Origin of the sequence: Mannheimia varigena, assembly GCF_013377235.1 — a bacterium.
GTDB classification, from domain to species: domain Bacteria; phylum Pseudomonadota; class Gammaproteobacteria; order Enterobacterales; family Pasteurellaceae; genus Mannheimia; species Mannheimia varigena.
The window spans coordinates 402,930-460,600 of the sequence record NZ_CP016226.1 but is presented as its reverse complement, the minus strand read 5'-3'; the positions used below and the strand labels follow the sequence as shown (position 1 = coordinate 460,600).

The following is a 57,671-nucleotide window of genomic DNA, read 5'->3' as shown; positions in this document are numbered from 1 at the left end:
CTTGAATGGCTCTCAAGGTAATGGCGTAATGTTGTTTGAAAATAAGCCTAATGCGGAGGCTGTGCTATCAACTTTTAGGCAAGTTGGTGAGCCTTATTTATGCCAGCAATTCATCAGTGAGGCAAAAGGGAAAGATATTCGTGCTTTTGTGATTGGAGAGAGTGTGATAGCTGCAATGAATAGAAATAATGTTTCAGAAGACTTTCGAGCCAATCTTCATCAAGGTGGAATTGCACGCCGTATTGAATTAAGTGAAGAAGAAAAAGAATTAGCAGTTAAAGCGACTAAAGTTTTAGGGCTTGATGTTGCTGGTGTGGATTTTTTGCGAACAAAAAATGGTACGGTTATTTTAGAAGTCAACGCAAGCCCAGGTTTTGAGGGCATAGAGCAAGTGAATGAAGTAAATATTGCGGTAGAAATAGTGAATTATTTTATTAATCGAAATATTAAATACCTAAAGAGTATTAGTTAAACGTTCGTTTATAGCCTATTTTCTGTAGAATTTCAAAAAATGTGATCTGAATCACAAAATTTCCTAAATTTTGGAGTAAAATATTTGTTGTTTAAATTTTGTAATTAGTTTATTAAAAAATAAGGTCATAAAATGAGCGATTTAAAGCAGCAAGCGCTTGATTTCCACGAATTTCCTATCCCAGGTAAAATATCAGTCACACCAACCAAATCTTTAGATACGCAGCACGATTTAGCATTAGCTTACTCACCAGGTGTTGCAGAGCCGTGTTTAGAAATTGAAAAAGATTCGTCAGCATCTTACCGTTATACCGCACGTGGTAACTTAGTGGCAGTAATTTCTAATGGTACAGCAGTATTGGGCTTAGGAAATATTGGTGCATTGGCTAGTAAACCAGTAATGGAAGGTAAAGGCGTTCTGTTTAAAAAATTTGCTGGTATTGATGTGTTTGATATTGAGATCAATGAAACTGATCCTAAAAAATTAGTAGATATTATCGCCTCATTAGAGCCTACTTTTGGCGGGATTAACCTAGAAGATATTAAAGCTCCAGAATGTTTTTATGTGGAACAAACATTACGTGAGCGTATGGGCATTCCAGTATTCCACGATGACCAACACGGCACAGCTATTGTAAGCGGTGCGGCAGTTATTAATGGTTTAGAAATTGTTGGTAAAAATATTTCAGAGGTTCGTTTAGTGGTAAACGGTGCCGGTGCTTCAGCGATTGCTTGTACTAATTTATTGCGTTCTTTAGGAGTGAAGAAAGAAAATATTACGATGTGCGACTCAAAAGGGGTAATTTTCCAAGGTCGTGGCGATAGTATGGATGAAACCAAACAGTTCTATGCTATTGAAGATAATGGACAAAGAACGCTTGCTGATGCAATTGCTAGCGCAGATGTATTCTTAGGCTGCTCAAAAGGCGGGGCATTAACGCAAGAAATGGTAAAAACAATGGCAAAAGATCCATTAATTCTTGCCCTTGCAAATCCAACACCTGAAATTACGCCAACAGAAGCGAAAGCTGTACGTGATGATGTGATTGTTTGCACTGGTCGTTCTGATTTCAAAAACCAAGTAAATAATGTGCTTTGTTTCCCATTCTTATTCCGTGGTGCATTAGATGTAGGCGCTAAAACAATTAATGATGAGATGAAAATGGCAGCCGCTCGTGCAATTGCTGAACTTGCAAAAGAACCTGTTCCGTTTGAGGTAATTTCAACTTATGGTGAATTGTCTTTCGGCCCAGATTATGTTATTCCAACGCCATTTGATCCACGTTTAATCGTTAATGTATCTATTGGGGTAGCAAAAGCAGCGATTGAGTCTGGCGTAGCAACTCGTCCAATTACGGATTGGAACGCTTATGCAGAACAATTGAAAAAGCTTGTGGCTTAATATTTTAATTGCATTTTTTTGCAATATAAGTAGAATACACAGTCGGCATATCTATATGGTATGCCGATATTTTTTCGGAAACAGCTGGGTCGCCTGCTGTTTTTTCTATTAACGGGGAAATCCCCATTTTAATTTAAGAGAATTAAACAATGTCATTTAAATTTGAAGCTGAAATTCGTTCGGCGCAAGGTAAGGGTGCGAGCCGCCGCCTGCGTCACAATGGTCAAGTTCCTGCGATCATCTATGGTGGTAGTGCAGAGCCTGTATCAATCATCTTAAACCACGATGATGTAAACAATGCACAAGTTCATGATGCGTTCTACAACGAAGTTTTAACTATCGTTGTTGGTGGTAAAGAAGAGCAAGTTAAAGTACAAGCGATTCAACGCCACCCGACTAAACCAAAATTAGTTCACTTAGACTTTAAACGTGCGTAATCACTTGTTTGTGAATTAAAGAAAAGGATTAAGTTTTTGAAACTTAATCCTTTTTTGCATTTCTAATAGAGTGCAAGCGGTTAAATTTTTGCAAAATTTTGCGAATCTGCTATACTGCTCCCCGAGTTGGTTAGACAATCGCTGGTTTATTGAAGCCCTCAAGTGCAGTAATGCGATCTAGGGGACAAGTAAACGAGAGGAAAGTCCGAGCTACACAGGGCAGAGTGCCGGATAACATCCGGGAGGCGTGAGCCTACGACCAGTGCAACAGAGAGCAGACCGCCTGTTTCGACAGGTAAGGGTGAAAGGGTGCGGTAAGAGCGCACCGTGTGGGTGGTAACATTCCACAGCAGGGTAAACTCCACTCGTAGCAAGACCAAATAGGAGCTCAATCGGTTGCCCGCCGAGAGTTCGGGTAGGTTGCTTGAGCGTATGTGTAAATATGCGCCTAGAGGAATGATTGTCCACGACAGAACTCGGCTTATCGACCAACTCACCGAATTTTGAAATGCGAACGGGGTAACTTGTTCGCTTTTTTCTTTTATAGTGAATTGAAATATGAAATTAATTAAAACGCTTATAATGGTGTTAGCTGCTTTATTTACGAAACAGGTTTTGGCACACCCACATTCTTTTGTAGATTTAAAAAATAACGTGATTGTTGAAGGCACCATGTTGAAATCATTTCAAATGGAATGGATGCTTGATGAAATTACTTCATCTGAGCTTATTTATGAAGTAAATAATAGTAGTGATAAAGCAAAAACAGAAAAAGATATTACAGTAGAGATGGTACAATCTGCGCTACTAAATCACTATTTTAGTGTGCTGTATGATAGTAAGAATCAACCTATTACCTTTACAACACAACCCACAGATACTCGTTTTGAAATTAAAAATAACCGTGTTATTTTCTATATTACGTTTCATCTAACTAAGCCTTATGATTTAAAACAGAATAGGGTATGGTTTTCCACTTATGAACCAAGTTATTACATTGCAATGGAATACAATAAAGAGAAGGATATTTCTATTAGTAATGCGAGTTGTAAAGCAAACCTAATTCAACCTCAGGTTGATACTAAATTACGCTTATATGCCTCAAGCTTGGATAAAACCCAATCGCCAGATATGCCCGATAATGAAGATTATTCATTAGGGGCACAATTTGCACAAAAAGTGGAGATGGTATGCGATTGAAGTCAAAACAATGGGGAATACTAGCGATCGGATTTCTCGCATTTTTTGCACTTTATCAACTTTATCCGATTTTGCTCTTTAAAGTGATAGAGTGGCAAAAGATATTTAATACTCAACTGTCTGGTTCATTGAATGCACTGAGTGACAATCAGCATCAAGCTGGAATAACATTAGTCTTTATTAGTTTTTTATATGGTGTTTTTCATGCTGTTGGACCAGGTCATGGGAAGTTTATTCTGACTAGTTACCTTTCCCTTGAAAAAACGAGGCTCAATCAGGTAATGAAGATTACCTTCGCTTCAGCCATAGTACAAGGTTTAGTGGCGATTTCGCTTGTCACCGTGATTGTGGTTATTTTTACTCTCTCTCGCCAATATTTTAATTTAACATTAAAATGGGTTGAGCGTGGTAGCTTTGCGATGATGATCTTGCTTGGGCTTTATTGGTCCTACCAAGTACTCAAAGATCTAATGAAAACGAATAAGCCTAAAATTAACGCAATTCGTGTTTCGCAAAATAATCTAAAAAATCAACCGCTTGTTAAGAAAACTCATCATATTCACAATGAAAATTGCGGTTGTGGGCATCAGCATTTACCATCACAACAAGAGATGCAGCAAGCAAAAGATCTTAAAGCGCAATTAATGCTAATTCTGAGCATTGGAGCAAGGCCTTGTTCTGGAGCGATATTAGTGCTCTTTCTTTCTTATACATTAGATCTCTATATCTGGGGTGTTATTTCAGCGTTGGTAATGGCATTAGGCACTGGTACAACATTAAGCCTATTTGCTATTTTTGTGCTTACTGCACGAAATAAGGCTGTAAAGATGAGCATCTGGTATTTATCTGCCCAAATGAATAAAAATGTGGCACGTTTACTCAAGTGTATATTGGGGATTGCCTTAATTTTCTTTGGTATAACATTATTCCACAGCAGTTTTATTGAAAGTAGCCCAAGTAGTTTATTTAAACGGTAGTAGGCATAAAATTTTATTATAAATCAGATTAAAAAAACTGTTTAAAGAATGTTAAATCAGTTACAATCGCCCAGTTTTATTTTAATTTAAGAGGTCTTTATGGATTCTATTATTCTATTCTTTGAAGGTATTCTTACTTGGATTGTTAATACTATTGATGGTCCATTATGGGATGTTACCATTATATTATTACTCGGAACGGGAATGTTCTTCACGATCACAACAGGCTTTGTTCAGCTTCGTTTACTGCCACAGAGTTTACGTGAGATGTGGGGAGGGCGTTCTGCTTCAGGTCAATCTCTTACCCCATTCCAAGCCTTTACGACAGGTTTAGCAAGCCGTGTTGGGGTTGGTAACATCGGTGGTGTGGCAACCGCGATTGCACTTGGTGGACCAGGTGCAGTTTTCTGGATGTGGGTAACGGCATTAATGGGTATGAGTTCGGCTTTTGCGGAATCTTCTCTAGCACAGCTATATAAAACGAAAGATCCGAACGGAATGTTTCGTGGTGGGCCTGCTTACTACATCACTCGTGGTTTAAAACTTCCTTCATTAGCTATTGCTTTTGCAGTAACGTTAATCTTTACCTTTGGTTTTGCCTTTAATGCGGTGCAATCTAACTCTATTGTAGAAGCAACCAAAAATGCGTGGGATTGGAACCCTATTTATGTTGGTATTACTTTAGTGGTTATTACGGGCATCATCATTTCTGGTGGGGTAAAACGAATCGGTAAAGTTTCCGCTCAAGTTGTACCTATGATGGCACTTTTCTACTTAATTATTGCGGTGATTATTCTTGGAATGAATATTGAACGAGTTCCACATATTATCGGTTTAATTATTGAGAGTGCTTTTGATTTCTCAGCTGCAGCGGGTGGTATGTTCGGAGCATTAGTTTCAAAAACGATGTTAATGGGGATTAAGCGTGGTTTATTCTCAAACGAAGCGGGTATGGGTTCTGCCCCAAACTCAGCTGCAACATCAGATGCTAAACACCCGGCAAGCCAAGGTTTAATTCAAATGCTAGGTGTATTTGTCGATACTATGGTGGTTTGTACCTGTACAGCTATTATTATCTTAATGTCAGACAACTATGGTGGTGAAAGCTTAAGAGGTATTTCTCTGACTCAAAACGCATTACAATTCCACTTAGGCGAATTTGGGCTACATTTCTTAGCTTTTGTTATCCTCCTTTTCTGCTTTACCTCAATTATTGGTAACTACGCTTATGCAGAAACCAATATTCGCTATATTAAAAATAATGCGTGGTTTGTGTGGGGCTTCCGTACAGTGGTGTTATTCTTCGTGTACTTCGGTGCAGTGCGGGATGGCGGTATCGTTTGGGCGTTTGCTGACACCGTAATGGCATCAATGGCGGTAATCAACCTAGTAGCAATTTTAATTCTTGCACCTATTGTGTGGATTATTATGAAAGATTATATCCATCAGCTTAAACAAGGCAAAGAACCTGTATTTAGAATTGAAGAACATCAAGATTTAATTCACAAAGGTGTTGATCCACTCATTTGGAAATCAAAAGAGTAATTCAAATATCAAGAAATAAGCGGTCTAATTTACAAAAAAATTTACAAATTAGACCGCTTACGTATTTTAGAGTTAGCCCAAAATCTTGCGAAGAGCAGAGCCGATTTCTGCAAGGCTTCTCACGGTAGTTACACCAGCATCTTCCAGTGCTTTGAACTTCTCATCTGCTGTGCCTTTGCCGCCGCTGATAATTGCCCCAGCGTGTCCCATTCGTTTGCCTTTTGGTGCCGTTACGCCTGCGATGTAGCTTACTACCGGTTTGGTGACGTTCGCTTTGATGAAAGCTGCCGCTTCTTCTTCCGCTGAACCGCCGATTTCGCCGATCATCACAATCGCTTCGGTTTCAGGGTCTTCTTGGAATAGTTTCAGAATATCAATAAAGTTCGAGCCCGGGATTGGGTCGCCCCCGATTCCCACGCAAGTGGATTGTCCAAAACCTTCATCGGTGGTCTGTTTTACCGCTTCGTAGGTTAGGGTGCCGGAGCGGGAAACGATGCCGATGTTGCCTTTTTTGTGGATATTGCCCGGCATAATGCCGATTTTGCATTCATCAGGGGTAATCACACCTGGGCAGTTCGGGCCGATCATCCGCACGCCGGTTTGGGTTAAGCGTTGTTTCACTTCGAGCATATCCAAGGTTGGAATGCCTTCGGTGATGCAGACGATAAGCTGAATGCCGGCATCAATCGCTTCTAAAATTGCATCTTTACAGCCCGGAGCCGGTACATAAATCACAGTTGCGGTTGCCCCTGTTGCTTCCACCGCTTCACGCACGGTGTTGAACACCGGCAAGCCTAAATGGGTTGTGCCGCCTTTGTTTGGCGAAACGCCACCCACTAATTGCGTACCGTAGGCGAGAGCCTGTTCGCTATGGAATGTGCCTTGTCCGCCGGTAAAACCTTGGCAAATTACTTTTGTGTTTTTATCAATTAAAATCGACATCTTTTCCTCCTAATTTGCAGATTTTACCGCTAATTCAGCCGCTTGTGTCAGCGTGCTAGCGGCTAAAATGCTCAGTCCGCTGTTCGCTAAAATTTCACGCCCTTGCTCGGCATTCGTTCCTTCTAAACGCACAATCACCGGCACATTCACGCCCACTTCATTTACTGCAGCAATCACGCCGTCTGCGATCAAATCACAACGCACAATACCGCCGAAAATATTCACCAACACCGTTTTAACGTTCGGATCAGATAAAATCAGCTTGAATGCCGCCGCCACACGCTCTTTGGTCGCTCCGCCACCTACATCAAGGAAGTTGGCAGGTTTTCCGCCGTGCAGTTTCACGATATCCATTGTGCCCATTGCAAGCCCTGCACCGTTTACCATACAGCCGATGTTGCCGTCTAACGCCACATAGTTCAAGCTCCATTTCTCCGCTTCCGCTTCACGTTCGTCATCTTGGCTTAAGTCTTGCAATGCTTTTAAATCAGGGTGGCGATAAAGGGCGTTGCTGTCAATTGACATTTTTGCATCTAAGCAGAGTAGTTTCCCCTCTTTGGTCACGACAAGCGGATTGACTTCCAACAAGACGAGATCTTTTTCCACGAATAAACGTGCTAATTTCACGAAAATATCAGCGAATTGTTTCACTTCATCGCCTTTTAAGCCGAGTTTGAAAGCGAGTTCACGCCCTTGGTAGCCTTGCCCGCCCACAAGCGGATCAATAGCTGCTTTATGAATCAGTTCAGGGGTGTGTTCTGCCACCTCTTCAATGTTCATTCCACCGGCACTGGATGCCATAAACACCACTTTTTGAGCGGAACGATCCACCACGGCACCCAAATAGAGTTCACGGTCGATATTGCAGGTTTCTTCCAGATAAATGGTGTTTACCGGCTGCCCGTTAGCATCGGTTTGGAAGGTCACCAAACGCTTGCCAAGCCATTGCTCGGCAAAGGCTTTCACTTCCTCCGCAGAGTGAACTAATTTCACCCCACCGGCTTTACCACGCCCACCGGCGTGTACTTGGCATTTTGCTGCCCATTGTTCGCCTTGTAATTGCGAAATAGCGGCAACGGCTTCTTCTGCACTGGAACAGGCAATGCCTTGGCTAACCGGCAGTCCGTATTGTTTAAAGATTTGTTTTGCTTGATATTCGTGTAGGTTCATAGAAGTTCCTTCCTTGCTGTGTTTTATGTTACTTTTCTTTGCTGTGCAAAGCAAAGTAACTAAAAGAGAGCACACCCTGCTTCGTTGCTGTTCCTCACTTTATTAAAATTTTCTTAACGAAAAATAACCCTGATGTTCGCTTTGCTCTCGCTCGGGATTATTTTTCTAAAAATTTTAAGTCGTTCGGGCAACTCAGAAGGGAACCCGAAATAGGGGCAGCATATAGGTATGTAAATTTTTATTATAAATAGACCGCTTGTAGTGAAAACTACAAGCGGTCGAATTTGTTAGATTTCTAGCAATAAGCGAGTTGGGTCTTCGAGCAACTCTTTAACGGTGACTAAGAAGCCGACAGACTCTTTGCCGTCAATTAAGCGGTGGTCGTAGCTTAAGGCTAAATACATCATTGGGCGGATCACCACTTGTCCGTCAATCGCAACCGGACGGTCTTTGATAGCGTGCATTCCCAAAATCGCACTTTGTGGTGGATTGATAATCGGGGTAGACATCAATGAACCGAACACGCCGCCATTGGTGATGGTGAAGTTACCGCCGGTTAAGTCTTCCACGGTAAGTTTGCCGTCACGGCCTTTCTCCGCCAGCTCTTTAATTTTTTTCTCGATTTCCGCCATACTTAGTTTGTCACAATCACGCAACACCGGCGTGACTAAGCCACGAGGAGTGGAAACTGCAATGCTGACATCGAAGTAGTTGTGGTAAACCACGTCATCGCCGTCAATCGAGGCATTGATTTCAGGGTAACGTTTTAATGCTTCCACCACGGCTTTGATGTAGAACGACATAAAGCCTAAACGCACGCCGTGTTGTTTTTCAAACTTCTCGCCGTAGGTTTTACGCAGGTTCATAATCGGCTGCATATCCAGCTCGTTGAAAGTGGTGAGCATTGCCGTGGTGTTTTTCGCTTCAAGTAAACGTTCTGCAATGCGTTTGCGTAGGCGAGTCATCGGCACACGTTTTTCGCTGCGGCTGTTGAATGCTACGGTGCTAACGGTGTTTTGCGTTGTGGCAGACTCTTTCACTTGAGCCAGTTGCACACGCTTGGCGATCTCTTTTTCAATATCTTCACGGGTAATTCTGCCACCCACGCCGCTGCCTTGAATATCTGTTGCTCGCAGGTCGTGTTCCGCTAATAAACGACGAATTGCCGGGCCTTGATCGTCTGCATTCGCGTGACTGTTTTCAATCGCAGCGTGCTTGCGGTCTGATGGGGTAGATTCTGTTTTTTGCTCAATAGTGGCAGAGCTGATATCGCCTACTTGTGCTGTATCTAATTTACCTAAAACTTGTTTTGACACAACCGTTGCACCTTCCGATTGTGTAATTTCAGCAAGTACGCCATCACTTATAGCAGGTACTTCCAAAACTACTTTGTCTGTTTCGATCTCAACGAGGATTTCATCACGTTTTACACTGTCTCCCACTTTTTTATGCCAAGTTGCAACGCTTGCGTCAGCTACAGATTCAGGAAGGTCTGGCGTTAAAATTTCGATTGTCATTTTATTTTCCTTTTCTTGTTAGAGCGTATTTTACGTCTAGTAAATTTGTAAGATTTTGTTGAAAATTAACCGCTTGTAAGGCGTATTATCTACGTCCATTTATTGTAATTAAGCAATGGTTAAAGCATCTTCAACAAGCTGTTTCTGTTGTTTTGCGTGTAGTGATGGGTAGCCTACCGCTGGAGAAGCTGAAGCCACTCTGCCTGCGTAAGTTAATTTTGCCCCTTCCGGAATAGAAGCTTCAAAATTGTGTTTACTGCAATACCACGCCCCTTGATTTAATGGCTCTTCTTGGCACCATACAAAGTCAGTAACGTGAGCATAAGGTTCAAGAATTTGTTTCATTTCCTCAAGAGGGAATGGGTAGAGTTGTTCAATACGAATAATTGCAACATCTTTTTGATTGTTCTCACGGCGTTTTTCAATTAAGTCGTAGTAAACTTTACCCGAGCACATTACCACACGTTTAACTTGTTTCGGATCGATATTATCGATCTCGCCAATCACATTTTGGAATATACCGTTAATGAGTTCATCAAGCGATGATACCGCAAGCGGGTGGCGTAGTAGCGATTTTGGTGTAATCGCAACCAATGGACGACGCATTTTGCGAATTGCTTGGCGGCGTAGCATATGGTAAACCTGAGCAGGTGTTGATGGTACACACACTTGCATATTTTGCTGAGCACAAAGTTGCAAATAACGCTCAAGGCGTGCAGAGGAGTGTTCAGGACCTTGACCTTCATAACCGTGTGGAAGAAGCATCACTAAGCCACACATTCTGCCCCATTTTTGCTCGCCAGAGCTGATGAATTGATCGATCACAATTTGTGCTCCGTTGGCGAAGTCGCCAAATTGTGCTTCCCAAATAGTTAAGGTTTTCGGATCAGTTGTTGCAAAGCCATATTCAAAGGCAAGAACCGCTTCTTCGGAAAGTACGGAATCCCAAACTTGGAAACGGCCTTGATTTGCGTGTAACTGTGTTAGTGGTACATAGCCTGTACCATCATTTTGGTTATGAATAACGGCGTGGCGGTGGAAGAATGTACCACGTCCTGCATCTTCACCTGATAAACGAACGTGTGTACCTTCATCAAGCAAAGTTGCATATGCCATTGTTTCAGCCATACCCCAGTCAAATAATTTTTTGCCTTCGTACATTTCTTTACGATCAGCATAAATCTTCTCAACACGAGAATGAGCTTTTAGTGCTTCAGGGTATTCACAAACACGCTTAGCAATGGTTAAGAAACGATCTTCTGGGAATTTGCTCTCATAAGGTGCAGTCCAGTCATAGTTGAGATATTGCAACCAATCAACTGCTGCCATATCTAATTCACGCCATTCAGCCACTACACGTTCGCCATTATCTAAGGCATCACGATAGAGATTGAGCATTTCAATTTCTTGATCGTTGGTTAATACTCCTTCTTCAATTAAGCGGTCAGCATAAACTTTGCGTGGCGTTGGGTGTTTTTTAATGATGCTATACATCATCGGCTGAGTCGCTAACGGCTCGTCCGCCTCGTTATGACCATGACGGCGGTAAGAGATCAAATCAATGAAAATATCGCGTTTGAATTTGGTGCGATATTCCACCGCCATTCTTGCCGCAAATGCAACCGCTTCCGGATCATCACCATTGACGTGAATAATCGGTGCTTGGACCATCTTCGCAATGTCAGTACAGAATTCGGTAGAGCGAGTGTCATTCGGATTAGAGGTCGTAAAGCCGATTTGATTGTTGATGACGATACGAATCGTACCGCCCACTTTGTAGCCACGAGCATTCGCCATATTTAAGGTTTCTTGCACCACACCTTGCCCTGCAACAGCAGAGTCGCCATGAACCGTCACTGCTAACACTTTTTCGTGTTCGGTGTCACGCATACGTTCTTGTCTTGCACGTACCGAGCCGATAACTACCGGGCTTACGATCTCTAAATGCGATGGGTTGAATGCCAAAGTGAGGTGAACGTTTTTATCATCTACCGCAAAGTTTGAAGAGAAACCTTGGTGATATTTTACATCGCCTGTACGATTTTCATCAGCATGCTTGCCGGCAAATTCATCGAATAATTCCGCCGGGCGTTTACCAAATACATTTACTAACATATTTAAACGACCACGATGAGCCATACCTACAACTACATCTGTCATTCCTTGACGAGAGGAGTGGCGTATAATTTCTTTCATCATTGGAATGAACGCATCGCTACCTTCTAACGAGAAACGTTTCGCCCCTGGGAATTTCGCCCCTAAGTAACGTTCTAAACCATCTGCCGCAGTCAGTTCACTTAATAGATTGAGTTTTTCCTCTTTAGTGAAAAGCGGTTTGTGGATAACGCTTTCGATTTTAGCTTGTAGCCAGTTACGCTGTTCAATGTCTTGAACGTGCATAAATTCTAAGCCGATAGGACCTAAATAAGTTTCTTTCAATGCTGTATTGAGTTCACTTAGTTTCATTGTGTCTTTGCCGTAAACATATTTTCCAACAGAGAAAGTTTCGTTTAGATCTTCATCGGTAAAGCCGTGATATTTATAATCTAGCTCAGGTACACTGGAGGTTTTCCAGCGATAATAATTAATTGGGTCAAGTTTTGCTTCTAAATAGCCTCTAAAGCGGTGTGCATTAATCCATTGAAGTAAACGAACTTGCTTTGCTCCTGCTTCTGGATCAATAACAGTTACAGATTGAGGTTGTTGTTCGCGGGCTAATTTACGGAAATATTCACGTACTTTTGAATGGGACTGTTCAATATGAGAGGTTTTAGGGAATGAATCAAAGATGGTTCTCCAGCTTTCATCAACGCTTGCTGGATTTTCTAAATATTGTTCATAAATTTCTTCGACATAAGATTGGTTTGAACCGCCGAGAGGAGAAGAGCAAATCCAATCATCAAAATGTTTATATTGCATAAAGGCCTGACCTATTTATGGTGTTGAATCATGCTCGCATTATACTTCAAATAAAGTAAAGAAAATGTGATATAAGTCTGATTTTTACATAATTGTTTACTTACAAGCGGTTATTTTTAGCAAATTTTTTACAAATTATAAACAAAGCAAGATATTTTAATGATTACATTCACATTTTCCCGAACAAACATCACCATGTAGATTATGATGGTGGTTATGACTGTGTGAATAAAATGCTACGTTACGAGCAAATTGATCACCAAAGAAATGGATAAAACTAGGATCATTTGTAATTACTTCGGGCGTACCAGCACAACAAATGTGTTTATTTACACACAGTACTTCATCTGTATTTGCCATTACAATATTTAAGTCGTGCGAAACCATTAAAATAGCGCAGTTTAACCAAGAACGTGTTTGATTTAATAGTTGATAGAGTTCGGTTTGCCCTGTAATATCTACCCCCTGCATTGGTTCATCTAATACTAATAGTTGTGGCTTATCTAAGATAGCTCGAGCAAGCAGAACCCGTTGAAGTTCTCCACCAGATAATTTTTGCATACTGTTTTGTGCTAAATGGCGGATAGCAAATAGAGATAAAGCTTCCTCAATCATTGCCTTATTAGTATGAGGTTTGAGCCCGAGAAAATGCGTAACTGTGATTGGCATAGATGGGTCTAAATGTAGTTTTTGTGGCACATAGCCAATTTTTAACCCCTTTTGATGAATGACTTGTCCTTTAGTAGGCGTAATTAATTTTAGTAACACTTTCAGTAAAGTCGACTTACCCCCGCCATTTGGTCCAACAATGGTTGTAATAGAATTAGGGTAAATAGACATATTAATATTATGTAGGGCGTTCTGCCCATTAAAAGTTACCTCAATATTATGTAGTGAAACTAAAGGCTGATTTTGTTTTATTAATACAAATTTAGTGATGTTTGCATTAGGTATAAGTTGGTTAATTTTCATTACTATAAAAAATTTGGGGATATTGGCGCAAAAGTAGCGGATTTTTATCCGAATGACAATAGATTAAATGAATTTTTTCTTGGTAAAATAGTCTATCGAGAGGAATATGTAAATTTTAGTAAATTTTTAAAAAGATATCAGGATATATTTTGCAACATGTAATTTTAGCAAGAGATCGCAAAAGGCATAAAAAGCACTTTAAAATTGCGGTTTTTTTATTAGCCGTATTTAGCCTTTTTATTGGAATTGTGCTTGCTTTAAAAGATCAAGTATCAATAAATAATACAACATCCGTAGAGAATAATATTATTGTGTTGGATGCTCAAGATAGCTCTTATCAGGATAGTAATGTTGAAGCAAGTTTTGGAGCTGCTCAAAATCAAAGCTTTATTGGCTATATGACGGATTTGATTACACAATCTGCATTATCTGTAGAAGGTGATGAGTTTATTATTGATGATCAAACCGCAACGTCTTACGAAGATGATTTAACTGCTCAAGATGATGAAGTAGAAGAAAGTATTACTACCGCAGAGGATTTTATATTAGCAGAAACACTACCTGCTGAAGCGGAGAAAGTATTAGAAGATTTATTGGATGTTGCTGATCAAGCGTTACGAATTCAAGAACAATTTAGTTATACTGTTGCAAGGGGTGATAAATTAAAAGATGTATTAGATCAATCAGGTTTACGTTCTTCTGTTGCAAGAGATTTAATTAAACAGCATCCAGCATTAGCCCAATTAGAGGCTGGTCAGCAATTTTATTGGGTATTAGATAATGATGGTGAATTAGAATATATGAACTGGCTCGTTTCTGAGAAAGAGGAGCGAGTTTATGAGCGTACTACAAATGGAAAATTCATTTATCAAAAATTTGAGAAAAAAGGTGAATGGAAGCAAGATGTCGTTCGAGGTACTATCCAAAATAGTTTTGCATCTAGTTTGAAAGCTGTTGGTTTATCAAATCGCCAAATTAGTCAGTTAGCAGTAGGGTTACAATCACAAATTGCAACGAATAAGTTGAAAAAAGGGGATAAATTTGCAATTTTAGTCAAGCGTGAATATGTAAATGGTAAAGTGACTGATTTGGGTAACGTAGAAGGTATTCATGTGATTAGTGGCAAGAAAAGTTACTATGCGATTCAAGCCGATAACGGACGTTACTATAGTAAGCATGGTGATACTTTAAGTGGGGGATTTGCTCGCCACCCTCTTCTATATGCAGCAAGAATTACTTCTTCTTTTAACCCTGCGCGAAAACATCCTATTACACGTAGAGTGAGCCCACATAAGGGGGTTGATTATGGTATTCCTATCGGCACTCCAATTATTGCACCGAGCGATGGTGTAGTAGAGCATGTAGCATATCAGGCCCGGGGAGCAGGACGTTATATTCGTATTAAGCATGGGCATATCACCACGGTGTATATGCATTTAAGTAAGAGTTTAGTCAAACCTGGTCAGCGAGTACGAAAAGGTGAGCGTATTGCATTATCGGGTAATACGGGAGGATCAACGGGCCCGCATTTACACTATGAGTTTCATATTAATGGTCGCCCAGTAAATCCAATGACTGTAAAATTGCCAGGCTCTAACTCTGGTATGAATAACAAAGAGCGCCAAGCATTCTTGAATAGAGCGAAGAATGTAGAAGCAAAATTAAAAATGTAAGGATTCTAATGAAAAAAAATGTTATTACGTTAGGTTTGATGTTTGTATCAACCATTGTCGCTGCATCAGATGTAAAATTAAAAAATCAACTTGAAAATATGGGGGCTACGGATGTGACTATTTCAGATTCTCCATTATCAGGTTTTAAAATGGCAACTTCTAATGAAGGGATAGTGTATATTAGCCAAGATGGGCAGTATGTGATTCAAGGTAAAATTTTTGAATTAAAAAATGGTAAAGCGATTGATATTACTAATCAAGGTTTAATGGCAGAGCTAAATTCTTATGCGAATGAAATGATTATTTATCCTGCTAAAAATGAAAAGCACGCGGTTACGGTATTTATGGATATTACTTGCCACTATTGCCATTTATTGCACGAAAGAATTAAAGAATATAATGATTTAGGTATTACTATTCGTTATTTAGCATTTCCTCGTGGTGGTATGAATACGCAAACAGCAAAACAGATGGAAGCAATTTGGACTGCTCAAGATAAAATAAAAGCCTTAAATGATGCAGAAAATGGTAAGTTACCAACTCAGTTAAAAACGCCTGAGATTGTGAAAAAACACTACCAACTAGGCGTTAAGTTTGGCGTAACAGGCACGCCTAATATTGTTACCTCAGAAGGCGAATTAATCGGTGGTTATGTTGAGCCGAGAGAGCTTGCCAAAATGCTCACAGAATAATGGTATAAAAACATAAGCGGTCTGATTTTGTAAAAACTTTACTAAATTAGACCGCTTGTCGCTTAAATGTTATTGAGCTTCTACTTTTGCTTCCAATACACCTTTCCAGCTATTTTTTTCCGTTGTATGATCCTCATACTCTAGTGTTCCAGCCAAAACTTCACCATTTTTACCGTAAATACCACCGTCAAAGGTTGCGTTTGGGGTTTTGTTATCATAAATTCGCCCAAAGATTTCGCCGTTTTCCGCTACTTTTACTCCGTTTTGGCGATAGTTCTCTTTTAACTCCCAAAATTCGTTATTTTGCCCAATTAGATTCAAAAACAGGCGTTTTTCTTTATCACTGTAATTCCCGCTCACCCTACCTGTTAATGCAGTAACTGCTCGGTTATCATAGACATAGTAGAACGAACCTTCGTAACGAAGGTCATTATTCGGACGTATCATTTGTGTTTTATCCATTTCTAATATTGGAAGGCTATAGTGTGTTACACTTTCCTCGCCTGGATTATTAATGTTTGGCTCAATATGACTGAATGATGTATAGCCGAAATAGCCCAACAATCGCCCTGAATTATCTAATAGTGCTTTCACTTCTTGATCTTCGCTAAATGCTATTTTTTCGTATAAAGGCATCACTTGAATGTTCTTGTTTTCATCATCAAATTTCAGTGAAATCCATTTTTTTGATGATGTAAACTTGCCACCATCGCGGTTGAATGAATCGAAAATCTCCGCATTTGTTTTTGGTTGTTCAGCTTTTGGTGTTACATCAGTTTTTGGTGTTACATCAGTTTTTGGTGTTACATCAGTTTTTGGTGTTACATCAGTTTCTGGTGTTACACCAGTTTTTGGTGTTACACCAGTTTTTGGTGTTACACCAGTTTTTGGTGTTACACCAGTTTTTGGTGTTACATCAGTTTTTGGTGTTACATCAGTTTTTGGTGTTACATCAGTTTTTGGTGTTACATCGGTTTTTGGTGTTACATCGGTTTTTGGTGTTACATCAGTTTTTGGTGTTACATCGGTTTTTGGTGCTACCTCAGCTTTTGGTGCTATCTCAGTTTTTGGTGCTACCTCAGCTTTTGGTGCTACCTCAGCTTTTGGCGGTACCTCAGCTTTTGGCGGTACCTCAGCTTTTGGTGGTATCTCAGCTTTTGGTAGGGGCTTAACCAGAGCATCATTTGGTGAGTACTTCTCTTGTGGAGTGTTACCGGAACCTCCACTGCTACCACAGGCGGTTAAAACTATTGTAGATAAAAGTGTTAGGGTAAATTTATTTAACATCTTGATAATACCTATTTAAATAACTTATATAAAAAATAATCGAGATCAATCATATTGTTATATGATATAAAAAATAAAATTAATCATTTTGGAATAAGGTATATCTAAAAGTTATAAAAATCAATAGATAGTTTGCTTTTTATCAGGTTGAACAGACTTTTATCTTGAAAAGTTTGAGTTATCGCAAAATTTATGCAAAATTAGACCGCTTATTATTATAAAAAGAAGAACTTCTGTGGAAAAGCTAATTAAAAAACGTCCTTTATTAACGACGGAAACTTTATCTGAAAATCCTTTATTGAATCGAATTTATCAAAGTCGGGGTATAAAAACGAGGAAAGATCTGGAGCATAATCTCCAACATTTACACAGACCACAACAACTGGCTAACATTGAGCAAGCAGTAGAGCTATTAATTAATGCTTTTGATAAACAAAACAGAATAATCATTGTGGGGGATTTTGATGCAGATGGTGCAACGAGTACCTCGCTTGCAATCATTGCGCTAAAGCAGTTAGGGTTCGAAAAGGTGGATTATTTAATTCCAGACCGTTTTTCTCAAGGCTATGGGTTAAGTATAGCTGTGGCTGAAATGGCATTGTGGAAGGGAGTAGATTTAGTTTTAACCGTAGATAATGGTGTATCTTCGCTTGAAGGTGTTGAGTTACTTAAGCAACACGGTATTAAAGTTTTGATTACCGATCACCATTTACCACCTGAAACATTACCCAATGCGGATGCAATAATAAATCCTAATTTACCATTTTGTACTTTTCCGTCTAAATCATTAGCGGGTGTTGGCGTAATATTTTATGTGATGATGGCATTGAGGGCAAAAATGCGGGAAAGAAATTATTTTGCGAATAAAGCTGAACCGAATTTTGCTGAATTGCTTGATCTAGTGGCTTTAGGAACTGTAGCTGATGTGGTTCCCCTTGATAGAAATAATCGTATTTTAGTTTATCAGGGATTACAACGAATACGTTCTGGCCATTGTCGAGCAGGCATAAAAGCATTGGCTGAAGTAGGGAAGCGGGAACTATCAACTCTGCAAGCGGTTGATTTAGGTTTTTCTATTGCACCAAGACTTAATGCCGCAGGACGATTAGAAAATATGTCTTTAGGTGTTGAGTTACTCATTTGTGAAAATATGGAGACTGCTCGCCAGCTTGCATTTGAATTAGATTCACTAAATCAAACACGTAAAGAGTTTGAGCAAGAGATGAAAACTGAAGCATTAGCTATCTGCGCAAAGTTACCTTCTCTCACCCAATCAGGGCAAGCTCATGGGATTGTACTTTATCAGCCAGATTGGCACCAAGGAGTAATTGGTATTTTAGCATCTCGAATTAAAGATCAATTTAATCGCCCTGTTATTGTCTTTGCACAAGAAAGTGAAGACAGTGAATACTTAAAAGGCTCAGCACGTTCAATTAGTGGTGTGCATATGAGGGATCTACTAGAGCATATTGATATGCAGTATCCTGAATTGATAGAAAAATTTGGGGGGCATGCAATGGCGGCTGGTTTGACTATTCATCAATCAAAGCTAGAATTATTTAAACAACTACTTGATCAGACAATTAATGAAATAGTTGAACCAGAGCAATTACAGGGTGTTATTTATACAGATGGTGAACTTAGTATCCAAGAGTTTAATTTAGCAAATGCTGAATTAATCAGGAATAGTGGACCTTGGGGACAAAATTTTCCTGAACCTTGTTTTGAGGGGGAATTCACGCTATTACAACAAAAATTAGTAGCAGGGAAGCATTTGAAATTGATGTTACAATCTGATAGTGGACAGCTGCTAGACGCTATTTGGTTTAATATTGATTTAAGATATTTTCCTGATCTTTCTGCTAAGAAAGCGAGGATGGTATATAAGTTAGATATTAATGAGTTTAGAGGAAATAAAGCGTTACAATTAAAAGTGGAATACCTGAATTATCTTTAAATGTCATTTTACGTAAATTTAATAGAATTAATTATATTTGTATTGTAGAATCGCCCAGAATTGCAACTTATATATTTACCCCATGAGTTGTAAAGTATTTTAAATAGGTTATTAAATAAGGAACTTCAAATGGAAAAAACAACACTTTTCCGTGGTTTATTACTATCGTCTGTTGCATTAGCAGTCGCCGCGTGCGGTAACTTAAGCAAAGTAAGCGATGAAGGTACAACGGAAAATCCAGTATTCCCCAAAATTGCTGAATCTGAATTTAACCACGATGGTTCACAGTTTGGCTCATGGCCAAATTGGGAAAATGTGCGTCAAATTGAAAAAGGGATGAATAAAGATCAATTATATAACCTAATTGGTCGCCCTCACTTTGAAGAAGGTTTATACGCAGTTCGTGAATGGGACTATGCATTTAACTATCGTGAAAATGGTGTTCACAAAATCTGTCAATTCAAAATCTTATTTGACAAAAATATGAATGCTCAAAGTTTCTTTTGGTATCCAAATGGCTGTAACGGAAATTCATCATTTACATTAACGGGTGACTTCTTATTCGACTTCGATAAAGATACTTTAACCACTAAAGGTAAAGAAGTAGTTGATAATGTAGCTCAACAATTAAAGACATCTAAAGCTCAACAAGTTAAAGTTGCAGGTTACACAGACCGTTTAGGTTCTGAGCAATACAACTTAGACTTATCACAACGCCGTTCTAACACAGTTAAAGCACGTTTAATTCAACAAGGCGTGAGCGCTCAAATCGAAGCGGTTGGTTACGGTAAAGCAAATCAAGTAAAAGCCTGTGATGGTGAAAGTGGTCAAGCGTTAAAAGACTGTTTACGCCCTAACCGCCGAGTGGAAATCTCCGCAAACGGTGGCGTGATGAAACAAAATGAAGGCGGTAACGTTGCAGGTCCTAATGGTCCGGCTCCGCTTTACCAAACCCCTGCGTACAACGGTACTAAATAATTTCTAGTTTTAATTAACTTAGAGTAAAATAATAAGGCAATTTTATTTTGATAAAATTGCCTTTTCTTTTATCTTTTATTTCTTAGGAGAATATTATGGCTTACCAAGCGGTTGCTTTTGATTTAGATGGCACATTACTTTCATCAAATGCTACGATTTTAGAATCTAGTAAACAGGCAATTAAGAAGATAAGAGAAAAGGGCATAAAGGTTTATTTTGTTACCGGCAGGCATCACACAGCGGTTCGCCCTTATTATAAAGAACTAGATTTAGACACGCCTGTTGTGTGCTGTAATGGTACTTATGTATATGATTTTAAAAATGAAAAAGCAATCATGGGTAATCCGTTACCACCGGAAGTTGCATCGAAATTAATCAATGAGGCACAAGCTCAAGGTATTCATACAGCTGTTTATTTTGAGGATGCAATGACTTATGAAACGCTAAATGTTCACTTTGAAAAATTTCAAAAATGGGTCACATCTTGTCCTGAAGAAGTTCGTCCGAATGTTTATCAAGTTGAGAAATTTCAGCAAGAAATAGATAAAGGCTTGACCGTTTGGAAAGTGTTAATCAGCGATCCTGATTTAGGCAAAATGCAAAATTTTGTGAAAAAACTACCGCTTGATCAAGTAAGCCCTGAATGGTCGTGGGTAGATCGTGTTGATATTGCCAGCGTTGGTAATAGCAAAGGAGCAAGACTCGCGGAATTATTAAAAACAGAAGGGATTGAATTAGAAAACGTGATCGCATTTGGTGATAATTTTAATGATATCTCTATGCTAGCAGCAGTTGGACTAGGTATTGCAATGGGTGGTTCGGAAGAAGAAGAAGTACAGCAAAATGCGAAGAAAACAATTGGTTCAAATAATGAAGACAGTATTGCCAATGAATTAAAAGTACAATTTAATCTTTAATATGATCAAACCTAAATATTCTATCGCAAGGCGTATAGGGCTTTATTTTTTAATTATGATAGCCTTTGCTGCTATCATTAGTGGCATTTCACTTGGCATAATGTGGAGCAATAAATCTGATGCCAGTTTAATTAATGTATCAGGTTCATTGCGTATGCAAAGCTATCGCCTTTTGTCAGAAATGGATTTAAGGCAAGAGAATTTAGCCGAGCGTTTGTTGGAATATCATCGCACTTTGCACTCAACAGAACTGAGTTCTCTTAAGCAAAGTTGGTTACTACCTGATAATGTAATATATAGCTACCAACAATTACTGAAAGATTGGTATGCGATGCAGTCTTACGTTAACCAAGGTGACAGAGCCAGTTATGCAACACACATTGAAGATTATGTACGAAAGGTGGATAACTTTGTTTTTCGTTTGCAAGAGTTCGCAGAGCTAAAATTAAAGATTGCTACAGGAGTAATTGCTGTTTCAATGCTCCTGATTATTGCTTTGGCTTATATTGGAGTGTGGTACACTCGGAAAAAAATTATTCGACCACTGGAACAATTAGTGAAAGCCAGTTGGCAAATTCAAAATAAGGATTTCGATCACATAAAATTAGCGGTTAATGAGCCGAATGAATTAGGTTTACTTTCCTCGACGTTTACTGAAATGTCGAATGAATTATTAAAACTTTATACCTCATTGGAAGATAAGGTTCAGGATAAAACCCGTCGCTTATTAGCAGTTAATCGCTCTTTACTTGTGTTGTATCAATGTTCTCAATTATTAACTGCTAAACCGATTAATAAAGAAGTCCTTAATCAAGTATTGAAAACAGTATTTGATAATGAACATTTGTTAGGTATTAAATTACATATTTATGGTGCAGAACATTGGAACGTCTCTATAGGTAATGCCTCGCAAGCCGAGTGGATTTCTACTGAAATTGCGATAGAAAATGAAAAATTGGGTATATTAAGCTGGAAACCTTCGTTACTTTGCCCTGATGAGAGGTTACTGCAGAATGTGTCAGAGATGATCGGGCGAAGCATTTATGTTGTTCAAGTACAAAAACAGCAGCAGCAATTGGTATTAATGGAAGAGCGAGCGATTATTGCACGAGAATTACATGATTCATTGGCTCAGTCACTGACTTTCTTTAAAATTCAAGTTAGTTTACTGAAATTAGCACAGAATGATGAAAAACGTAATAGTATTCTAACGGTATTCGAAAAAGCATTGAATGATGCTTATAGCCAGCTTAGGGAGTTATTAACGACATTTAGACTCACAATCCAAGAAGCAAATTTACAGCAGGCATTAGAAAAAACATTAGAAAGTTTAAGACCCAAAACAGAAGCACAGCTCCGATTAAGTTGTAAATTACCTTCCCATATGTTTAATGCTCAACAACAAGTCCATATCTTACAAATTGTAAGAGAGGCAGTAGTGAACGCCATTAAACATTCACAAGCAACAGAAATAGATGTAATTGCTGAAACGAATGATGAAGGCGAACATTGTTTAATTATTCAAGATAACGGTATTGGCTTGTCTACCCATACCGAACCTGAGGGGCATTATGGTTTAACTATTATGCAAGAGCGTTCAGCTGAATTGAAAGCTGATTTCTCCATTGAGAATATTGAAAGTGGAGGTGTGAAAGTGAAAATTGTCTTACCGAATATGATCAATATACGGTGATAAAAATAATAAGGATAAAAAATGCAGATCCGAAAAGCAATAGAAACGGATTTTGAAATTATATTAGCAATATACAATCAAGCAATCCCAACGTATCAAATTACGGCTGACTTGGAATTTGCTACTACAGAAAACCGCCGTAAATGGTTTGATTTCCACCTCCAAGCAGCACAATATCCGATCTGGGTTGTTGAAGATGAAGTAGGCGTAGCAGGCTGGTTTAGCTTTTCCCCGTTTTATGAAAGGTCTGCTTTTATACATACCTCCGAAATCAGTATTTACTTAGATGCTCAAGCAAAAGGTAAAGGCTATGGGTCAAAAATTATTGAGTTTATGAAAGCCGAAATGCTAAATTATAATATCCATACGTTAATGGCATATGTGTTTGAACTTAATACTGTTAGCCAAAATCTAATGAAAAAACACGGTTTTGAACTTTGGGGGCGTTTCCCTCATATTGCTAATATGGGCAAAGATGAGCAGGGTGAGGATAAATGGCGAACGCTACTGATGATGTCTTACCAAAAAGGTATTGAGTAACAAGCGGTTAATTTTGAATAATTTTTTGCAAAGAGAGAGGAAATGGAAAAAACAAAAGTTGTACTTGCAACTAGTAATGCAGGTAAAGTAAAAGAAATGGCAGACGTGTTAGCTGAGTTTGGCTTTGAGGTGATTGCACAAAGTGAATTTGGCATTAAGTCACCAGAAGAAACAGGCTTAACCTTTGTTGAAAATGCGTTAATTAAAGCTCGTTTTGCCTCTAAAATTACAGGATTACCTGCGATTGCAGATGATTCTGGCTTATCGGTTGAGGCTTTAGATGGCGCTCCAGGGCTATATTCTTCCCGTTATGCCGGTGAGCAAGCAATAGATGCGGATAATCGTAAAAAACTAATAAAAGAAATGGCAGATAAGGAGAATCGCTCAGCAAAATTTGTTAGCTGTATTGTGTTCTTAAAACACGAAACAGATCCAACACCTTACATTGCACTAGGAGAATGTTTTGGTGAAATTTTAACAGAAGAAAAAGGCGAAAATGGTTTCGGCTATGATTCGCTCTTTTTCTATCCGCCAAAATTAGTGACTTTTGCAGAGATGGAAACTCGAGAGAAAAAAGCAATTTCACACCGTGCTATAGCTTTAGATAGCTTAATACAACAGCTAAGAGGGAAAAAATAATGATCATAACAACAACACCAATCATTGAAGGTAAACAAATTGCTGAATATAAAGGTTTAGTATTTGGTGAGGTAGTCTCAGGTGCAAACTTTATCCGTGATTTTTTAGCGGGTATTACAGATGTAATTGGTGGCCGTGCAGGTGCTTATGAAAGCAAATTGAATAACTCACGTAAACAAGCATTAGCTGAGTTAGAAAAAGAAGCAAAAAAAGTAGGAGCAAATGCGGTAGTCGGTGTCTCAATGGAATATCAATCTATGGGTGGTGATAAAGGGATGTTTATTGTAGTAGCAACAGGTACGGCGGTTATTCTTCGCTAATATGCAATCTAGTCAAGAAATTAATGAAAATTTCTGGCAGAAGAAATCTCTGCTAGAAATGAATGATTCGGAATGGGAAGCATTATGTGACGGTTGCGGCAAATGTTGCTACCGAAAATATATTCAAGGACGAGGTAAGCGAGAGCGGCTTTACTACACTTCTGTTGCTTGTAATTTATTAGATGTCAATACAGGGCGTTGTACTAATTACCTTGAGCGTTTCAAAATTGAGAAAGATTGCACTAAACTAACCAAAAAGAATTTACCTGATTTTGGCTGGCTACCGAAAACCTGTGCTTACCGCTTGCTATATGAAGGAAAGCCTTTATATGACTGGCATCCGTTGATCTCAAAAGATCCTCATTCGGTAAAAAATGCAGGTATTTTAATTGCGAACGGTATTCACGAAAAAGAGGTGATTGATTGGTTTGAATTTGTAATTGATGAAGCTTAGTTAAAAAGGCGTTTATCAAAACGCCTTTTGTTTTTATCTTTATTCAGATTTTGCCATTTCAAACTCAATTAGCATCATTAAGATATGAATCACTTTAATATGGATTTCTTGAATGCGGTCAGCATAACGGAAATGTGGCACACGAATCTCAACATCGGCTAAGCCCGCCATTTGCCCACCATCTTTACCTGTCATTGCAATGACTTTCATTCCTTTCTCTTTAGCAACTTTAATAGCATTTAATACATTTTTTGAGTTGCCAGAAGTGGATAGGCCAAATAATACATCACCTTTTTTTCCAACAGCTTCTAAGTAGCGAGAGAATACAAAATCATAGCCAAAATCGTTACTTACGCAGCTTAGATGGCTTACATCAGAAATTGCAATAGCAGGGTAACCTGGGCGATTTTCACGATAACGACCTGTTAATTCTTCAGCAAAATGCATTGCATCACAATGAGAGCCGCCATTACCACAAGAAATCACTTTTCCGCCTTGCTTAAAACTATTAGCAATTAGGAAAGCGGCTTCTTGAATTAATTTGATATTGTTTTCATCAGAAATAAATTTGTCTAATACATCTGCTGCTTCTTGCAGTTCAGCTTTAATCTGCTCTAAATACATAATGTTCTCCTTTAATTGGTAAAGAATTCTTAAAATATGACCGCTTGTTTAGCCAAAAGTGCGGTAAGTTTAGAAGATATATGCTGTATTGTAAATCAAATAATAATGTAAACAAAAGTTTCCAAAAATATAAAATAGCGGTATGATCTGATCTAATCTTTGTAGGGATAGTGAGAAAATCAATGGCAACTTATTCGGAATACTTTGAAAAAATGATTGGTCAATCAGAAAAAATTAAAGAGGTTATTACTAAAGCAAAAAAATTCGCAAATCTGAATGCACCTTTATTAATTCAAGGGGAAACAGGTACGGGAAAGGATGTATTTGCAAAGGCTTGTCATAATTTTAGTGATCGTAGAGCAAAAAAATTTATTGCGGTAAATTGTGCGGGATTGCCTGCAGAAGATGCTGAAACAGAAATGTTTGGGCATCGTAGCAGTAGTAGTGAGGCAGTTGGTTTTTTTGAATACGCCAATGGTGGTACGGTTTTGTTGGACTCTATCTCTGAACTTTCTCTTGAAATGCAAGCAAAATTGCTCCGTTTTTTAAATGATGGATCTTTTCGTCGGGTTGGGGAAGACAAAGAAATTCAGGTTGATGTGAGGGTAATTTGCACATCACAAAAGCCTTTAGCTCAGCTTGTAGCTGAAGGAAAAGTAAGAGAAGATCTTTATCATCGATTAAATGTACTAACACTAAATCTTCCGCCTTTACGAGAACGTAAAGAGGATATTCCTTTACTGGCTGATCATTTCATTGCTCAAGTAAGTGAACAACTCGGTGTGAGTAAGCTTGAGTACGATAATGCTTTTCTACAAGCTTTAGAAAATTATCGTTGGCCGGGTAATTTACGTGAGCTTTACAATGCTATTTATCGAGCCTGTACGCTCTCACCAAGCTATCGCTTATCAGTTAAAGAGTTAAATTTACCTGATGCTTCGAGTGGAATTGATACTTTATTATTTGAAGAATCCACCCTCGAACAAATGATGAATCAATATGAGGCACAGCTATTGCAAAAATTTTACGCGGAATACCCAAGCACTCGTAAATTAGCACAAAGATTGGGGCTTTCGCATACAGCAGTTGCAAATAAATTACGCCAATATGGATTAACCAAAAATGGAAATACGAAAGATGAATAAACTAGCGGTTCTTTTCTCTGTCGTTTTTGCAAATTTTGGCTTAAATTCGACCGCTAGTGCAGCACCTAGTATTCCTAACACATTATTGGAAAATAGCTTAGTCTATTGCACTTCGCCATCTGGATTTTCATTTAATCCACAAAAGTCGGATGTGAGCTCGAATATGAATGTAGTAACAGAGCAGATTTACGATAAACTTGTTGAGTTTAACCCTAAGAAAAATCATCTTGAACCTGCGTTAGCTGAGCGTTATTCAATTAGTGAGGATGGCTTAGAAATCACACTACATTTAAGGAAAAATGTCGCCTTTCATTCAACGAGCTGGTTTACACCAACCCGTACGTTGAATGCGGAAGATGTCATTTTCTCTTTAAATAGAATGATTGGGAAAAACGGCGATTTGCCAGAAATTGAAAGTGAAGCAGAGAAAGCTTTACATCATCAACGACAAACGTATATTTATCAAAAAGCAACAAGCCAAGTTTATTACCCTTATTTTGAGAGTGTAGATCTTGCAAATAAAATTGAGAGTATTAATTCTCCCTCAAACCATATAGTAAAAATTAGGCTTACTAAACCAGACTCATCTATTTTAGCCCATTTAGCAAGTCAATATGCGGTGATCCTTTCAAAGGAATATGCGTTACAACTTAATGCGGATGATAATTTGGCTCAGCTTGATCTATTGCCAGTAGGTACGGGAGTGTACCAACTAGCAGATTATGAAAATAATAGTTATGTAAGGCTAAAACCGAATACCGATTATTGGAGTAAAAAGGCTAATATCGAAAATATGGTGGTAGATTTTTCTACAGAAGCAACAGGAAGAATGGCTAAATTTTTAAATAACGAGTGCAATGTGGTTGCTTTCCCTGAGCCTAGTCAGATGTCTGTATTAATGGATGAGCACCTTGTTAGCAGTAAGGGGGCGAATTTAGTCTATTTAGCATTTAATATGCAAAAAGAGATTGGACTAGATTTACCACTACGCCAGCAGATTTCAAGAAGCATTAATCGAAAACGTATTGCAGAAAGCTTATTTTATGGAATAGGTGAAGTCGCTGATAATGTTTTACCAACTGCATTGTGGGCGAAGAAAAATGCTGAAAGTTACCCTTATGAGCCACAGTTAAAAACAGCAGAGCAATCGGTTGAAAAAACGAAAAATTTTGCAAATAGAGCTGCTCTAGAACTATGGGTGATTAATGAAAGCAGAGTCTACAATCAACATCCGCTTAAAATGGCGGAGATGATTCGAGCTGATCTGGCAAAGCAGAATTTGGATATTCGTATCCGTAAGGTTAGCCGTGCTTATTTAGTGCAGCAACTTGAAAATAAAACTGCTGATTATGATCTGATTTTAGGAGGCTGGCTTGCAAATAATCTTGATCTTAATAGTTTTTTAGAGCCCCTTCTTAGCTGTAAAACGGCCCATACGGTGACTAATTTATCAAATTGGTGTAACGAAGATTTTGATTTTTGGCTAGAAACGGCTCGTTTAAGTGATGATAAGGCTTCATCGAATCTGTTGTATGAATTTGCACAAAAGCTACTAGAAGAGCAGTTACCTATTTTGCCATTGGTCAACGCGAACCGAGTTTTAGTTGTTAAAAATGGGATTCAACAGGCGGAAATTTCACCTTTTGGGCAGGTAAAATTATCTGAGTTACGTTTAAGTTCGGATAACAAGAAAGGAAATTAATTATGCTAACAGCCTTTATCCGAAAAGTATTTCTTACCTTAATTACACTGATTTTCTTATCTATCATTAGCTTTCATATTCTGTTAAGAGACCCATTGAATCATTTAGCAGAGCTGAATTGGTTTGATGCGTATTTTAATTATGTAAAATCGTTATTAAATGGCGATTTTGGTATTAGTTTTACTAATGGGCAGTCATTAACGGCACAAATTTTACAGGTATTTCCAGCAACTATTACGCTTTGCTTATCCGCACTTATAGTGTCACTTATCATCGGTATTCCATTAGGTTTTTTTGCGGCTACTCAGCAACAAAATATGTTAGGAAAAGCATTAAATATTGCAGGAACACTCAGTCTAGCTATTCCAGTATTTTGGCTAGGATTGGTCTTAATGTATGATGCTTCACTTAATCAGTGGGAAATTTCAGCGGTTGGAGAGATCCACCCCATTTACCCTAAACAGAAGGTAACTGGTTTTCTTCTACTAGATATTTGGTTATCAGATAGTCCTTATAAGTTAAAAATGATGCAAAATACCCTTCAACATTTAGCTCTTCCTGCATTAGTATTAGCCATTCCGGCAACACTTGAAATTATGCACGTTACGCAAGATAGAGCGGCTTATGTGATGCGACAAAATTATATTAAAGTAGCAAAAACAAGAGGGTGGACACCATTTAGAATTTGGACTACCCACATTATTCGCAATACGTTACCATCATTATTGCCGATGATAGCTCGTACCTTTATTCTTATTTTTGCTTTTGGTATGTTGATTGAAAATATTTTTAGCTGGGGAGGTATTGGACGTTGGTTAATTAATGCTTTAGCGATCCAAGACTATAATGCTATTTCTGCTGGCGTGGTAGCTATTGGCGTATTTGTATTGCTAGTTGATATGATGACAGGTTTTATTCGGGTAATCTTAGACCCTTCAGATAAAAAGGATTGGTATGGCTCTTATTAAAGATGCAGAGCAATTTAGGGAAACAGAATATCTCAAAAAATTCTGGTTGTCTTTTCGTCAAGATAAAGTGGCTTTGGGGAGTTTTTATCTCCTTCTACTTCTACTAACATTAGTTTTTTTGGGTAGTTTACTTGCACCTTACAACTATAATGAACAATTTGTTGGTTTAGAGCTGATGCCCCCTTCTTGGGACGACAGAGGACAAATTCGCCACTTTTTCGGTACTGATGATTTAGGACGGGATATTTTAAGTCGAATTATGTATGGATTTTACTATACAGTAGGTTCAGCGCTTCTGATTACATTCCTCATTGGCTTAATTGGTGGAAGCATTGGGATTTATGCGGGGCTAAGAAAAGGTCAATCAGTTTGGTTTATTAGCCATTTATTTGATACATTCTTATTTATGCCAATTTTACTCATTGCAATTATTATTGCGACATTGATGGATGCAAGTTTAATGAATGCAATGCTTGCTATTTTTTTGGCTATGTTACCACATTTTATTCATAAGATTTATCAAGCAACAGAATTGCAATTAAAGAAAGAGTATATTTTAACGCTCAAATTAGACGGAGCAAGTCGTTGGTATTTAATTAAGGAAGTAATTATTCCTAATTTAACGGGTGTCGCAATTAAAGCGCTTTCACATATCTTTGTGATTGCGATATTAGATATTAGTGCATTAAGTTTTATTATGCTTGGTGCACAAAGCCCTACCCCTGAATGGGGAGCTATGATTAGAGAATCTATGGAGCTGATTTATATTGCACCGTGGACGGTTATTTTGCCGGGGCTTGCAATTATTTTCAGTATTTTTACAATTACAATGTTAGGAACGAGGCTTACCTCTGTATTTGAGAAATATCATAAAGCCTAATTACAAGCGGTTATTTTATCGCAAAAATTTGCAAATTAAGGAATATTATGGCACTACTTGATATTCGCCATTTAAGCATTGAAATCGACACGCCAAAAGGGCGAGTAAAAATGGTGGATAACATTAACCTAACTGTTGATGAAGGCGAAATTTGCGGTTTAGTTGGAGAGTCTGGTTCAGGAAAAAGCCTGATTGCAAAAGTGATTTGTGGCATTGTGAAAGAAGAATGGATTGTGACAGCTGACCGTTTTCGTTTTGATGATATTGAGCTACTAAAACTTTCCCCAAAAGAGCGCCGAAAATTAGTAGGCGATCACATTTCGATGGTATTCCAAGAGCCGTTAGCTAGCCTTGACCCGAGCCAACGTATCAGCAAACAACTAATGCAGGCAATTAACTTTAAAGGCAAATGGTGGCAATGGTTTGGTTGGAAAAAGAAAAAAGCAATTGAGCTACTACATCGTGTGGGGGTTCGGGATCATCAAGATATTATGAATAGTTATCCTGTTGATATTACTGAAGGCGAGGCTCAGAAAGTAATGATAGCGATGGCGGTGGCTAATCAGCCGCGGTTATTAGTAGCTGATGAACCAACTAACATTATGGAATCCACTACGCAGCTTCAAATTTATCGCCTACTTTCCAGTATGAATCAAAATCTTGGAACATCAATTTTGCTAGTTAGCAATGATATGAAAAGTATCCAAAACTGGGTGGATTCTTATAATGTGCTTTATTGTGGGCAAACGGTGGAAATTGCGGATAAAGAGAGCATTTTAGAATCTTCTTACCACCCCTATACTAGGGTGTTGCTCAACAGCTCGCCCGATTTTTCTCAACCACTGGTGTTTAAAAGCAGTTTGAATACGCTACGAGGTTCTGTGCCGATGTTGCACGAAATGCCGATTGGCTGCCGTTTAGGGCCCCGTTGTCCTTTTGCTCAGAAAAAGTGTATAAACAAACCGCCGTTAGTGAAAGTGAAACAGCACGAATTTGCCTGCCATTTCCCGATTAACTTTAGAGAGCAGAATTTGTTGAAAAATAAAGTCGAAAATACGCCATTTGTGGTGGCAGAATTGGGTGATAAGGAATAAAAACAAGCGATTTGCAAAAATAACCTAAAATATGATCGCTTGTTATTGACTGAGAGTTACGGGCAACATCAGAGTATCTAATACAAAGCTCAGCGGTAAATCAATAACCGCTAGCACCGCCAAAATACCACCTTGTTGCATTGCTTGGAAGTCTTTAGTTACACCTGCATAGACACTGTAGTCTTGTTCAACCAAACTAATCATTGTGCCACAGGCAGTTAAATTCAGCACTAAATAGAGTAGGGCGAGTATTTTACAGGCGGTTATTTTCATTAAAAATCTCCAAATAGGCGGTTATTTTACGCTATTTCACTAAAATTGCATTTAAAAAAATATCGTTTTCAGGCAGAATGTAACAGAATTTTATATTGATAATTTTAAGAGGAACTATATGCAAACTTACAATATTGCGGTATTAGCCGGCGATGGAATTGGACCTGAAGTAATGGCTCAAGCCATCAAAGTGCTTGAAGCAACGCAGCAAAAATTTGGTTTTAAATTAAATTTCAACGAATACAACATTGGTGGGGCAGCGATTGATGCTCAAGGCAAAGCACTGCCGGAAAACACTTTAAAAGGTTGTGAAGAAGCCGATGCGATTTTATTTGGATCGGTGGGTGGCCCGAAATGGGTAAATTTACCGCCGGATGAACAGCCTGAACGTGGCTCATTACTCCCACTTCGCAAACATTTCTCTCTATTCTGTAACTTACGCCCGGCAGCACTTTACAAAGGCTTAGAAAAATTCTGCCCACTGCGTGCTGATATTGCCGCAAAAGGCTTTGATATGGTGGTGGTGCGTGAATTAACTGGCGGAATTTACTTCGGGCAACCAAAAGGCAGAGACGGAGAAGGCTCGCAAATCCGAGCTTTCGACACCGAAGTGTATTACAAATATGAAATTGAGCGTATTGCTCGCGTGGCGTTTGAGTCGGCGATGAAACGCAAAAGACACGTGACTTCGGTGGATAAAGCTAATGTGTTACAAAGCTCGATTTTATGGCGTGAAACCGTAACCGAAATTGCGAAAGGGTATCCGGAAGTGACGCTTGAGCATATGTATATTGATAACGCCACAATGCAGCTTATCAAAGCCCCTGAATCGTTTGACGTGCTACTTTGCTCGAATATTTTCGGCGATATTATTTCAGACGAAGCGGCGATGATTACCGGTTCAATGGGAATGTTGCCTTCTGCCAGCCTCAACGAAAAAGGCTTCGGTTTATATGAACCGGCAGGTGGTTCAGCTCCGGACATCGCAGGCAAAAACATCGCCAACCCGATTGCCCAAATTCTTTCTGCTGCAATGATGCTACGCTACAGCTTCAACTTAGGCGAAGCGGCAGAGGCAATCGAAACCGCAATCCAAAAAACATTAGCAGACGGTTACCGCACTGCGGATCTCGCTGATGACAGCAAGCCACTTTCTACCTCAGAAATGGGCGATATGATTGCGAAAAATATTTTAGCCTAATCTGAAAATTACATAACAAGCGGTCAAAATCGGTTAAAAATTTGCAAAAGACGTTCTGATTTTGACCGCTTGCATTTAGAGTAGTGGACTCATCAATCTGACAATATTTTCGACTAATCCCCATAATTTGATGCGATAACGCCAGCCTTTCGGGGTAATCAATTCACTTTGTTCAAGATATTTCTGTTGAAGTTGAGAAATCTCTTTAGTTATTTTTTTATCATAAATGGCAAGACTGATTTCTAAATTCAGGAAGAAACTTCGCATATCCATATTTACCGTGCCGAATAGGCTGAATTCATCATCAATCACCAATGTTTTAGTATGGAGCATACCTTGATCGAAGCGAGCAATTTTTACATTGTTTTTAAGTAGCAATGGAAAATAAGCACGTGAAGCATAATGCACCATTTTAGAGTCATTTTTTCTTGGTAAAATAAGCGTAACATCAACTCCTTTGCGTGCGGCAGTAGTGAGTGCCAATAATAGCGGTTCGTTTGGAACAAAATAAGGGGTCGTAATCACTATGCGTTTGGTTGCAAGGTGAATTGCACATAAAATGGTTTCATAAATAATACTTTCTTCTTGTTCAGGAGCAGACGGAATAACCTGTGCAATAACACCACCAGTGGTTGGCGCTGTTAAGCCATTGTGTTTTTTCGCCTGTTGATTTAAGAAATCTTTTACTTTTTGCAGGTTTTCGTCATCTTCTACGGCAATATCTGCGTAGAGAACAGCTGCCATTTCAAGCACAATAGGACCGGTACAACGCATCATCACATCAAACCATCTGCCAATACCGATATCTTTTCTAAATAATACAGGGTCGATTAAGTTAAAACTTCCTGTATAACCAATTTGGTAGTCAATGACTAAAATTTTGCGATGATTACGCAAATCATTGCGACCATAAATAGTTTGCATAAGACCAACCGGCAGGGAAGTTTGAATAAATACACCAACTTGCTCTAGTTTGGTGCGCCACTCGCTTTTGAGAAATGGACCGCTTCCTACATCATCAGCTAAAATCACACAATGCACACCACGTTCTGCCGCCGCTTTAATTGCTTCTAATAGCTTATTAATTTTGCCCTCAGGTTCTACAATATAAAAGGCGAGTAGGCAGCTGTATTGTGCTTGCTCAATATCCTCAATCATAGAGTTCAAAATTTCATCGGTGGTACTAAGCAGTTTCATACTATTATTCGCACTTGCACCTAAGCAAGTGGTTTGTTCCGCCATTCGCTCAATACCACGAAAGGTAGGATGAATTTCATCATCAGGATTGAAATGCTCACTTGGTAAATATTCTTCTGCAAACTCATCATAGAATTTGATCATTTTTTGGGTTCGAGCAAGACGCCTTTTACTAACACGAGGCTCGCCAATCAATAAATAAAGAACAATTCCCACCACAGGGAAAACGAATAGGATTATTATCCATGCAATAGCTGCGCCGATATTGCGTTGGGTATATAGCACTCTGATAGAAAACAACACTACAATCAGAAAGTTAATGAGAAGTAAGAAGCTACTCCAAGTGAAAGAAAACGGCATAAGACAGTCCTTATCAAAATGTTTCAAGGCTATTTTAGCGAAAAATCAAGCTCAAGTGGATTGTGATCGGAGCTTTTCACTGTATAGCTTGTTGCAGAATGTACAATAATATCTCGAGTAAAAATATAATCTAACGGATAACCAAACGCAGTGGTCCGAATGTCAGGGATAATTTGCACCTCTGCTAGTTGTAAGTCATTGGTTAATTCAAGTAGCTTGGCTTTGCGCTTTTCGTTCCAAGTATTAAAATCGCCTGCTAAAATAACGGCTCCTTGATGTTGTTGAATAAGCACTTTTAAGCCATCTAGTTGCTTCTGATAACTATGGTTCGTCCAATCAAAATTAATTAGGTGGACATTAATTACAAGTAAAGATTGACCATTTTCAAACGGAAAACGCATTGCAGACATCAATTTAGGTAATCTAAGCAACGGTTCTTGAGAGCCATTTAGGCAATAGCGATCAGCATCTAAACGGCTTAAATTGAGAATACCTGATTTTTGCTGTTGGTACTGAAAGGCAAAAATATGCAAAGAACTCTCAAATTGTGAAAGTAAGTCTGAAATCTGTTGCCCTGAAGTTGCCTCTTGTAATAGCACAAAATCTTTTTTCTCAGTAAATTTTTTTAGATCTTCTTGCCAGTTAGGATCTTTGCCTTTATGAATATTCCAATTAAGCAACTGAAAACGTTTATTCGGAGTTGGGGCAACGTCAGTATTTTGATAGCATCGCCAATAAGAAGAAAACTCCATTTCTTTAAAGATGCTTTTCTTAGAATCTTGAAAAACAACTTCAGGGGTAGTATAAATGGTTAGGTTTCTGTAGTTCAATAATAAAGCACTCCCTAATAAGGTCAGGGTTAATAATAGTAAGCGTTTTTTCATATTTTTATCGCTAGCCAAACAAGCGGTTAAATTTAGATAATTTTTTGCAAATTTCTATCCAAATTTAACCGCTTGTATCTCGAAAATTAGCCGTCCATTTCCTCGCCAGTTTTTGCCCACTTAAAATTTAATGCGACAGAATTTAAGCAAAAACGTAATCCTGTAGGTGGCGGACCATCATTAAAAACATGCCCCATATGGGAATCACAATTGCCGCAACGGATTTCGGTTCTGTGCATCCCAAAACTGTAATCATCTAGATAGCGTAATGATGTTTTTGAAATTGTTTGATAAAAGCTTGGCCAGCCACAACCAGCATCAAATTTAGTATCAGAATGAAAGAGATCTTGATGACATCTTGCACAACGGTAAATACCTACACGGTTTTCATTCAATAATTTTCCCGTAAAAGGACGTTCTGTACCGTGATTTATTAAAATATCAACTTGCTGCTTGGTTAAGTCTTTAATATCTTTAATCACTATTTTTCTCCTTACCTCATCGCAAAATATTCTAACTTTTTTTTCATTATAAATCGCTATAAATTTGAAAATTTGACATAGATCACAAAAAAATTATCTGTTATATTGAGCGAGTTCTTTAAGCTTGTCAGGAAGTGGAAAAGATGTGTTATAATCTCTAACATCTTTAGTAGTACATAAAGAACAAATTTTGTTTAACTTTAATATAGGTAGAAAAATCTATGGCAATTAAAATTGGTATTAACGGCTTTGGCCGTATTGGTCGTATTGTTTTCCGTGCAGCACAACATCGTGATGACATCGAAGTAGTTGGTATCAACGACTTGATCGATGTTGATTATATGGCTTATATGTTGAAATACGATTCAACTCATGGCCGTTTTGATGGTACTGTTGAAGTTAAAGATGGTCAATTAGTAGTAAACGGTAAAGCAATCCGTGTAACTGCTGAGCGTGATCCTGCTAACTTAAAATGGGACGAAATCGGTGTTGATATCGCAGTTGAAGCAACTGGCTTATTCTTAGATGATGAAACTGCTCGTAAACACATTACTGCTGGTGCGAAAAAAGTTGTTTTAACAGGTCCATCTAAAGATGCAACGCCTATGTTCGTAAACGGTGTAAACTTTGACGCTTATGCAGGTCAAGACATCGTATCAAACGCTTCTTGTACTACAAACTGCTTAGCGCCATTAGCGAAAGTAATCCACGAGAAATTCGGTATCAAAGAAGGCTTAATGACTACAGTTCACGCAACAACTGCGACACAAAAAACTGTAGATGGTCCATCAGCGAAAGACTGGCGTGGTGGTCGTGGTGCATCACAAAACATCATCCCTTCATCAACAGGTGCAGCGAAAGCAGTAGGTAAAGTATTACCAGCATTAAACGGTAAATTAACTGGTATGGCGTTCCGTGTTCCAACCACAAACGTTTCTGTTGTTGATTTAACTGTAAACTTAGAAAAACCAGCAACTTACGCTGAAATCTGTGCAGAAATCAAACGTGCTTCAGAAAATGAAATGAAAGGCGTATTAGGTTACACAGAAGATGCAGTAGTTTCAACAGATTTCAATGGTGCAACTGAAACTTCTGTATTCGATGCAGCAGCGGGTATCGCATTAACAGATACTTTCGTTAAATTAGTATCTTGGTACGATAACGAAGTTGGTTACTCAAACAAAGTATTAGACTTAGTAGCTCACGTTTATAACTATAAAGGCTAATGGCTAAGTTATAGATAAATTTAATAAGGACCAAATTCTGAGAAGAGTTTGGTCCTTTCGCTTTGGGTAATATTTTAATGTTGTTTTAAGTTTATAATCCCGAATGGTAAAAATACGTTTGAGCTTGAAAAAGAAATTCTTTGATTTGTGGAGATTGTTTATTGAAATTTGACATCGAAATTGCTATATATTATCCATAAGCTAGCTACTATGGAGAAAATTAAAATGGGTAATTTTTGTTATTTTATTATGTTATCAATCATTACCTTTTTTACGATTTTAATCTTTAATAAAATAGGCTGGGTAAATGCCGGAATTTTATTAGTTGTATTTTTTACTTTCTTTGCTGCTTCGATTGTGCGTAAAAATCAAGAAATAAAGCGAGGCTTAGAAGAAAAAGAGCTGAATGAGTGGCTTGAAAAAGAGCTCAAACGCCCAATTGTTCAAGATAAGCTACGCCACCTGCCACCAAATGATATTGATGATGAAATCGACACTATTGTCACTGGTAAAGTAAGTTGGACAGATAAAGAAGGAAAAACGACGGACCTTTTCGATATTGAGATAAACATCAAATACAAGTAACTTGATATGGTTGTTCCCGTGAATAAGAAGCTTTCTCTTGTATAGGCATCCGATAGTAGGCTAAATATGTAACTAAATGTGCAACTAAAATTTTTGATAGGAAGCGTTTTTTTGGTTGTTTCGATAGCAAAAAAGCCCGAAAAGGTTGATTTTACGGGCTTTCTTATTTAGTTTTGTAGTTAAATGGTGCTCTGGGCGAGACTCGAACTCGCACATCCTATGGACACTACCCCCTCAAGATAGCGTGTCTACCAATTCCACCACCAGAGCATTTATTCTGATTTTGCGATTATTGAGGAATATCGCTGTTTTCTGTTTTTACAGGTTCTGCTTGTTTTTGTTCAATGTGACTTAAATCTTCAAATTGGCTTGTTGGAGCAGTTGTGTGTGAACTTAAATTTCCAATCACTAAGCTAATTGCGAAGAAAATAGTTGCTAATAAAGCAGTTGTTCTTGATAAAAAGTTTGCTGAGCCTGCTGAGCCGAAAACTGTTGCTGAAGCACCAGCTCCGAAAGAAGCTCCAGCATCAGCACCTTTGCCTTGTTGCATTAACACAAATGCAATTAGCAAAATGGCTACTACAAGATAAACAATCGTTAAAACGTTAATTAACATTAATTTGTTCTCTATATATTCTTTAATGCGAAATTTGCAATGGCGTGAATAATATAGAATTTACGTCCGTTTGACAAGAGCCAAACGCTGATTTTTAAACGCTTGATTTAATTTTCAACAGATCGTGCTGTCTTTTTCGAATAATGAGCTTTCGGTTTATTTGCAAGCGGTGTTATTTTCGCTAAATTTTGCAAAATTTGACGATTTGGGCTTTGTAGCAAATGAGGTAATTGCTGATTTAGCTCAAACATAAATTGCTGATAGCTAGCCTCTTTTTTGCTGATTTGGTTAAGCTGCATTTCCCAATGAGCGGTCATATCAGGCTGCGTCGCAGAATCAGGTAAGGCATGAATGAGAGTTCTTCCTGCTTCTGTGCTGTGAATATTTTTACCTTTGCGGATTAAGAAGCCACGCTTAAACAGTAATTCTATAATACCGGCACGAGTAGCTTCTGTGCCTAAGCCATCGGTTTCTCTTAGCACTTTTTTCAATTCTTTATCTTGCACAAATCGAGCAATGCCGGTCATCGCAGAAAGCAGGCTGCGATCAGTAAAATGGCGTGGCGGTTGCGTTTTTTTGCTCGCAATTTCGCCGTTTTCACAATGGAGAACTTGCCCTTTCTTCACAATCGGCAGTAGCGGTTCGGCATCATCAAAACTATCTCCTTTACCAAGCAAGGCTTTCCAGCCCGCAACTGATAAATTACGAGCTTGTGCGGTAAACTTTCCACCCGCAATTTCAAGATCAATTTTGCTTTTGCGGTATTCCGCATCAGGACAGAATTGCATTAAGTATTGGCGAGCAATGAGTTGATAAATCCGTTTCTCATTTTCAGTCAAATGCACAGTGCCTTGTCTGGCAGTTGGAATAATAGCGTGGTGAGCTTCCACCTCTTTGTCGTTCCAACAACGGTTTCGTTTGTTCGGATCAACTACCTCAGGCTTTTCTTGATATTCAGGTAAATGGTGCGAAATCGCCGCCATTACCTTGAAACGGTCGTTAAAATGTTCGCTCGGCAAATAGCGATTGTCGGAACGTGGGTAAGTAATCAGTTTGTGTGTTTCATACAATTTTTGGCAAATATCCAGTACCGCTTGAGCAGAAAACCCATATTTTCCTGCGGCTTCCATTTGTAAAACCGACAGCGAATAGGGCAGCGGAGCGGTTTCTTTCTCGATTTTATTTTGATATTCCACCACTTTTGCTAGCTGATTGGTAATGCGTTTAACCACATTTTCAGCGAGCGGGCGAGAAAGTACTCGCCCATCTTCGTCTTGATAATCTTCGCACGCCTTACTCGGTTGCCATTGCGCTTTGAATTTTTCTTGCGTTTCTGGCACGACAATGTGTGCGAAAACCTCAAAATAATCTTTTGGAATAAAGTTTTCGATCTCCAGATCTCGGCGAACGATCAGGCCCAACACAGGGGTTTGTACTCGCCCAACCGATAGCACGCCTTTATAGCCGGCAAAGCGCCCTTGCAGAGTGTAGGCTCGAGTCATATTAATGCCATAAAGCCAATCGGCTCTGGCACGAGCAAGTGCAGAGGTTGAAAGCGGTATAAAATCACTATTTTTTTGTAATTTTTCAATCGCACGACTTACCGCAGCAGGGTTGAGATCGCTGACTAAACAACGCTGAATTTGGCTTTTGCATTCAGGCGGTAAATTGAGATAGCCAAAAACTTCATCTACTAAAAGTTGCCCTTCACGATCCGGGTCGCCAGCATTGACCAAAATATCCGCTTTTTTGATCAGCCGTTCTACCACTTTAAATTGCTTCAGCGTCTCTTTTTTCGGAATCAGTTTCCACTGCTCAGGCACAATAGGGAGATGCTCCATTCGCCACATTTTAAAACGTTCGTCATAGGCATCAGGTTCAGCTTGTTCTAATAGATGGCCAATACACCAAGTTACGGTGTCGTGTTCGCCGCATTGAATAAAGCCGTCGCCTCTGGTGTGCGGTTTTGGCAACACATCGGCAATTGCTCGGGCAAGACTTGGTTTTTCGGCTACAAATAAACGCATAATGGTAAAATTTTCAAGAAATTTAACCGCTTGTTATGCTTACAAGCGGTTAAGAAAAAAGAGTTGTTTTGCAATTAATTCAAACCTTGTTCAGATAAAATCATCTGACATTGAACCGGTGGTGTTGGTAAGACTTTAGATCTTGGTATGCCTGTATCCAGCTTTGGCTCAAACCAAGAGTAAAGTTCTTCGCCACAGCCATCGCCTGCCGGCACCGGTGATTGGTTTTCACAACTTGCCGCATCAGCCGGGCAAGTTAAGCGAATGTGGAAATGTGAGTCGTGTCCATACCAAGGACGGATTTTACGCAACCAGCCACGATCTGAGCCTGCTGTTTGGCACAATTTCACCTTAATGGCAGGATTAACGAAAATGCGATCCACGCGGCTATCGACGGCGGCGAGTTTCACCAAATTGGTGTGGTGTTGATTCCAAAGATTGTCGTCCACTCGTTGGATATTTCGATTCACCATCAGCGTAGCAAGCCCTGCCGGATTTTTCGCCGTTTCATCATCCATTGGACCAAATCTGAACCAAATATCCGCATCAAGCCCAGTTTGGTGAGAGGCGTGCCCTGATGAGAAACGCCCACCTGCAGGCATTCCCATATCACCAATCAGAATGGTTGGCACACCAGCGGCTTTTGCTCTTTTGGCTAAGTTAGTGAGGTAATCGAGTAGTTGTGGATGTCCGTAATAGCGGTTTCTTGCAGAACGGATTACTTGGTAACCTTCGCCTTTTAAGGCTAATGGCTTAGCACCGATAATGCAACCATTGCTATATCCCCCAATAGATTGAGCTTTACCTTGAACTGGGGTTTTAATTTTTTCCCATTGAGTTGCATTGGCTGCGGTAGCTGCGATTACTAGAATTGAAATAAAGGCTATTTTAAGTAAATTCATTATTTTTCCGAGTTTATATAAATCATCCAAGCGGTTAAATTTGTGGATTTTTTTGCAAACAAGAGTAACAAATCAATCGCTTGAACTTTTAGTTTAACGGCATTGAGCCTTAAATCTAAGTAAATGATCCAGCAATACGATTGCCATCATCGCTTCTGCAATTGGCACAGCACGAATGCCCACGCAAGGGTCGTGTCTGCCTTTAGTAATAACTTCAACCGGCTCGTTGTTTTTATTCACACTTCTGCCTGGAATGGTGATGCTGGAAGTCGGTTTTAACGCAATGTGGGCGATAATCGGCTGGCCGGAGCTAATGCCACCTAAGATACCGCCTGCATGGTTAGAAAGGAAACCTTCTGGGGTCATCTCATCACGGTGTTCGCTACCACGTTGTTCCACTACGGCAAAACCATCGCCAATTTCGACCGCTTTCACTGCGTTGATAGACATTAAAGCGTGGGCAAGCTCGGCATCTAAGCGGTCAAATACCGGCTCACCTAAACCAACAGGCACTTTCTCGGCAATTACAGTGAGTCTTGCACCTACTGAATCGCCCTCTTTTTTCAGATCACGAATTAAAGCGTCAAAGCCTTCAACTGCAACCGGGTCTGGGCAGAAGAATGGATTACTATTGACAGCTTGCCAATCAATCTGTTCAATATTTTCAACCGTTTTCGGGTTAATTTTTACATTACCAATTTGAGATAAATAGCCACGTACTTCAATCCCAAATTGCTCACGCAAATATTTTTTGGCAATAGCTCCTGCTGCAACACGCATTGCTGTTTCACGAGCAGATGAACGACCACCACCACGATAATCACGAATACCGTATTTTTGTTGGTAAGTATAATCAGCGTGTCCCGGTCTGAATTTCTCAGCAATATCGCCGTAATCTTGTGAGCGTTGGTCGCCATTTTTAATGATTAAACCAATGCTTGTTCCCGTTGTTTTACCTTCAAATACACCAGATAAAATTTGCACTTCATCATCTTCTCTGCGAGGGGTAGTGTAGCGTGAAGTGCCGGGTTTACGGCGGTCTAGATCAGGCTGTAAATCAGCTTCACTTAATGTCATATTTGGTGGCACGCCATCTACGATACAGCCTAATGCAATACCGTGTGATTCGCCGAAAGTAGTGACTTTAAATAATTGTCCAATGCTGTTGCCTGCCATCTTTATTCCTTTTCTTTTGTTGTTATGTTATTTGGTAGTTCAAAATCAAAGCGTTTTGAGCCTATTTTAATTTCATCTTGTGTGTCATTGTTTTTGATATACACATCTAATTGGTTAAATGCAATATCAATATTATGTTCATTAAAGAGCTGATGGATACGTGTATTAAGTGCATCAATCGTTGGGTTGCGATCAGATAAATCATTCACATAAGCTCTTAATTCGTGATCCAATGTGCTTGCACCAAATGTAAGGAAATAAGCTCTTGGTTGTGGATCTTTCAGTACTTTTGGATTTTCTTCGGCGACTTGCAGTAACAAGCGTTTAACTAACTCTACGTCAGAACCGTACGCAACACCAACTTGCACAATAATACGGGTTGCCGTGCTGCTTAATGCCCAGTTTACCAAGCGTTCGGTTACGAATGCTTTATTTGGTACGATAACTTCTTTACCATCAAAATCAACTAATGTGGTGGCACGAATACGGATTTTTGAGACTGTACCACTATACGTGCCGATTGTAATCGTATCGCCAATACGCATTGGGCGTTCAAATAAGATGATAATACCAGAAACGAAGTTTGCAAAGATTTCTTGCATACCAAAACCCAGACCGACGGAAAGTGCGGTGAGTAACCATTGGAGCTTACTCCAAGATACCCCTAATGTACCGAATGCAAATATTGCTCCTAGCGCAATAATCAAATAGGTTAATAGCGTGGTAATGGTATATGGCGTACCTTGCGATAACTTAAAGTGTGAGAAAATAAGAGCTTCGAGCAAACCACTTAAGTTGCGAATGAGCACCACCATCACTACAATAATCAAAATAGCAGTGAGTAAATTCAGTAGTGTGATAGATTCCATCACAATGCCAGCCTCTGTGGTTACACTTTGTTGCCACAAGGTTACGCCATCTAAGTAGAGGGCAACGGTAATTAAATCTGACCACACCCAGTAGAGGAGTACGAATAAACCAATCCAAAGTACGAAATCGGTTAATTTCAACATTTGATTTTTCACTTCGCTTACGGCAATGGAATCCTCTTTTAACTCAAATGGAATTTCAACACCATCCGGATTTTCGTTATTTTGTTCCGCTTTGGCACGAGCTTTAGCTTCAGCAGCTTCTCTTTTTTCTTGCAAACGTCTGTAAGCAAGACGACGTGCAGAAATTGAGAATGCACGGTAAAGAACATTACGAACGATAATCCAAGTAATAATTGCAAAATAGGAAGCAATTAAATGCTCAATAATCACTAATGCTGTGTAGTAATAGCCCAAAACAATGAGAACAATCAGAACAATAGGTGCAATGAGCAAGACTAATTTCACGATCGTTAGAGGAATACTTTTTGATTCTTTGGTTTCTTGATGTGTTACATTTTCATAAGTAGAAATAGCTTGTCTAAAGGCTGGCGCAATCATCCAGATCATTAAAATTAAGACAAGGATTGTCATCGTTTGCCCAAGCACATCGTAAGAAACACCCGTTTCTAATTTTGTAAAAATCGAGGTATTAAGCAATAATGCAATTAACCAAACTGAGCGCCTTAAAATATTTCGGAAAATTTCATTACTTTTTTGTGGCATATTAAAATGGATATGACCTATGCCGTGAGGGCGTAACATTGCCACTAAGAAAGCAAAGTAAAGCCAATAAGTAGCCATTTTTAATCCCCAAGCCCATACCTCTTGTGGATTTTCAAATGAAATATAAGTAATAGCGATGAAGCCAGCTAAGAAAATGAAAGTACTTGGTAAGCAAAGCACTAAGCTCCAGAAAATAGCGAGCGGAGTATTCCATTGGCTGTCTGTTGCTACAATCTTTAATCGATTATTGATGTGGTGTAGCTTTTGCTTAATTTTATCTTTTTGGCGATTAATAAAGGCAGCAAGTAATAGTAAAATAGTTACTAAAATACCTGCTGGCACAATGTTATCACGCCAGTTTGAAAAATTGAGTTTTTTACCAATATCCAGAATTTGATAGTGAGCGATATCAATAAATTTACTGAACCATTCTAAGTCCATCGGGCTATTACTTTTTACCCAGAAGCTTTGTTGCTGCAGTTTTTGTTGTAAAGTATCACTAATGGTTTGAACCTGTTGTTGGTTCAATTCAATATTAATCAATAAATTAAGCTGACTATTTAATGATTTAAGCATTTCAGATAAAGTGGCTGAACGCTCTTGTAAAATAGTGGTTAACTGTGATTTTTCTTGAGCAGTAAAGGTCGTTTTTCCATCTTTTTCTAACTTATCAATATAAGTATTGATATTCGTAAAAGAATCCCTCAATTCTGTTATATCAAAAACACGTACACGTAAATCAGTAATCTGTTTAGGAATACCCGAAATTATTTCATCTTGTGGTAAAGATTGCTTTTGTTTATTAATAATACGAGAAAGCACTAACGTGCCTTGTAATGAGCTAATTTGCTCTTCAATATTACGTTGAGTTTGTTGTAAATTATCAAGCACACTTTTAATTCGCAAATTATCTTGTGATAACTGTGTCATATCTTTAGTTTGCTCAAGCAATTCTTGGGTTATTTTGGTGTTTAGATCCAACTCACGCAAAATAATAGGATTAGCTGTTGCATTATTTTGCTGATTTTGAACCGCTTGTGCTTGTTCTAATTTATTTTTTGATTCTTCTACAATCTGATTATTGATTGCAGTTTGTAAATTAGCAATTTCAGTTTGTAGATTTTGCTGCTCTTGTCTTTTTTCTTCCAGTTGCGAGGAATAAACTGCAGCTAAATTTTCACTTCCATTTAGTAATGTTTGGTTATAAGTATTCTTTAACTCAATTAATTCAAGTTCTGCTTCTAATTTAGCTTGAAGCTCACTTTGAATATTGGCAGCCGAAAGCTGAGCATTAATTTCCTGCTTACGTTTTACCATTTCAGTTAGTGAGGCCTGTGCTTTATCAGGTGCAGTATTTTGGGCAACTAAATTATTATTGATTAGGCTTAAATCGTGCTGTACAGTTTCAAGCTTAGCTTGTGCAGCAGTAAGTTCTTTTTGTAAATTAGTAGTTGATTTTTGCGTTAAGGTTTCTGCGCTTGGTACAACAATCGCTTTCAATTTTTCAAGATTGTTTTGACTGGTTGTTAAGGCTTTTTGAGCATCTTGAATAGATTTATTCAATGCTTCATTGTCTGCTTTTTGCTTCTCAATTTGAGAGAGAAGCGAAAGGGTATCCTCAAGTGTTTGAACTAAGGCTTTATTATTTGCATCAGCTTGATCTAATTTTTTTGCACTATCAAGTTGGCCTTGCACTGCTTTTTGGAGCGGAATTTCAGCTAAAGTAGAGTTACTTGTAGCAAATATCAGCCCTAAACTGAGAAAAGCGGTTTTTAACATCGGTTTAAACATAGATTTCCTTTATTCTTTTATTCTGTATATCTTGCTGTAATTGTTTGCGTGAAATTTTGATTGTTCCTTGCATGTGATATTGTTCAGTATCCAACAGGTAATAAGCAACAGGTTGTTTAAATTTTTCTAATTTATCAGACAACCAAATTTTTAATTTATTAACCTCTTGTGCTAAATTAGGTTGTTTGAATTGTACAATTGCAATCGGTCGCTGCCCAAATTCCTTATCATCAATCGGCAGAATAAACACTTGTTCCACAAGGTTTGAGCGAAAAATGATCTGTTCGATCTCTTCAGGTTGAATATTCTCGCCACCTGAAATAAACATATTATCTAATCGCCCTTTTATTACAAGTTGTTTTTTGCTGTTCCATTCACCTCTGTCTTTGGTGGCAAACCAGCCCTGTTCATTTACAAGTGGTCGAATTTTACTATTTTTTTGCCAATAACCTAATGCAAGTGGTTTCCCTTTTACCCATACTTCACCGTTTTCCAGTTTGACTTCTCGATGATTTAAAGGATAACCTACATTGTCCAATTCATTTTCTACTGCACAAACGGTAGAAGCCATTTCAGTCATTCCATAGCCAGAAAAGGTGGTAATACCTTGCTGTTGAGCTTGAGCCACAAGTTCTGATGGAATAGCTGTGCCGCCTAATAAACATTTTTGACTTGCTGCATAGTCTAATTGAGCTAGATAGCGTTGTAATTGTGTTGGCACAAGCGATGCGTGGCTAACTTGTTTGAGCAAAGTAAAAAAGGCATCTTTGCTCTCATTCACATATAATGTTGCCCCCTTAAGTAACCAACGCCAAACAATGCCTTGTCCTGAAACATGGAATAAAGGCAAGCTCAATAGCCAAGAATGTGTTTTTTCAAATTCCATTAATTCACACACGCCTTCGGCATTATATAAATGAGCAGAAATTGAATGTACTGCTGCTTTTGGCATACCTGTTGAACCAGACGTTAAGGTGAGCGTGGCAGGTTGTTCAAAATCAAGGTTAGGTAAATGGCTACAAGCGGTTGTTTTTGCCGAAAAATTTTCAAATGTATTATCGGTAATAAAAACATCAACACTCGTTTCTTCTAATATGGTTTGTTGTTGTGCTTGAGTTTGTGCCGGATTGAGCATTAAGATTTTTGCTCCTAGCGAGAGTGTGGCACAATAGACAAGTAACCCGCAAAAACGATTAACACCACAGTAAGCAACTAAGCATTCAGTAGTAACATTTTGAGTTTTTAGAATAGCACATACTTGTTGAAGTAAATATTGAAATTCCACCCAACTCAGTTGAGCTGGGAGATGGGGGAAATAATCGTTTTTTCCCTTTTCCCGAATAATAGCAATATCTTGGGCTGTTTTTTCAGCCCAAAATTGAGTAGGAAATAAAGAAGAGTGAAGCACCATTGCTTATACAAAAAGGGCTTGAATACGCTCAATCAGTTTAGCCGGTACTTGCATAGATTCCATTACACCTTTTAAAATAAGCCCTTTGCGAGCTGTATTATTATTGGTAATCACCCAAAATGGCGAATCAGGAATTTGTTTGGCTTTCACACCACTGCCTGTTGCTAAAATTTCTTCTTCACTTTGAGAGAAATAGATGCGTTCATTACCACGCACTTTTTCGGTTGCTTTGGCAAAAGCGATAGGATTAGAACGATATAATGCCGCTAATAACATAATAAAACGCACAACATTTTTATTTTCGTTCATAAAATGTTCTGAGTTTAAAATATCTTCCAATTTAGCGACGGTTTTCTCTGCATTGAAATCATCTTTTTTGCTTGTTGTTCGAGAAGGCGTTTTAACCAGTTCTTTTAACTCGTTGATCATATGCTCTTGAACTAACACAAAAGGCTGAGGCGATTGCGGTAATCTTAGTAAGCGACGTAAGATATCTGATGCCGTTTCACCAATAGATTGTGTACGACTGGCAATATATTGATATAATTCATCATCAATTTCGATTCTTTTCATCGGGATCCTCATTCTTTTTGAATATAAAATAGCGTTAATTATCTGTGCTATTATACGCATTTCTTGGCAATTTTATAGAGGATCTTGTTGGAAAATTTATGCTAAAAAAGACATTTATATGACAAAAAAATCAGGTTTAAATTTTCTTTATCAGCCAGCTACAAATAATCCAAATGCCCAAACAATGGTATTTTTACACGGATTATTTGGCGATATGAATAATTTAGGCATTATTGCCAAGTCGTTTGCAGAAGATTATGCCGTGCTGAGGGTCGATCTTAGAAATCACGGTAGATCTTTTCATTCATCAGAAATGAATTATTCTCTGATTGCTGAAGACTTAAAAGCACTACTCATTGAACAGAATATCCAAAATACAATTATTGTAGGGCATTCAATGGGGGGCAAAAGTGCGATGGCATTAGCCAATCTTGTACCGGAATTGGTTGATAAATTAATTGTGATTGATATAGCCCCTGTAACCTATACGCAAAACCGCCATAAACAGATTATTGAAGGCTTATTTGCGGTAAAAGCGGTGAAGCCTCAAACTCGGCAACAAGCAAAATTGATAATGGCAGAGCATACTCCAGATGAAGGTGTTCAGCAATTTATGCTGAAATCCTTTGATGCTCAAAGCGAACAATCCTTCCGATTTAATTTAATGGCATTAAGTCAAAATTATCAGAATTTGATGAATTGGAACGACGTATTTGTGGATAAACCAACGCTTTTTATTAAAGGAGCATTGTCGGATTATATTCAGGCAGAGCATACGGAAACCATATTGAAACAATTTCCGCAAGCGAAATCCTTTATTGTGGCAAATGCCGATCACTGGGTTCACGCTGAAAAACCGGAAGCTGTTGTACGAGCCATTAATAAATTTTTAGGGAAATAAAAAATGCAAAGAGATACTTTATTTTCAGCACCTATTGAAAAATTGGGTGATTTTACTTTTGATGAATCGGTGGCGGAAGTTTTTCCAGATATGATCCAACGTTCTGTGCCGGGTTATTCTAATATTATTACTGCTATTGGAATGTTGGCAGAACGATTTGTAACAGATAATTCAACCGTTTATGATTTAGGCTGCTCAAGAGGAGCGGGGATTTTATCTATTCGTCGGAATATAAAAGCAAAAAATGTAAAGATTATTGGGGTGGATAATTCTCAACCGATGGTTGAACGTTGTAAAACGCATTTAAATGCCTACCAGTCTGATATTCCTGTTGAGATTTTACTTGATGATATTCGCCAAGTTGAAATCAAGAACGCCTCAATGGTGGTGTTAAACTTCACGCTACAATTTTTGCCGAGAGAAGATCGCCTTACGCTATTACAAAAAATCTATCAAGGACTAAATTCAAAGGGGATTCTGGTGTTATCAGAAAAATTTATTTTTGAAAGTGAAGAAATGAATGAGTTATTGATCGATCTTCACCATACTTTCAAACGAGCGAATGGCTATAGTGAATTAGAAGTCAGCCAAAAACGCAATGCATTAGAAAATGTAATGCGAACAGATAGTATTGAAACCCATAAAAAACGTTTAAAAAAGGTGGGATTTGAACAAGTCGAATTATGGTTTCAATGCTTTAATTTCGGCTCAATGGTTGCAATTAAATCGTAACAAGGGGTCACAAAAAGTATTACTTTTTGAACGTTGGCTTTACCAACGGCAGTGAAACTGTGAACAATCCTTGCAAGGATTATGAATAATTTTTAATTATTTTTTTGCAAATATTTGATAAATATTAACCACTTGTACTTCGTTTTTTTCTTTATAACAAAAGAAAGTTAGGTAGAATCGGTTATAATGCGCACTTACTTAATTTTAAGGGAAATGGTATGGCAACGATAAAAGATGTCGCCAAACAAGCTGGGGTCTCAACTACAACGGTTTCACATGTGATTAATAAAACCCGTTTTGTGGCTGAAGATACGACAAAGGCTGTTTGGGAGGCTATAAAAACATTAAATTATTCGCCTAGCGCGGTTGCTCGTAGCTTAAAAATTAATACTACTAAATCGATAGGAATGATCATCACAACTAGCGAATCTCCATTTTTTGCGGAAATTGTGTTGGCGGTAGAGGAGTTTTGCTACAGTAAAGGCTATTCGCTATTTTTATGTAATACTCAAAATAAATCAGAAAAAATTCAAAATCACTTAGATATGTTGATTAAAAAAAGAGTGGACGGTATTTTAGTAATGTGTTCTGAATATACTGATAATTCATTTGATATTTTTGAAACGACTAATATCCCAATGGTGATTATGGATTGGGGAATGAGTGATGCTCGAGCTGATGTAATCCTAGATCATGGATTTGATGGCGGTTATCTGGCAACAAATCATTTAATTGAAAATGGGCATAAAGATATCGCTGTGATTACGGGAAGTCTGGATAAAGAACTTGCTCGCACTCGCTTTGATGGGGTCAAAAAAGCACTCACTGATGCAAGTTTGTCCATTCGTGATGAATGGATTCAAGAAGGTGATTTTGAACCAGAAGGTGGTTATGAGTGTATGAATAATTTACTCAAACATAAAGAGCTACCCACAGCGGTCTTTTGCTTCAATGATGTGATGGCATTGGGGGCAATTTCTGCTATTACTGAAAAAGGCTTAAATGTACCGCAAGATATTTCTGTGATCGGGTACGATAATGTACACAGCTCACGCTTTTATGCACCACCGCTCACTACAGTACATCAATCAAAATCACGTTTAGGGGCTGCTGCTTTAGAGCTATTACTAGAGCGTATAGAGAATAATGAAAAAGCGAAAGAGCCTAAAGTTTTAGAGTTCTTTCCGGAATTAGTAAAACGCAAATCAGTAAGAAATTTAACAATTAAGGAGTGATATGGAAACGTTAATTGAATTTTTTAGTAGCTATGGCTACTGGGCAGTATTTCTTGTTCTACTTGCGTGTGGTTTTGGTTTACCTATTCCAGAAGATATAACCTTAGTTTCGGGTGGTGTAATTTCAGGACTAGGTTACACTAACGTGCATTGGATGTTAGTAGTCAGTATGCTTGGTGTACTCATTGGCGATAGCACGATGTACTGGTTAGGCAGAATCTATGGCGAAAAAATTCTACAGTTTCCATTTATCCGAAAAATTGCTACACCTGAGCGTTTTGCTATGGTACAAGAACGTTTTGAAACACAAGGTTGGAAGTTACTCTTTATGGCTCGTTTCTTACCTGGTTTGCGTGCTGTTGTATATCTAGTATCAGGTATTACTCGAAAAGTAAGCTTTGGAAAATTCTTACTTGTTGATTTTTTTGCAGCAATTATCTCTGTACCAATTTGGGTTTATTTAGGGGATTATGGTGCATCTAACTTAGGTTGGTTAAAAGAACAGGTTAGTAATGGTCAGCATGCTATTTTTGCCATTCTTGGAATTGTTATTTTGTTTTTTGGCTGGAAATGGTATAGAAGTAAAAAGGCGAAATCAGCAAAATAAATTTAGACTAAAATGACAAAAGGCTATCAAATTGATAGCCTTTTGCTTTGGAATATGGTGCGACTAGCTGGACTCGAACCAGTGACCCCCACCATGTCAAGGTGGTGCTCTAACCAACTGAGCTATAGTCGCATAGATGGGGCGTATTCTATGGGAAAAACGGTAGTAGTGCAATAGCCCCTTTATTGACTGCTTTTATTTTAAACGCTTTTGGGTAAAAAGTTTTTTGTCTTCCCAGCGGAGCATTGTTAGATGGCTGCCCCACGCACAGCCGGTGTCTAGAGCGTAGATATTCGGGCGAGAACAGTTTCCCATCAGGCTTGCCCAGTGGCCGAATAAAAGAGCTTGGGATTGAAACAGTGGATTATCTAACTCAAACCACGGCACAAGCTCTTTTGGGGCTTCTTCAACGGGTAATTTGCAATCAAAATCTAACCGCTTGTCGGTGTAGCAAAAACGCATTCGGGTGAAGGCGTTGATGATATAACGCCAGCGGTCAATGCCTTGCAAATCCGCACTCCAATACTCTGGCTTGTTGTCATACATTTGAGCGATGTAATCGGCGTAATCTTCGCTTTTTAGTACCGCTTCTGCCTCTGCTGCACAAGCAAGGGTAGTAGCGAGATCCCATTCCGGACTAACGCCGGCGTGGGTAAGTAGAAATTTGTGTGTTGGGTGGTGAATTGCAAGCGGTTGATTTCGTAGCCAATTTTGCAATTCGGCACGATCTTCCGCCGCAAAAATCGGATCAACTTTATCGTTTGGTTTGACTTTTTTAATGCCAAGCAAGGTTGCCAGCAAATGCAAATCGTGGTTGCCCAGCACGGTTTTAGCGTTATTAGCTGGATCTTTCACAAATCGCACGCAAGCGAGAGAATCTTCGCCACGGGCGACCAAATCGCCGGTTAAATAAAGCTCGTCTTCACTCGGATTATAATTCACTTGTGCCAATAAAAGCTGAAATTCGTTAAAACAGCCGTGTAAGTCACCAACGATATAGGTTGCCATTAATTTTCCCCCAAAATAGGGTAGGGGCTAATTGCAATTAGTCCCTACAAGTTTAGATAATATTGCCCACAATCGAGCGAGTTTCTACGCGAACTTCGGTGAGCTTCACTTTCACTTCTTGCCCGATTTGGTAGGCCTTTTCGCCTTTGATGTAAAGAGCCAGCTCTTCTTGGCGGTAGTCCATTTCGTCTTTGTTGTCGTGTAAAGTTGAGAATGGTACGAAAATTTGAGCTCCGTTGTTAATCACTTTTGCACGCAAGCCACCACGAGATATATCTGCAATTTCGCACTCAAATTCGACCGCTTGTTCCACCATTGGGAATAGGTAGTGGGCGTAGAGCCAGTCGGCAATATCACGTTCCACTAGGCGATTTTGACGACGGGCTTCTTGCAGGCGAGCTAGTACGCTTTCTTCTACAGCTGAGGCTTGTTTGCCTAACAGTACTTGCTTGATTAAGCGGTGGTTTACCATATCGCCATATTTGCGGATTGGTGATGTCCAAGTTGCATAGTGGCTAATACCTAAGCCAAAATGTGGGGCAACTTCGGCTTTAAATTCAGCGAAAGTTAAGTAACGGCGAAGGCGGAGTTCCAAGAATCTTTCTGGGAAATCTTGAATATCACGTTGCATTTCGCAGTAGCCGTCTAAGGTCATCAAGCGTTCAGCCGAATAACGTTCTGCCAAGGCTTCACGGTTTTCATCGGTAGCTAAGGTTTGGAGTAAGAACGATTTCACTAACTCGTAATTTTTGCTATCAAAACCTGAGTGCGTGTTGAATACGCCGGTTTTGGCATTTTCCGACAAGAATTTTGCACAACAAATATTAGCGAGGATCATCGACTCTTCAATCATTTGGTTAGCAATGCGGCGGTATTCAACGTGAATATCTTTCACCGAGCCATCTTCGTTCAGCTCAAATTTATAATCGCCTTGCTCTTTGAAAAGCAACGCATTTTTTGCTCGCCATTGAATACGAGCCTGGGTGAATTGGTGTAGCCAGTCGATCTGCTGTTTGGTTTCTGCCGATTGCGGCTGCCACGCATTTTCCACGTTTTCAAGATAGTCAGATACGTTGTCGTAAGCCAAGCGGTCTTTTGATTCCACCCACGCTGAAGTGAAAGTCGCCTCTTTGGTTAAATTACCCTCTAGGTCCGTTTCAATAAAGCCCACGAGAGCAGGACGTTTTTCATTTGGCACAAGCGAGCAGAGGTCGTCCGACAGTTCACGAGGCAACATTGGAATGTTAAATCCCGGCAAATAGTTGGTGAAACAACATTGGCGAGCGGCTTTTTCGATGTTGGACTTTTCCGGAATATAAGCGGTTGGATCGGCAATCGCCACCACTAAACGCCAGCCGGTTTGTGAGCCGTTTTCTTCGATTGGCTCAACAAATAAGGCATCGTCCATATCTTGCGTGCTTGGGCTGTCGATGGTGGTGAAGTAGAGATGGGTTAAATCTTCACGTTCTAATTCATCGTGCAATTCGTAGCTTTTTTCGTTAGCCACCGGCTCACGAGGCTGTTCGTGGCGAGCGAGAGTCACCCACCACGGAGCAAAATTATCGCTCTCTTTACAGATAAATTGAGTCACTTGAGCGAAGAAAAAACGGTCATCACGCAATGGGTGAGTTTTCAGCTGAGCCACAACCCAGTCGCCATTTTCTAAGGTTTCGGTGACTTTTTTATGCGTGTTGGCAGGTAGGTTTTGCTTAATGCTTGGGTGATCCACCGCCAGTTGCAATTTGCCCTCTTTGTTGTAACGCACTTGGGCGATAAAACGCTCTAGCATCGGCTCAATTAAGCTGTCGATTTCCACCGAGGCTTTGTCGCCCTCACGTTTTACTACCGCTTTCACGGTATCGCCGTGCATCACTTTTTTCATTTCCGCTGGCGGAATAAAAAAGCTCTCTTTATCACATTCTAAAAAGCCAAAAGATTTATCGGAGGCTTTTACTCTGCCTTCCACATACTCTTTATTCGCTTCGATTTGTTGCTTTAGCTGGGCTAAAAGGGGATTGTTTTGGAACATATTTTAATTCTATAAAAATAAATAAACCCTCTTTCAAGAAAGCTCTGGAAAGAGGGGAACAAGCGGTTATATTTTGGGAAAATTTAGCAAATTACTCGTCTTCGCCTAATTCACCCATTGCCATTACGCTGAAACCGGCATCAACGTGTAACACTTCACCTGTTACGCCTGAAGCTAAGTCTGAGCATAGGAACGCCGCTGAATTACCCACATCATCAATAGTAACGGTACGGCGTAAAGCGGCTGTCTTCTCAAATGCAGAAAGCATTTTCTTGAAGTTTTTAATGCCTGATGCCGCTAATGTGCGGATTGGGCCTGCTGAAATAGCATTTACACGAATACCCTCTTTTCCTAAATCTGCTGCCATTACACGGGTTGCCGCTTCTAATGACGCTTTCGCTAAACACATTACGTTGTAGTTTGGAATCGCACGTTCTGCACCTAAGTAGCTTAAGGTTAATAATGCTGCATTTTCATTTAAGAATGGACGAGCTGCTTGAGCCATTGCCACAAAGCTGTATGCACTGATGTCGTGAGCAATGCGGTAGCCTTCACGGGTTGCTGCGTTAACATAATCGCCATCTAATTGGTCACCCGGTGCGAATGCGATAGCGTGCACGAAACCGTCAAATTTTTCCCAATGTTTGCTCAACTCTGTGAAGCATTCGGTGATGCTTTCATCGGTTGCGACATCTAACGGTAGTACGATGTCTGAGCTAAATTCTTTGGCAAACTCTTCAACGCGAGGTTTTAATTTGTCGTTTAAATAAGTGAATGCAAGTTCTGCACCTTGTTGCTTCATCGCATTCGCGATACCGTATGCGATTGAACGGTTGCTTGCTAAACCTGTCACTAAAATACGTTTGCCGGTTAAGATACCCATAAAAATTCCTCTATTTGTATTAATTGGGGTCAAAATTGTGTCGATTATAGCGGATATAGTGAATGTGGGCAAATGGAGTTAATAGCTCATCGGATCAGAAATCCCTTCTTAATTATTTATCAAGAAGGGATTTTGAGAAAAATTATGCAGTAGTTTGCGCAATAATATTTTGTTGTGTCTTAATTGCTCCGGCTAGCTCGGCTAACTCTTCCATACGGTTAATATGAATGTATTTTCCTTGCACTGAAATCATACCACTTTTCTGGAAGCGACCGAGTAAACGGCTAATGGTTTCAATTGTTAAACCAAGGTAGTTGCCAATGTCACCACGGGTCATGGTTAAACGGAATTCTCTTGCGGAAAAACCACGGGCTGAATAGCGTTGTGAAAGGTTATATAGAAATGCGGCTAGTTTTTCTTCTGCGTTCATTTTAGAGAGTAATAAAATCATTTCTTGATCATTTTTAATTTCATTACTCATTAAACGCATAATTTGATGCCGAATTTTCGGCATTTTACCAGCTAAGTCATCTAAAATATCGAAGGGGATTTCACAAATCATTGAGGTTTCTAAGGCCTGAGCATAACCTTCATGTTGCATATTGGTAATGGCGTCAAAACCAATTAAATCACCTGGTAAATGGAAACCAGTAATTTGTTCTTCGCCATTTTCACTTAAAGTATAGGCTTTTAATGTACCAGAACGAATTGCATAAAGTGCTTTTAGTTCATCTCCTGATTTGAAAACAACTTGGGATTTTTGTACGGGTTTTTTACGTTCAATAATGTTATCTAACTGAGTTAATTCAGATTCATTCAGGGTAAAAGGCAAGCATAATTGGCTAATGCTACAGTTTTGGCAATGAATAGTACAGCTTGAGCGTCCTGTTTGTTTTAATTCAGATACAATTTTCATCCATCTAACCTTTACATTCTATAAAATTTGATTTAGAACAAAGTTTACCACTAAGTTGGTATTAAGCAAAGGGTTGTATAAAAGAAAACAACTAGTTTGATTAGCGAGAGGGATAAAAAATAAGGACGAATTTTCATTTTTGAGATCTACTTCAAGTTTTTATTTTAAAGAGTATGCTAATATCTTAATAACTTAAAGTTAAGGACACTAAAAACAAAAGGAGCTTATTATGTATAAACATATTTTAGTAGCAGTTGATCTTTCTGAAGAAAGTCTTGTTTTAGTGCGTAAGGGTGCAGGATTAGCAGCTAAATGCGGAGCAAAACTATCTTTAATTCACGTTGATGTGAACTTCTCTGATTTATATACAGGGTTAATCGATATTAATATGTCTTCAGTGCAAGATAGTGTTGTGGAGGAAACTAATGCGGCATTAGCAGAGTTAGCTTCAAAAGTAGATTATCCTGTTTCTGATTGTTTAAATGGTACTGGCGATTTCAGCCAAGTATTAGAAGAAGCGGTTGAAAAACATCAAGTCGATTTATTGATTACGGGGCATCATCAAGATTTCTGGAGCAAATTTATGTCTTCAACTCGCCAAGTGATGAATAACATCAATGTTGATATGTTAGTTGTACCATTAGCAGACGAATAATATTCAAAATTTTCAATAAAGAAATGACCGCTTGGAGCAGAAATCTGTCTTACAAGCGGTTATTTTTTAAAGTTTTTTTGTAGAATTTATGAGTTTCTAAACAATTAGTCTAACTAAGCTAACAAAATAGGATAAAAAATGTGTAAAATAGCAGTATAATCCAATGTTTAAATTCTATTTTTAAAGAGTATTTTAAATGAAAACAACTTCTGATATTAGACAATCATTCCTCGAATTCTTCCAAACCAAAGGTCATACTATTGTGCCAAGTAGCTCTCTTGTGCCTGAAAATGACCCGACCTTGCTTTTCACTAATGCAGGGATGAACCAATTCAAAGACGTCTTCTTAGGTTTAGAAAAACGCCCTTATAACCGTGCAACCACTGCACAACGCTGTGTGCGTGCTGGTGGTAAACACAATGACTTAGAAAACGTTGGCTATACTGCTCGCCACCACACATTCTTTGAAATGATGGGTAACTTCAGCTTCGGTGACTATTTCAAGCAAGATGCGATCAAATTTGGCTGGGAGTTTTTGACTTCACCACAATGGTTAGGCTTACCAAAAGAAAAATTATACGTTACCGTTTATGAAACAGACGATGAAGCCTACGATATTTGGAACAAAGAAGTAGGCGTACCGACCGATCACATCATCCGCATCGGTGATAACAAAGGCGCTCCTTATGCTTCAGACAACTTCTGGGCAATGGGTGATACAGGTCCTTGTGGCCCTTGTACGGAAATTTTCTACGATCACGGTGAAGAGCACTGGGGAGGCTTGCCGGGCTCAGCTGAAGAAGATGGTGACCGCTATATCGAAGTGTGGAACATTGTATTTATGCAATACAACCGTTTAGCTAATGGTACAATGGAGAAATTACCTAAGCCATCTGTTGATACTGGTATGGGCTTAGAGCGTATGACGGCGGTAATGCAACACGTTAACTCAAACTACGAAATTGATATTTTCCAAACCTTAATTAAAGAAGTGGCTTCGTTGTTAAACGTAAATGATTTAGATAACAAATCATTGCGTGTTGTGGCAGACCATATTCGTGCTTGTTCATACTTAATCGCCGATGGCGTTGTGCCGTCTAACGAAGGAAGAGGCTATGTACTACGCCGCATTATCCGCCGAGCGGTTCGTCATGGCAACATTTTAGGGGCGAAAGAAGCGTTCTTCTACAAACTTGTGCCAACCCTTGCGAAAGTGATGGGGCAGGCTGGCGAAGTAGTGGCTCAAAAACAAGCTCACATTCAAAAGACCTTAAAAGCGGAAGAAGAGCAG

52 protein-coding genes, 2 tRNA genes and 1 other RNA gene (2 of these 55 cut by a window edge) are annotated in these 57,671 nt (G+C 38.9%); 31 read left to right on the top strand and 24 right to left on the bottom strand.

The window, feature by feature from the left end:
• The 7 genes from A6B40_RS02040 to A6B40_RS02010 all read left to right on the top strand — a co-directional run.
• Nucleotides 1-472, top strand: the 3' portion of a protein-coding gene (locus tag A6B40_RS02040) for a RimK family alpha-L-glutamate ligase (protein WP_138317018.1). 455 nt of this gene lie to the left of the window's left edge; the window shows 472 of its 927 coding nt (coding positions 456-927); its start codon lies off the left edge, out of view; its stop codon occupies nt 470-472.
• Nucleotides 473-604: 132 nt separating this feature from the next.
• The gene (locus tag A6B40_RS02035) at nt 605-1,873 is read left to right on the top strand and encodes a malic enzyme-like NAD(P)-binding protein (RefSeq protein WP_025247796.1); all 1,269 of its coding nucleotides are present in this window, start codon (nt 605-607) and stop codon (nt 1,871-1,873) included.
• A 149-nt stretch (nt 1,874-2,022) separates the two neighbouring features.
• Nucleotides 2,023-2,310, top strand: coding sequence for a 50S ribosomal protein L25 (rplY, locus tag A6B40_RS02030; RefSeq protein WP_025217446.1), 288 nt, complete (start codon nt 2,023-2,025; stop codon nt 2,308-2,310).
• A gap of 122 nt (nt 2,311-2,432) precedes the next feature.
• Nucleotides 2,433-2,810, top strand: an RNA gene (gene rnpB, locus A6B40_RS02025) — RNase P RNA component class A.
• Nucleotides 2,811-2,868: 58 nt separating this feature from the next.
• Nucleotides 2,869-3,510: a DUF1007 family protein gene (locus A6B40_RS02020; RefSeq protein ID WP_025217445.1), complete on the top strand. Its 642-nt coding sequence runs from the start codon at nt 2,869-2,871 to the stop codon at nt 3,508-3,510.
• Nucleotides 3,501-4,487 (top strand): nickel/cobalt transporter, encoded by a 987-nt coding sequence (locus A6B40_RS02015; protein WP_176671404.1) that lies wholly within the window; start codon nt 3,501-3,503, stop codon nt 4,485-4,487. The genes A6B40_RS02020 and A6B40_RS02015 overlap by 10 nt, the downstream gene beginning before the upstream one ends.
• A 99-nt stretch (nt 4,488-4,586) precedes the next feature.
• Nucleotides 4,587-6,032 (top strand): alanine/glycine:cation symporter family protein, encoded by a 1,446-nt coding sequence (locus A6B40_RS02010; protein ID WP_176671403.1) that lies wholly within the window; start codon nt 4,587-4,589, stop codon nt 6,030-6,032.
• Between the two features lie 72 nt (nt 6,033-6,104).
• Here the strand turns inward: A6B40_RS02010 and sucD are convergent, their stop codons facing one another.
• The 5 genes from sucD to znuC form a co-directional block, all read right to left on the bottom strand.
• Nucleotides 6,105-6,974 carry a succinate--CoA ligase subunit alpha gene (gene sucD, locus A6B40_RS02005; protein WP_025247792.1) on the bottom strand — a complete coding sequence of 290 codons (870 nt, stop codon included), beginning with the start codon at nt 6,972-6,974 and terminating at the stop codon, nt 6,105-6,107.
• Between the two features lie 9 nt (nt 6,975-6,983).
• The gene (gene sucC, locus A6B40_RS02000; protein WP_176671402.1) at nt 6,984-8,144 is read right to left on the bottom strand and encodes an ADP-forming succinate--CoA ligase subunit beta; all 1,161 of its coding nucleotides are present in this window, start codon (nt 8,142-8,144) and stop codon (nt 6,984-6,986) included.
• Nucleotides 8,145-8,431: 287 nt separating this feature from the next.
• Nucleotides 8,432-9,661: a 2-oxoglutarate dehydrogenase complex dihydrolipoyllysine-residue succinyltransferase gene (gene odhB, locus A6B40_RS01995; RefSeq protein WP_176671401.1), complete on the bottom strand. Its 1,230-nt coding sequence runs from the start codon at nt 9,659-9,661 to the stop codon at nt 8,432-8,434.
• A 108-nt stretch (nt 9,662-9,769) separates the two neighbouring features.
• Nucleotides 9,770-12,580 carry a 2-oxoglutarate dehydrogenase E1 component gene (gene sucA, locus A6B40_RS01990; RefSeq protein ID WP_176671400.1) on the bottom strand — a complete coding sequence of 937 codons (2,811 nt, stop codon included), beginning with the start codon at nt 12,578-12,580 and terminating at the stop codon, nt 9,770-9,772.
• Between the two features lie 156 nt (nt 12,581-12,736).
• Nucleotides 12,737-13,552, bottom strand: coding sequence for a zinc ABC transporter ATP-binding protein ZnuC (gene znuC, locus A6B40_RS01985; protein WP_176671399.1), 816 nt, complete (start codon nt 13,550-13,552; stop codon nt 12,737-12,739).
• 149 nt (nt 13,553-13,701) lie between these two features.
• Here znuC and mepM point away from each other — a divergent pair, with 149 nt between their 5' ends.
• Entirely contained in the window at nt 13,702-15,225 is a 1,524-nt protein-coding gene (mepM, locus tag A6B40_RS01980) for a murein DD-endopeptidase MepM (RefSeq protein ID WP_176671398.1), read from the top strand.
• An 8-nt stretch (nt 15,226-15,233) separates the two neighbouring features.
• On the top strand, nt 15,234-15,917 hold the full coding sequence (gene dsbC / locus A6B40_RS01975; RefSeq protein WP_176671397.1) for a bifunctional protein-disulfide isomerase/oxidoreductase DsbC: 684 nt from the start codon (nt 15,234-15,236) through the stop codon (nt 15,915-15,917).
• 69 nt (nt 15,918-15,986) lie between these two features.
• Here the strand turns inward: dsbC and A6B40_RS01970 are convergent, their stop codons facing one another.
• Nucleotides 15,987-17,204, bottom strand: a complete 1,218-nt coding sequence (locus tag A6B40_RS01970; RefSeq protein WP_176671396.1) for a hypothetical protein — start codon at nt 17,202-17,204, stop codon at nt 15,987-15,989.
• A gap of 235 nt (nt 17,205-17,439) precedes the next feature.
• On the opposite strand from A6B40_RS01970, the gene recJ reads away from it, so the two are divergent.
• The 8 genes from recJ (at nt 17,440) to A6B40_RS01930 (ending at nt 24,702) form a co-directional block, all read left to right on the top strand.
• Nucleotides 17,440-19,161: a single-stranded-DNA-specific exonuclease RecJ gene (gene recJ / locus A6B40_RS01965; RefSeq protein WP_176671395.1), complete on the top strand. Its 1,722-nt coding sequence runs from the start codon at nt 17,440-17,442 to the stop codon at nt 19,159-19,161.
• A gap of 129 nt (nt 19,162-19,290) precedes the next feature.
• Nucleotides 19,291-20,139 carry an OmpA family protein gene (locus tag A6B40_RS01960; RefSeq protein ID WP_025342556.1) on the top strand — a complete coding sequence of 283 codons (849 nt, stop codon included), beginning with the start codon at nt 19,291-19,293 and terminating at the stop codon, nt 20,137-20,139.
• 95 nt (nt 20,140-20,234) lie between these two features.
• Nucleotides 20,235-21,056 carry a pyridoxal phosphatase gene (locus A6B40_RS01955; protein ID WP_176671394.1) on the top strand — a complete coding sequence of 274 codons (822 nt, stop codon included), beginning with the start codon at nt 20,235-20,237 and terminating at the stop codon, nt 21,054-21,056.
• 55 nt (nt 21,057-21,111) lie between these two features.
• Nucleotides 21,112-22,749: a nitrate/nitrite two-component system sensor histidine kinase NarQ gene (gene narQ / locus A6B40_RS01950; RefSeq protein WP_418887713.1), complete on the top strand. Its 1,638-nt coding sequence runs from the start codon at nt 21,112-21,114 to the stop codon at nt 22,747-22,749.
• A 21-nt stretch (nt 22,750-22,770) separates the two neighbouring features.
• Nucleotides 22,771-23,289 carry a GNAT family N-acetyltransferase gene (locus A6B40_RS01945; protein WP_025217431.1) on the top strand — a complete coding sequence of 173 codons (519 nt, stop codon included), beginning with the start codon at nt 22,771-22,773 and terminating at the stop codon, nt 23,287-23,289.
• A 42-nt stretch (nt 23,290-23,331) separates the two neighbouring features.
• The gene (gene rdgB / locus A6B40_RS01940; protein WP_176671392.1) at nt 23,332-23,928 is read left to right on the top strand and encodes an RdgB/HAM1 family non-canonical purine NTP pyrophosphatase; all 597 of its coding nucleotides are present in this window, start codon (nt 23,332-23,334) and stop codon (nt 23,926-23,928) included.
• Nucleotides 23,928-24,248, top strand: a complete 321-nt coding sequence (locus A6B40_RS01935; protein WP_025217429.1) for a YbjQ family protein — start codon at nt 23,928-23,930, stop codon at nt 24,246-24,248. Before rdgB ends, A6B40_RS01935 begins: the two co-directional genes overlap by 1 nt.
• 1 nt (nt 24,249) lies before the next feature.
• On the top strand, nt 24,250-24,702 hold the full coding sequence (locus A6B40_RS01930; RefSeq protein WP_176671391.1) for a YcgN family cysteine cluster protein: 453 nt from the start codon (nt 24,250-24,252) through the stop codon (nt 24,700-24,702).
• Between the two features lie 39 nt (nt 24,703-24,741).
• Here A6B40_RS01930 and lpcA read toward each other — a convergent pair whose 3' ends face one another.
• Nucleotides 24,742-25,326: a D-sedoheptulose 7-phosphate isomerase gene (lpcA, locus tag A6B40_RS01925; protein WP_025247781.1), complete on the bottom strand. Its 585-nt coding sequence runs from the start codon at nt 25,324-25,326 to the stop codon at nt 24,742-24,744.
• 212 nt (nt 25,327-25,538) lie between these two features.
• Here lpcA and A6B40_RS01920 point away from each other — a divergent pair, with 212 nt between their 5' ends.
• From A6B40_RS01920 to A6B40_RS01900, 5 genes are read left to right on the top strand one after another with little or no spacing between them, the layout of a single operon-like run.
• The gene (locus A6B40_RS01920) at nt 25,539-26,471 is read left to right on the top strand and encodes a sigma 54-interacting transcriptional regulator (RefSeq protein ID WP_418887714.1); all 933 of its coding nucleotides are present in this window, start codon (nt 25,539-25,541) and stop codon (nt 26,469-26,471) included.
• The gene (locus A6B40_RS01915) at nt 26,464-28,173 is read left to right on the top strand and encodes an ABC transporter substrate-binding protein (protein WP_038643141.1); all 1,710 of its coding nucleotides are present in this window, start codon (nt 26,464-26,466) and stop codon (nt 28,171-28,173) included. Before A6B40_RS01920 ends, A6B40_RS01915 begins: the two co-directional genes overlap by 8 nt.
• Nucleotides 28,174-28,175: 2 nt before the next feature.
• Nucleotides 28,176-29,141: an ABC transporter permease gene (locus A6B40_RS01910; RefSeq protein WP_176671389.1), complete on the top strand. Its 966-nt coding sequence runs from the start codon at nt 28,176-28,178 to the stop codon at nt 29,139-29,141.
• A complete protein-coding gene (locus tag A6B40_RS01905) occupies nt 29,128-30,021 on the top strand; it encodes an ABC transporter permease subunit (RefSeq protein ID WP_025217423.1) in 894 nt (297 codons plus the stop codon). The genes A6B40_RS01910 and A6B40_RS01905 overlap by 14 nt, the downstream gene beginning before the upstream one ends.
• 47 nt (nt 30,022-30,068) lie before the next feature.
• Complete coding sequence (locus A6B40_RS01900) at nt 30,069-31,115, top strand: peptide ABC transporter ATP-binding protein (RefSeq protein ID WP_176671388.1); 1,047 nt, start codon at nt 30,069-30,071, stop codon at nt 31,113-31,115.
• A gap of 42 nt (nt 31,116-31,157) precedes the next feature.
• Here the strand turns inward: A6B40_RS01900 and A6B40_RS01895 are convergent, their stop codons facing one another.
• The gene (locus A6B40_RS01895; protein WP_025217421.1) at nt 31,158-31,388 is read right to left on the bottom strand and encodes a YceK/YidQ family lipoprotein; all 231 of its coding nucleotides are present in this window, start codon (nt 31,386-31,388) and stop codon (nt 31,158-31,160) included.
• A 118-nt stretch (nt 31,389-31,506) separates the two neighbouring features.
• Here A6B40_RS01895 and leuB point away from each other — a divergent pair, with 118 nt between their 5' ends.
• On the top strand, nt 31,507-32,589 hold the full coding sequence (leuB, locus tag A6B40_RS01890) for a 3-isopropylmalate dehydrogenase (protein WP_176671387.1): 1,083 nt from the start codon (nt 31,507-31,509) through the stop codon (nt 32,587-32,589).
• 75 nt (nt 32,590-32,664) lie between these two features.
• Here leuB and cls read toward each other — a convergent pair whose 3' ends face one another.
• From cls to msrB, 3 genes are all read right to left on the bottom strand, one after another.
• Nucleotides 32,665-34,146 carry a cardiolipin synthase gene (gene cls / locus A6B40_RS01885; protein WP_176671386.1) on the bottom strand — a complete coding sequence of 494 codons (1,482 nt, stop codon included), beginning with the start codon at nt 34,144-34,146 and terminating at the stop codon, nt 32,665-32,667.
• A gap of 29 nt (nt 34,147-34,175) precedes the next feature.
• The gene (locus A6B40_RS01880; protein ID WP_176671385.1) at nt 34,176-35,030 is read right to left on the bottom strand and encodes an endonuclease/exonuclease/phosphatase family protein; all 855 of its coding nucleotides are present in this window, start codon (nt 35,028-35,030) and stop codon (nt 34,176-34,178) included.
• A gap of 86 nt (nt 35,031-35,116) precedes the next feature.
• Entirely contained in the window at nt 35,117-35,512 is a 396-nt protein-coding gene (msrB, locus tag A6B40_RS01875; protein WP_176671384.1) for a peptide-methionine (R)-S-oxide reductase MsrB, read from the bottom strand.
• A 221-nt stretch (nt 35,513-35,733) separates the two neighbouring features.
• Between msrB and gap the strand changes: the two genes are divergently transcribed.
• Nucleotides 35,734-36,738 (top strand): type I glyceraldehyde-3-phosphate dehydrogenase, encoded by a 1,005-nt coding sequence (gene gap, locus A6B40_RS01870; protein WP_025217416.1) that lies wholly within the window; start codon nt 35,734-35,736, stop codon nt 36,736-36,738.
• Nucleotides 36,739-36,948: 210 nt separating this feature from the next.
• Nucleotides 36,949-37,323, top strand: coding sequence for a hypothetical protein (locus A6B40_RS01865; RefSeq protein ID WP_176671383.1), 375 nt, complete (start codon nt 36,949-36,951; stop codon nt 37,321-37,323).
• A gap of 184 nt (nt 37,324-37,507) precedes the next feature.
• On the opposite strand, the gene A6B40_RS01860 is transcribed toward A6B40_RS01865, so the two are convergent.
• The 8 genes from A6B40_RS01860 to seqA all read right to left on the bottom strand — a co-directional run bounded on the left by A6B40_RS01860 (nt 37,508) and on the right by seqA (nt 47,414).
• Nucleotides 37,508-37,593: transfer RNA gene (locus A6B40_RS01860), tRNA-Leu, on the bottom strand.
• Nucleotides 37,594-37,612: 19 nt separating this feature from the next.
• Nucleotides 37,613-37,939, bottom strand: a complete 327-nt coding sequence (gene secG / locus A6B40_RS01855) for a preprotein translocase subunit SecG (RefSeq protein WP_025217414.1) — start codon at nt 37,937-37,939, stop codon at nt 37,613-37,615.
• 107 nt (nt 37,940-38,046) lie between these two features.
• Complete coding sequence (locus tag A6B40_RS01850; protein ID WP_176671382.1) at nt 38,047-39,966, bottom strand: DNA topoisomerase III; 1,920 nt, start codon at nt 39,964-39,966, stop codon at nt 38,047-38,049.
• Between the two features lie 74 nt (nt 39,967-40,040).
• Nucleotides 40,041-40,868 (bottom strand): penicillin-insensitive murein endopeptidase, encoded by an 828-nt coding sequence (gene mepA, locus A6B40_RS01845; protein WP_176671381.1) that lies wholly within the window; start codon nt 40,866-40,868, stop codon nt 40,041-40,043.
• 93 nt (nt 40,869-40,961) lie between these two features.
• Complete coding sequence (gene aroC / locus A6B40_RS01840) at nt 40,962-42,044, bottom strand: chorismate synthase (RefSeq protein WP_176671380.1); 1,083 nt, start codon at nt 42,042-42,044, stop codon at nt 40,962-40,964.
• A 2-nt stretch (nt 42,045-42,046) separates the two neighbouring features.
• Nucleotides 42,047-45,430: a mechanosensitive channel MscK gene (mscK, locus tag A6B40_RS01835; protein ID WP_236966873.1), complete on the bottom strand. Its 3,384-nt coding sequence runs from the start codon at nt 45,428-45,430 to the stop codon at nt 42,047-42,049.
• Entirely contained in the window at nt 45,423-46,841 is a 1,419-nt protein-coding gene (menE, locus tag A6B40_RS01830; protein ID WP_176671379.1) for an o-succinylbenzoate--CoA ligase, read from the bottom strand. The genes mscK and menE overlap by 8 nt, the downstream gene beginning before the upstream one ends.
• Before the next feature lie 3 nt (nt 46,842-46,844).
• Nucleotides 46,845-47,414 (bottom strand): replication initiation negative regulator SeqA, encoded by a 570-nt coding sequence (gene seqA / locus A6B40_RS01825; protein ID WP_176671378.1) that lies wholly within the window; start codon nt 47,412-47,414, stop codon nt 46,845-46,847.
• Between the two features lie 118 nt (nt 47,415-47,532).
• Between seqA and A6B40_RS01820 the strand changes: the two genes are divergently transcribed.
• The 4 genes from A6B40_RS01820 (at nt 47,533) to A6B40_RS01805 (ending at nt 50,889) form a co-directional block, all read left to right on the top strand.
• Nucleotides 47,533-48,315, top strand: coding sequence for an alpha/beta fold hydrolase (locus A6B40_RS01820; RefSeq protein ID WP_176671377.1), 783 nt, complete (start codon nt 47,533-47,535; stop codon nt 48,313-48,315).
• A gap of 3 nt (nt 48,316-48,318) precedes the next feature.
• Nucleotides 48,319-49,047 carry a carboxy-S-adenosyl-L-methionine synthase CmoA gene (gene cmoA / locus A6B40_RS01815; RefSeq protein ID WP_025217406.1) on the top strand — a complete coding sequence of 243 codons (729 nt, stop codon included), beginning with the start codon at nt 48,319-48,321 and terminating at the stop codon, nt 49,045-49,047.
• Nucleotides 49,048-49,265: 218 nt separating this feature from the next.
• Nucleotides 49,266-50,282 (top strand): HTH-type transcriptional repressor PurR, encoded by a 1,017-nt coding sequence (gene purR, locus A6B40_RS01810; RefSeq protein ID WP_025217405.1) that lies wholly within the window; start codon nt 49,266-49,268, stop codon nt 50,280-50,282.
• A gap of 1 nt (nt 50,283) precedes the next feature.
• The gene (locus A6B40_RS01805; RefSeq protein ID WP_025217404.1) at nt 50,284-50,889 is read left to right on the top strand and encodes a DedA family protein; all 606 of its coding nucleotides are present in this window, start codon (nt 50,284-50,286) and stop codon (nt 50,887-50,889) included.
• A 55-nt stretch (nt 50,890-50,944) separates the two neighbouring features.
• Here the strand turns inward: A6B40_RS01805 and A6B40_RS01800 are convergent.
• From A6B40_RS01800 to A6B40_RS01780, 5 genes are all read right to left on the bottom strand, one after another.
• Nucleotides 50,945-51,021 (bottom strand) — tRNA-Val (locus A6B40_RS01800).
• Nucleotides 51,022-51,084: 63 nt separating this feature from the next.
• Nucleotides 51,085-51,897 carry a bis(5'-nucleosyl)-tetraphosphatase (symmetrical) ApaH gene (gene apaH, locus A6B40_RS01795; protein ID WP_176671376.1) on the bottom strand — a complete coding sequence of 271 codons (813 nt, stop codon included), beginning with the start codon at nt 51,895-51,897 and terminating at the stop codon, nt 51,085-51,087.
• 52 nt (nt 51,898-51,949) lie between these two features.
• Nucleotides 51,950-53,926: an exoribonuclease II gene (locus tag A6B40_RS01790; RefSeq protein WP_176671375.1), complete on the bottom strand. Its 1,977-nt coding sequence runs from the start codon at nt 53,924-53,926 to the stop codon at nt 51,950-51,952.
• A 91-nt stretch (nt 53,927-54,017) separates the two neighbouring features.
• Nucleotides 54,018-54,809 (bottom strand): enoyl-ACP reductase FabI, encoded by a 792-nt coding sequence (locus A6B40_RS01785; RefSeq protein WP_025247764.1) that lies wholly within the window; start codon nt 54,807-54,809, stop codon nt 54,018-54,020.
• A gap of 142 nt (nt 54,810-54,951) precedes the next feature.
• On the bottom strand, nt 54,952-55,725 hold the full coding sequence (locus A6B40_RS01780; protein WP_025217400.1) for an FNR family transcription factor: 774 nt from the start codon (nt 55,723-55,725) through the stop codon (nt 54,952-54,954).
• A 229-nt stretch (nt 55,726-55,954) separates the two neighbouring features.
• Between A6B40_RS01780 and A6B40_RS01775 the strand changes: the two genes are divergently transcribed.
• Both A6B40_RS01775 and alaS read left to right on the top strand, forming a co-directional pair.
• On the top strand, nt 55,955-56,380 hold the full coding sequence (locus A6B40_RS01775; protein WP_038643135.1) for a universal stress protein: 426 nt from the start codon (nt 55,955-55,957) through the stop codon (nt 56,378-56,380).
• A 196-nt stretch (nt 56,381-56,576) separates the two neighbouring features.
• Nucleotides 56,577-57,671, top strand: partial view of an alanine--tRNA ligase gene (gene alaS / locus A6B40_RS01770; RefSeq protein WP_176671374.1) — the start only. The gene runs 1,530 nt beyond the window's last position; only the first 1,095 of its 2,625 coding nucleotides appear in the window; its start codon is at nt 56,577-56,579; its stop codon lies off the right edge, out of view.

Coding starts and splice junctions, on each gene's coding strand:
- A6B40_RS02035 (WP_025247796.1), top strand. CDS start 605: ATGAGCGATTTAAAGCAGCAAGCGCTTGATTTCCACGAATTTCCTATC.
- rplY (WP_025217446.1), top strand. CDS start 2,023: ATGTCATTTAAATTTGAAGCTGAAATTCGTTCGGCGCAAGGTAAGGGT.
- A6B40_RS02020 (WP_025217445.1), top strand. CDS start 2,869: ATGAAATTAATTAAAACGCTTATAATGGTGTTAGCTGCTTTATTTACG.
- A6B40_RS02015 (WP_176671404.1), top strand. CDS start 3,501: ATGCGATTGAAGTCAAAACAATGGGGAATACTAGCGATCGGATTTCTC.
- A6B40_RS02010 (WP_176671403.1), top strand. CDS start 4,587: ATGGATTCTATTATTCTATTCTTTGAAGGTATTCTTACTTGGATTGTT.
- sucD (WP_025247792.1), bottom strand. CDS start 6,974: ATGTCGATTTTAATTGATAAAAACACAAAAGTAATTTGCCAAGGTTTT.
- sucC (WP_176671402.1), bottom strand. CDS start 8,144: ATGAACCTACACGAATATCAAGCAAAACAAATCTTTAAACAATACGGA.
- odhB (WP_176671401.1), bottom strand. CDS start 9,661: ATGACAATCGAAATTTTAACGCCAGACCTTCCTGAATCTGTAGCTGAC.
- sucA (WP_176671400.1), bottom strand. CDS start 12,580: ATGCAATATAAACATTTTGATGATTGGATTTGCTCTTCTCCTCTCGGC.
- znuC (WP_176671399.1), bottom strand. CDS start 13,552: ATGAAAATTAACCAACTTATACCTAATGCAAACATCACTAAATTTGTA.
- dsbC (WP_176671397.1), top strand. CDS start 15,234: ATGAAAAAAAATGTTATTACGTTAGGTTTGATGTTTGTATCAACCATT.
- A6B40_RS01970 (WP_176671396.1), bottom strand. CDS start 17,204: ATGTTAAATAAATTTACCCTAACACTTTTATCTACAATAGTTTTAACC.
- A6B40_RS01960 (WP_025342556.1), top strand. CDS start 19,291: ATGGAAAAAACAACACTTTTCCGTGGTTTATTACTATCGTCTGTTGCA.
- A6B40_RS01955 (WP_176671394.1), top strand. CDS start 20,235: ATGGCTTACCAAGCGGTTGCTTTTGATTTAGATGGCACATTACTTTCA.
- narQ (WP_418887713.1), top strand. CDS start 21,112: ATGATAGCCTTTGCTGCTATCATTAGTGGCATTTCACTTGGCATAATG.
- A6B40_RS01945 (WP_025217431.1), top strand. CDS start 22,771: ATGCAGATCCGAAAAGCAATAGAAACGGATTTTGAAATTATATTAGCA.
- rdgB (WP_176671392.1), top strand. CDS start 23,332: ATGGAAAAAACAAAAGTTGTACTTGCAACTAGTAATGCAGGTAAAGTA.
- A6B40_RS01935 (WP_025217429.1), top strand. CDS start 23,928: ATGATCATAACAACAACACCAATCATTGAAGGTAAACAAATTGCTGAA.
- A6B40_RS01930 (WP_176671391.1), top strand. CDS start 24,250: ATGCAATCTAGTCAAGAAATTAATGAAAATTTCTGGCAGAAGAAATCT.
- lpcA (WP_025247781.1), bottom strand. CDS start 25,326: ATGTATTTAGAGCAGATTAAAGCTGAACTGCAAGAAGCAGCAGATGTA.
- A6B40_RS01920 (WP_418887714.1), top strand. CDS start 25,539: ATGATTGGTCAATCAGAAAAAATTAAAGAGGTTATTACTAAAGCAAAA.
- A6B40_RS01915 (WP_038643141.1), top strand. CDS start 26,464: ATGAATAAACTAGCGGTTCTTTTCTCTGTCGTTTTTGCAAATTTTGGC.
- A6B40_RS01910 (WP_176671389.1), top strand. CDS start 28,176: ATGCTAACAGCCTTTATCCGAAAAGTATTTCTTACCTTAATTACACTG.
- A6B40_RS01905 (WP_025217423.1), top strand. CDS start 29,128: ATGGCTCTTATTAAAGATGCAGAGCAATTTAGGGAAACAGAATATCTC.
- A6B40_RS01900 (WP_176671388.1), top strand. CDS start 30,069: ATGGCACTACTTGATATTCGCCATTTAAGCATTGAAATCGACACGCCA.
- A6B40_RS01895 (WP_025217421.1), bottom strand. CDS start 31,388: ATGAAAATAACCGCCTGTAAAATACTCGCCCTACTCTATTTAGTGCTG.
- leuB (WP_176671387.1), top strand. CDS start 31,507: ATGCAAACTTACAATATTGCGGTATTAGCCGGCGATGGAATTGGACCT.
- cls (WP_176671386.1), bottom strand. CDS start 34,146: ATGCCGTTTTCTTTCACTTGGAGTAGCTTCTTACTTCTCATTAACTTT.
- A6B40_RS01880 (WP_176671385.1), bottom strand. CDS start 35,030: ATGAAAAAACGCTTACTATTATTAACCCTGACCTTATTAGGGAGTGCT.
- gap (WP_025217416.1), top strand. CDS start 35,734: ATGGCAATTAAAATTGGTATTAACGGCTTTGGCCGTATTGGTCGTATT.
- A6B40_RS01865 (WP_176671383.1), top strand. CDS start 36,949: ATGGAGAAAATTAAAATGGGTAATTTTTGTTATTTTATTATGTTATCA.
- secG (WP_025217414.1), bottom strand. CDS start 37,939: ATGTTAATTAACGTTTTAACGATTGTTTATCTTGTAGTAGCCATTTTG.
- A6B40_RS01850 (WP_176671382.1), bottom strand. CDS start 39,966: ATGCGTTTATTTGTAGCCGAAAAACCAAGTCTTGCCCGAGCAATTGCC.
- mepA (WP_176671381.1), bottom strand. CDS start 40,868: ATGAATTTACTTAAAATAGCCTTTATTTCAATTCTAGTAATCGCAGCT.
- aroC (WP_176671380.1), bottom strand. CDS start 42,044: ATGGCAGGCAACAGCATTGGACAATTATTTAAAGTCACTACTTTCGGC.
- mscK (WP_236966873.1), bottom strand. CDS start 45,430: ATGTTTAAACCGATGTTAAAAACCGCTTTTCTCAGTTTAGGGCTGATA.
- menE (WP_176671379.1), bottom strand. CDS start 46,841: ATGGTGCTTCACTCTTCTTTATTTCCTACTCAATTTTGGGCTGAAAAA.
- seqA (WP_176671378.1), bottom strand. CDS start 47,414: ATGAAAAGAATCGAAATTGATGATGAATTATATCAATATATTGCCAGT.
- A6B40_RS01820 (WP_176671377.1), top strand. CDS start 47,533: ATGACAAAAAAATCAGGTTTAAATTTTCTTTATCAGCCAGCTACAAAT.
- cmoA (WP_025217406.1), top strand. CDS start 48,319: ATGCAAAGAGATACTTTATTTTCAGCACCTATTGAAAAATTGGGTGAT.
- purR (WP_025217405.1), top strand. CDS start 49,266: ATGGCAACGATAAAAGATGTCGCCAAACAAGCTGGGGTCTCAACTACA.
- A6B40_RS01805 (WP_025217404.1), top strand. CDS start 50,284: ATGGAAACGTTAATTGAATTTTTTAGTAGCTATGGCTACTGGGCAGTA.
- apaH (WP_176671376.1), bottom strand. CDS start 51,897: ATGGCAACCTATATCGTTGGTGACTTACACGGCTGTTTTAACGAATTT.
- A6B40_RS01790 (WP_176671375.1), bottom strand. CDS start 53,926: ATGTTCCAAAACAATCCCCTTTTAGCCCAGCTAAAGCAACAAATCGAA.
- A6B40_RS01785 (WP_025247764.1), bottom strand. CDS start 54,809: ATGGGTATCTTAACCGGCAAACGTATTTTAGTGACAGGTTTAGCAAGC.
- A6B40_RS01780 (WP_025217400.1), bottom strand. CDS start 55,725: ATGAAAATTGTATCTGAATTAAAACAAACAGGACGCTCAAGCTGTACT.
- A6B40_RS01775 (WP_038643135.1), top strand. CDS start 55,955: ATGTATAAACATATTTTAGTAGCAGTTGATCTTTCTGAAGAAAGTCTT.